The sequence below is a fragment of the Leifsonia araucanica genome (assembly GCF_051161895.1).
Lineage (GTDB): Bacteria > Actinomycetota > Actinomycetes > Actinomycetales > Microbacteriaceae > Leifsonia.
Map to the genome: position 1 here is coordinate 678,560 of NZ_JBMBTW010000002.1, position 55,297 is coordinate 733,856.

Genomic DNA, 55,297 nt, shown 5'->3' on the forward strand with positions numbered 1-55,297 from the left:
CAGGGGAGTGTCGTCCTGCTCCTGCTGCAGACCTTCTCCGTCCCCGCCGCCCTCATCGGCGTCGTGACGGCGGGCGTCGGCGTCGGAGCCCTGGCAGGCGCGCTCATCGCGAGCAGACTCGTCGAGCGCTTCGGCCGCGGTCCGGTGATGTTCTGCTCGATGCTCGTGTGCGGGATCGGCATGTTCTGCGTCGGGGTCACCGCCAACGTCGTCGTCGCGATCGTGGCATACGCCGTCGGCGCGTTCGGCGTCGCGGTCTGGAACGTGCCGTGGGGCGCGCTCCGTCAGGCGATCGTGCCCAACGACATGCTGGGGCGCGCGATGGGGATCGTGCGCACCATCGGCTGGGGGCTCACCCCGATCGCCACGGTGCTGGGCGGTTTCGTCGCCCGCATCGACCTGCGCCTGCCGTTCGTCATCGGCGGCGCCGTCGTCCTCGCACTGACGCTCATCGCGGTGCGGCTCCTGCTCTCCGCCGGTTCACACGAACCGGCGCACGAAACCACCACGGAAGGAACCGGATCATGACCGTCGTCGACGTCACTGTTCCCAGCATCCACCAGGCCACCTGGACCCAGCGCACCGCGATCCGCTTCGGCAGCGCCCTCACCGAGTGGGGCGTGCGCCGCGCGACGCTCCGCACGGCGCCGGACTTCGCCGACCAGCTCGCGGCCGTCGAGCGGACCCGCGACGAGGCGGCGCGTCAGCTGCCTCAGCTGCCGCGCTGATGGATGCGCGACTCAGCGGAACCGTCAGTCCTGGTCGAACTCGTCCGGCTCGCCGTGGACGGGCTGCGTGATCGTCGCGGAGTCCTCCTGCGGGTTGAACCGGATGACCGTGCCGTCGTCGAGTTCGACGACCGGCTTGCCCTCCAGCCAGGTGAGCGTCCACTTCCATCCGTCCGTGGCGACGTCGGTCGCCACGAGTTCTTCCTCGACCGTGGTGACCGCGTACGCGACCACCTCGGGGAGGCTGCTCGGCGCTTCGCCGCCGACGGACCAGCGCGTTCCCAGCTGCATCAGGCGCTCGGCCGCGCAGCGGGAAGGTCGATCTCGTACGTGACCCACGAGGTGCGGGTGGCGACGGAGTCGTAGACCTGCTGGGCCTCGGAGTTGTCGCGCGCGGTGATCCACTGCACGACGCCGAGGCCGCGCTCCTCCGCCAGGGAGCGGACGGCGTCGATGAGCGTGCGGCCGATGCCCTTGTGGCGGTCCTCCTCCGCGACGAACAGGTCGTCGAGGAACAGGCCCCTGTCGCCTTCGAGCGGGCGGGCGAACTCGCGGACGTGGGCGAGGCCGACGATGCGACCGTCCTCGACGGCCACCAGTCCGTCCTCTTCGTGGTCGGGAGCGGTCAGCCAGGACCAGAGCAGCAGGGCCTTCTGGTCGGTGAGCTGGGTCTCGTAGAACGCCGCGTACTTCTCGTACAGGTCGAGCCAGGCGAAGAAATCGCCGTCTGCGACCGGTCGGACTTCAATCGACATGGGTGCCTCCGTTCGCCTTCCCCGCACGGCTGAATCTTGGTGCGTGTGTTTCGACCTTATCGCGCGCATCCCGGCCGGTCGATGCCGTCGGGGGTGGTGGATGCGCGCGAGGGGTTCACGGGACGAGGTCGTACGTGACCCACTTGGTCTTCTCGGCCACGCGGTCGTAGACGCGCCTGGCCGTCTCGTTGTCCTTCGCGGTGATCCAGCGAACGACGGACAGGCCGTGCTCGCGGGCGCGGTCGCGCAGCGCTTCGAGGAGGGCCGTGCCCGCCCCGTCTCCGCGGGCGTCCTTCGCGACGAACAGGTCGTCGAGGTAGAGACCGCGGCTGCCGTCGAGCGGCCGGACGAACTCGCGCACGTGCGCGAGACCGATCGGTGTGCCATCGTCGTTGACCGCGAAGTACGCCTCGAGCTCGTTGTCCGGATCGGTGATCCAGCTCCACACGAGCAGCGCCTTCTCGTCCGTCAGCGGCTGTTCGTAGAACTCGCCGTAGCCTGCGTAGAGGTCGAGCCAGGTGAAGAACTCGTTGTCTTCCACACTCCGGACCGTCACGGTCATCGTTCCTCCTCGCTCGGGGCCTGGGCCAGCAGGATATCGGTCACTGAAAGGTCAGTGGCTGCAGCGAAACGCAGTTCGGCGATCTTGCCCACCGAACGGAGGTCGCCCGCCGCACTCTCGATGGCCGCGATCTCGGCCTCCGGGCCGGCGATGACAGCCGAGCCGACGGGTGTGCGCTGGGACGCCTTCGCGGTGGTCTTCGCGCCGCGGATGGCGGTCAGCGCGCGGCCGACGATGCCGAGCACTGCTGCGTCGTCAGCCCACGCGCCGGCGACCTCCGACGCCTCCGGCCACGCCGCGGTGTGCACGGAGCCGTCGTTGAACCAGCTCCACGCCTCCTCGGTGGCGAAGGGCACGACGGGGGCGAACAGGCGCAGGAACGCCGACAGCGCGATGCGGAGGGCGACGACGGCCGAGGTCTGCTCGGCGCTCTGCTCTCCGTATGCGCGCTCCTTGACGAGCTCGAGGTAGTCGTCGCAGAACGTCCAGAAGTACGTCTCCGCGATCTCCAGGGCGCGCGCGTGGTCGTAGCCGTCGAGCGCTGTGGTGGCGTCGGAGACGACCGCGGCGAGGTTCTGCAGCATGCTCCTGTCGAGCGGGCTGGTGACCAGTGCGAGGTCGTCGGCGCCCGTCGCCTCGAAGCCCAGGATGAACTTCGCCGCGTTCAGGATCTTGATGGCGAGGCGCCGGCCGATCTTGATCTGCGTCGGGTTCTGCGGGTCGAAGGCCGCGTCGGTGCCGAGGCGCGACGATGCCGCCCAGTAGCGCACGGCGTCCGAGCCGTGCTTCTCCAGGATGTCGGCGGGCGTGACGACGTTGCCCTTGGACTTGGACATCTTCTTGCGGTCGGGGTCCACGATGAAGCCGGAGAGGGCGGTGTGCGCCCACGGGGCAACGTGGTTCTCCAGCTCGGAGCGGAGCATGGTAGAGAACAGCCAGGTGCGGATGATGTCCTGGCCCTGCGGGCGCAGGTCGAACGGGTAGACGGCGTCGAACAGCGCGTCGTCCCTCTTCCATCCGCCGGCGAGCTGCGGGGTGAGCGAGGAGGTCATCCAGGTGTCCATCACGTCGTGCTCGCCGATGAAGCCGTTGGGCTGGTTGCGCTGCGACTCCTCGAAGCCGGGAGCAGCATCCGACGACGGGTCGACGGGCAGCTGGTCGTGCGACGGCAGGATCGGCTCGTCGAACACCGGGTTGCCGTCGCCGTCGAGCGCGTACCAGACAGGGATCGGCACGCCGAAGAAGCGCTGGCGAGAGATGAGCCAGTCTCCGGTGAGACCGCCGACCCAGTTCTCGTAGCGCACGCGCATGAACTCGGGGTGCCAGTCGATGCTCTGGCCGAGCTCGATCAGCCGCGCGCGGAGTGCTTCGTCGCGGGCGCCGTTCTTCACGTACCACTGGCGGGTCGAGACGATCTCGAGCGGCTTGTCGCCCTTCTCGAAGAACTTGACCGGGTGCTGGATGGGCTTGGGGTCGCCCTCCAGGTCGCCGGAGGCGCGGAGCAGCTCGACGACGGCCTGCTTGGCCGAGAACACGGTCTTGCCCGCCAGCTCGGCGAACGCGGCCTTGCCGGCCTCGGACGCGATGGCGTCCGGCGCCTCGCTGACGATGCGGCCGTCGAAGCCGATGATCGCGCGGTTCGGCAGGTCGAGCTCGCGCCACCAGGTGACGTCGGTGATGTCGCCGAAGGTACAGATCATGGCGATGCCTGAGCCCTTGTCCGGCTGCGCGAGGTGGTGCGCGAGCACGGGGACCTCGACACCGAACACCGGCGTGGTGACGGTGGTGCCGAACAGCGGCTTGTACCGCTCGTCGTCGGGATGCGCGACCAGGGCCACACAGGCCGGCAGCAGTTCGGGACGCGTGGTCTCGATCCAGATCGGCCCGTCTGCGCCGTGGAACGACACCCGGTGGTATGCGCTCGGCTGCTCGCGGTCTTCGAGCTCCGCCTGGGCGACGGCCGTGCGGAAGGTGATGTCCCAGAGCGTCGGGGCCATCGCCTGGTACGCCTCGCCGCGCTCGATGTTGCGCAGGAACGCCAGCTGGGAGGTGAACAGCGCCTCCTGGCCGATGGTGCGGTACGTCTGGGTCCAGTCGACGGAGAGGCCGAGCGAACGCCACAGCGCCTCGAACTGCTTCTCGTCCTCGACGGTCAGGCGCTCGCACAGCTCGATGAAGTTGCGCCGCGAGATCGGCTTCTGGTCAGCGGCCTTGCTCGACTTGTTGTCCCCGCCCTCGAACGGCGGCACGAAGTCGGCGTCGTACGGCAGGGTGGGGTCGCAGCGGACGCCGTAGTAGTTCTGCACGCGCCGCTCGGTGGGCAGGCCGTTGTCGTCCCAGCCCATCGGGTAGAAGACGTGCTGGCCGCGCATCCGGTGGTAGCGGGCGATCACGTCGGTGTGCGTGTAGCTGAAGACGTGGCCGATGTGCAGCGAACCGCTCGCCGTCGGCGGGGGCGTGTCGATGGAGTAGATGCACTCGCGGTCGGCGGCGAGGGCCGCATCCCGGGGGAACAGGTAGGTTCCTGCAGTCTGCCAGTGGGAGCCCCACTTGGCCTCCAGGCCTTCGAGGGCGGGCTTGTCAGGCACCGGGTTGGCGGCGTTCATCGTTCTCCGATTCGCTATATGCGGCACCGTGTCGATGGTGAGGTGCCTGAGTGTGCAGTCCCTCCAGGGTACCTGAGCGTCACTCGGGAGAGACGACCTCGTCGATGATCGGCCTGCGGCGGGCGGCGAAGAGGGCGGCGACGAGGGTGATCACGCTCATGATGCCGAGCACGATCCCCGGGTGCCACCAGGCGTTTCCTGTCGCGTTGCCGAGCAGCAGGGTCAGTGCGGGGACGAACGCCGTGAGGAGTGCGGCGATGCTGTACGCGACGGAGAGCCCGCTGTAGCGCACGTCGCTCGGGAACAGGTCGGACATCAGCCCGCCGAGCCCCGCCCACGACAGCGTCGGGAGGATGCCGCCGACGATCATGCTGCCGACCAGGATGGGGAAGGTCGCGTACTGCAGCAGGAAGTACATCGGGAACGCGATCACGAGCGTGCCGATCGCGCCGATGGCGACGACGCGCGCCGAGCCGATCCTGGTCGCCCAGACGCCGAACAGCGGGATGGTCACCAGCTGCAGCAGCCCGCCGATGGTGGTGGCGATGAGCAGGTCGGAGAAGCTGAACTTCAGCACGGCCGTGCCGTAGTCGACCATGTACGTGTTCATCAGCGAGTACGAGCCGATGCCGAGGATCGCGGCGCCGATGGCGATCACGAACCCGGTCGGCGCCTTGCGGAACACCTGCAGCACGGGGAACCTGTCGCGCTTGCCGGTCTCCAGCAGCTGCTTGAACACCGGGGTCTCGTCGATCGACCAGCGCAGGTAGAGCGAGACGAGCAGCAGCGGGATGGCCGTGAGGAACGGGATGCGCCAGCCCCACGCCGCGATGTCCTCCGGGCTGAGCAGCGTCGACATCAGGATGAACACCACGGCGCTCAGGATCGACCCGACGGGGGAGCCGAGCTGGGGGAGGGCGGCGTAGAAGCCGCGCCGCTTCGGGTTGGCGTACTCGGTCGCGAGCAGGATCGAGCCTCCCCACTCCCCGCCGAGCGACAGGCCCTGCACGAGGCGGAGCAGCACCAGGGCGATGGCGCCGAACCAGCCGGCGACCGCGTAGGTCGGCAGCACGCCGACGAGGCCGGTGCCGATGCCCATCATCAGGATGGTGATGAGCAGCGTGGGGCGGCGGCCGATCCTGTCGCCGAGGTGGCCGAAGACGATGGCGCCGATGGGCCGGATGACGAACCCGGCCGCGATGGTGAGGAACCCGGCGAGCACTCCGCCGAAGACGCCGAGCGGCTGGAAGAACAGCGGGCCGACGAAGAACGCGCTGAAGTAGGCGAACAGATAGAAGTCGTACGACTCCAGCGATGTGCCGACGAACGAGGCGATGGTCACCCTGCGGGCGGTGCCGGGGGTGATGCCTGGGCGGTCGGTGTCGCTGCGGACGATGGTGTCTGGTGCTGTCGCGTTGGGGGAGGTCACGGGGTTCCTTGTCTGGCGGGCTGCAGTGGTCCGTTAATATGTGGACCGGGTCCAATAATAGGCGTGAGGAGGTAACGCGTGGCACAGGCAGACCATTCCCGCTCCGGGCGCCCCCGCGCATCCAGTCGCCGGATGCTCGCGGAGGCCGCCGGTGAGCTGTTCCTGGAGAAGACGTACGACGGCACCACCGTCGACGACATCGCGCGCCGAGCAGGGGTGAGCAGGGCCACCTTCTTCAACTACTTCGGCTCCAAGAGCGACCTGCTCTGGCTGGAGGTGGACGAGAGCCTGCGCGGGTTCGACCGGGTGCTGGCCGCCGCCGACCCGAGCGCTCCTCCGATGACCGCCGTGCTGGATGCGGTGACCGCCCTCGCGAACGAGTTCGGCCCCGCCCGCCTCCCGCTCGCCGTGACGCAGTACGAGCTGATGGGAACGGACGGCGAGCTGGAGGCGTCTGCCCTCCCGCGCTTCCTCGCGCTGGTGCGCCAGCTGAGCGCCTTCGTCGCCGCGCGGCTGGGCGACAGGCAGGACGCGCTCCTCCCGCGCGCCATCGCCACCTCCGTGATCGGGGCGGCGGGTGCTGCTGCGGCGGTCTGGGCGCGCAGCGGCGTGCGTCGCGGTCCGCTCGCGCCGGTGATCGTGGCCGCGGTCGGGCCGGTCTGCGCCGGGTACGCGTCCGCGCTGGGCGAAGTGCCCGAAATCCGCTCGTAAACGAGCTAGAATCGTGCGTACAGACATCGACCCGGCGATCACCGGCGAGTCTTCGGAAGAACAGCGCACCGCGAGGCGCGCCCAGTAGAACCGAACGGGTCTGGCCCGTCACAGCCAACGAAGAGCGGTCGCATCCACACCGTGAGTGGATGCGGCAAGCGGGGTGGTACCGCGGCGGACGTTTCGAGCGTCCGGCGTCCTCGTGCAGACGAACGACCTGCCAGGAGTGAGATGCCGTACCCCAAGTCACCGGACGAATCGTCGGCGCGCGACGCCGAGCAGGCGGGCGTCAGCCCGAGCCCGAGCTTCCCGGAGATCGAGACAGAGGTTCTCGCGTTCTGGAAAGAGGACGGCACCTTCCGCGCATCCATCGACAACCGGCAGGATGCGCCGGAGTGGGTCTTCTACGACGGCCCTCCCTTCGCCAACGGCCTGCCGCACTACGGTCACCTGCTCACCGGATACGCCAAGGACGTCTTCCCGCGTTTCCAGACGATGCGCGGCAAGAAGGTCGAGCGCCGGTTCGGCTGGGACACCCACGGCTTGCCCGCCGAGCTGGAGGCCGAGCGGCAGCTGGGGCTCACCGACAAGAGCCAGATCGAGGAGATGGGCATCGCGGCCTTCAACCAGGCCGCCAAGGACTCGGTGCTGCACTACACCCGCGAATGGCAGGAGTACGTCACCCGCCAGGCGCGCTGGGTGGACTTCGACAACGACTACAAGACCCTCGACGTCACCTTCATGGAGTCGGTGATCTGGGCATTCAAGCAGCTGCACGAGAAGGGCCTCGCCTACGAGGGCTACCGCGTGCTGCCGTACTGCTGGCGCGACCAGACCCCGCTGTCCAACCACGAGCTGCGGATGGACGACGACGTCTACAAGATGCGTCAGGACCAGACCGTCACGGTCACCTTCCCGCTCACCGGGGCGAAGGCGGAGGCGCTCGGCCTCACCGGCGTGCGCGCCCTGGCCTGGACGACCACCCCGTGGACCCTGCCGACCAACCTCGCGCTGGTCGTCGGTCCCGACATCGAGTACGCGGTCGTGCCCGCCGGCCCGAACGGCGCTGCCGACGCGCACGGCACCCCGGACGACGAGGTGCTGAGCGGCGAATACCTGCTCGCCACCGAGCTCGTCGGCAACTACGCGAAAGACCTCGGCTACGAGACGGCGGCGGATGCGCTGGCCGCGATCACCCGTCGCGTCCGCGGCGCAGAGCTCGAGGGCGTCACATACGACCGGCTGTGGGACTACTACGCCGACGTCGAGGAGTACGGCACCCAGAACGCGTGGCGCATCCTGGTCGACGACTACGTCACCACCGAGGACGGCACCGGCATCGTGCACCAGGCGCCGGCATACGGCGAGGACGACCAGCGCGTCTGCGAGGCGGCCGGCATCCCCGTGATCATCTCGGTGGACGACGGAGCGCGTTTCCTGCCCGTGATCGAAGACGTGGCAGGCCTGCAGGTGTTCGAGGCGAACAAGCCGCTCACCACGCTGCTGCGCGAGAACGGCAGGCTGCTCCGCCAGGCGAGCTACGAGCACTCGTACCCGCACTGCTGGCGCTGCCGCAACCCGCTGATCTACAAGGCGGTGTCGAGCTGGTTCGTCCGCGTCACCGACTTCCGCGACCGGATGGGCGAGCTCAACCAGCAGATCAACTGGGTGCCGGAGAACGTGAAGGACGGCCAGTTCGGCAAGTGGGTGGGCAACGCCCGCGACTGGTCGATCTCGCGCAACCGCTACTTCGGTTCGCCGATCCCGGTCTGGAAGAGCGACGACCCCGCATACCCGCGCATCGACGTGTACGGTTCGCTGGCCGAGCTGGAGGCCGACTTCGGCACCATCCCGACGAACGCGGCGGGGGAGCCCGACCTGCACCGGCCGTTCATCGACGACCTCACCCGCCCGAACCCGGACGACCCGACCGGCCGCTCGACCATGCGCCGCATCCCGGATGTTCTCGACGTCTGGTTCGACTCCGGTTCGATGCCGTTCGCTCAGGTGCACTACCCGTTCGAGAACCGCGAGTGGTTCGACGGGCACAACCCGGCCGACTTCATCGTGGAGTACATCGGGCAGACCCGCGGCTGGTTCTACATGCTGCACACGCTGTCGACCGCCCTGTTCGACCGCCCGGCGTTCAAGAACGTGATCAGCCACGGCATCGTGCTCGGCAGCGACGGGCAGAAGATGTCGAAGTCGCTGCGCAACTACCCGGACGTGAACGAGGTCTTCGACCGCGACGGCTCCGACGCGATGCGCTGGTTCCTGATGGCGAGCCCCGTGCTGCGCGGCGGCAACCTGATCGTGACGGAGGAGGGCATCCGGGAGGGTGTCCGCCAGGTGCTGCTCCCGCTGTGGAGCACCTGGTACTTCTTCTCCCTGTACGCGAACGCCACCGGATACGAGGCGAAGCGCCGCACCGACTCGACGGACGTGCTCGACCGCTACCTGCTGGCCAAGACGCGCGACCTCGTCGAGGACGTCACGGCCGACCTCGAAGCGCTCGACAGCACCCTCGCGGCCGCCAAGCTGCGCGACTTCGCCGACATCCTCACCAACTGGTACGTGCGGCGTTCGCGCGACCGGTTCTGGCAGGGCGTGGATGCGGAGGGCAACGGTACCGAGGCGTTCGACACCCTCTACACGGTGCTCGAGACGGTCGCCCGCGTGGCCGCCCCGCTGCTGCCGCTCGTCACCGAGCGGATCTGGCGCGGCCTCACCGGCGAGCGGAGCGTGCACCTGACCGACTGGCCGGACGCCGCCGAGTTCCCCGCGGACGACGCGCTGGTGGATGCGATGGACCGCATCAGGAGCATCAGCTCCACCACGCTGTCGCTGCGCAAGCAGGCCGGGCTCCGCGTCCGGCTGCCGCTCGCTTCGCTGACCGTCGTCGCCGAGAACGCGGATGCGCTGCGCCCGTTCGAGGGCATCCTGCGCGACGAGCTCAACGTCAAGGCGGTCGAGCTGGTCGAGCTGCACGACGACAGCGCAGCCAGCTACGGGATCACGAGCAAGCTGACCGTGAACGCGCGCGCTGCCGGTCCGCGGCTCGGCAAGCAGGTGCAGCAGGTCATCCAGGCCGCCCGTGCAGGCGACTGGTCGGAGGCCGACGGTGTCGTGACGGCGGGTGGCGTCGAACTGGCCGACGGCGAGTACGAGCTCGTGCTCGAGACGGCGCAGGCGGACGGCGAGTCCACGTCGGCGCTGGCGCTTCTGCCGGGCGGCGGCTTCGTGCTGCTCGACACGGTGACCACGCCGGAGCTGCAGGCCGAGGGGCTGGCGCGCGACATCATCCGCGCGGTGCAGGACACCCGCAAGGCGGCAGGACTCGACGTGAGCGACCGCATCCGGTTGGGTGTGAAGTTCGCCGACGAGCGCGATGTCGAGGTGCTCGGTCTGGCCGAAGGGGTGGATATCGCAAGGGAGACGCTGGCCGCCGAATTCGGGGAGATTGAAAGCGCTGGCTATTTGAAGACCTTCTCCGCCGGCCAGTTCGCCAACGCGGGGGAGTTCACGGTCGGCGTGACCAGGATCGAGGAGGCAGAGTGAGCGACGAGTCCGAGGAGTTCCGCGACCAGGCGGACGCCGTCTACCAGGCGCTGCTCGCGCGCATCGGCGAGGGTGCGCCCGAGCGCAGGCTGGATGCCACCCGGCGCGCCGTCGAGCTGCTGGGCGACCCCCAGCGCGCGTATCCGATCGTGCACATCACGGGGACGAACGGCAAGACGTCGACGAGCCGCATCACCGAGAGCATCCTGCGTGCGTACGGCCTGCGGACGGGTCTGCTGACCAGTCCGCACCTGGTGCGCTTCAACGAGCGCATCGTGATCGACGGCCAGCCGATCTCCGACGAAGCGCTGGTGCGCAACTGGGAGGACGTGCAGCCGTACATCGAGATCGTCGACGGCGAGCTCGCGGAGAAAGGCCAGGCGCCGCTCACGTTCTTCGAGGCGCTGACCGTGCTCGCGTACGCCGCATTCGCCGACGCGCCGGTCGACGTGGCCGTGATCGAGGTCGGCATGGGCGGCGAGTGGGACTCCACCAACGTCGGCGACGGCCAGGTGGCGGTGTTCACCCCGATCTCGCTCGACCACACCAAGGCGCTCGGCGACACCGTCGCGGAGATCGCGCGCACCAAGTCCGGCATCATCAAGCCCGCCGCCGACGTGGTGAGCTCCGCACAGACACCGGATGCGCTGGCCGAGCTGACCGCCGCGGCCGGGCTCACCGAGTCCACCATCGCCGTGCAGCCCGGAGCGTTCGACGTCGCATCCACCTCGGTGGCCGTCGGCGGGCAGCTGGTGAGCATCCGGGGCCTCGCCGCGACATACGACGAGCTGTTCCTGCCGCTGTACGGCGACCACCAGGCGCAGAACGCCGCCGTCGCGGTCGCCGCCGTCGAGACGTTCCTCGGCCGGGGGACGCAGCCGCTCAAGGCCGATCTCCTGGAGGAGGGCTTCGCCACGGCGACCTCGCCGGGACGCCTGCAGCTGATCGGCGTCGACCCGACCGTGCTGGTGGACGCCGCCCACAACCCGGCGGGCGCTCAGACCCTCGCGGATGCGATGCGCCGCTACTTCGACTTCGACGAGCTGACCTTCGTGTTCGGGTCGCTGGCCGACAAGGATGCGCGCGGCATCGTGCGCGCGCTCGCCCCGGTCGCCACCCAGTTCTACGTGACGGAGCCGCGCTCCGATCGTGCGCTTCCGGCCGACGAGCTGGGCGAGATCGTACTCGACGAGGTCGGCGACGAGGCGACCATCGTCTACGGCGACCTCGAGGAGGCGCTGGATGCCGCCCGCGAGTGGGCGGCGGAGGAGCCGAAGCGCGCCGTGGTCGTCACAGGCTCGATCGTGCTCGTCGGCGACGCGATGGCCATCGCGGAGGCCGGCGAGTGGAAGCCGACCAGCTCGTGAGCGACGCGGAGAAGCCCGCGAAGGCCGCACGGCCGCGCCGGGAGCGCACGGTCAGGGAACTGCTCGGCTCGATCGTGCTCGGCTTCGAGCTGATCGTCGTCTTCCTCGGCGCCCTGGTGCTGTTCGGCCTCGGCTCGCTGCCCGCCGGCGTCGCGCTCGGCGGGGGAGCAGCGCTCGTCGTCCTGATGATCGTCGCCATCGGCACGCTGCGCTCCCCGGTGGGCATCGTGCTCGGCTGGTTCGTCCAGCTCGTCGTCGTGGCGGCGGGCTTCCTCGTCCCCGCCTTCTTCATCGTCGGCGCCATCTTCACGGCCATGTGGGCGTACTGCATGATCGCGGGCGCCCGCATCGACCGCAACAAGAAGGCCGCGAACGCGGCCGCAAACGGAACGGAGAATCCATGACCACCCCCGTCGAAGAGACCCTGGTGCTCGTCAAGCCGGACGGCGTCGCTCGCAACCTCACGGGCGAGATCCTGCGCCGCATCGAGGCGAAGGGCTACTCGCTCGTCGACATCCGGATGCTGCAGGCCGACCGCGACCTGCTCGCCGCACACTACGCGGAGCACGAGGGCAAGCCGTTCTACGAGCCGCTGGTCGAGTTCATGGAGTCCGGCCCCATCGTCGCGATCCGCCTCGCGGGCAACCGCGTGATCGAGGGCTTCCGCTCGCTCGCCGGCACCACGGACCCGACCACGGCCGCGCCGGGCACCATCCGCGGCGACTTCGCCCGCGACTGGGGCCTCAAGGTGCAGCAGAACCTCGTGCACGGCTCCGACTCGCCCGAGTCCGCCGCGCGCGAGCTCGCGCTCTGGTTCGCCTAAAACCCATCGAGTCCGAACTTATTCACGCGACACGCCGAGTGTCACCGTGAATAAGTTCGGACTCGATTTTTTGGGGGCTAGACGAAGACGTTGTTGATCCAGTCGAGCTGGATCTGGGCGAGGATCGCGACGATCGCGTAGGAGACGACCGTGATCAGGGGCACCCAGGAGTAGAGCTTGCCGAAGAAGACACGCCCGGACTCCGGGATGGGGATGTTGCCCGATTTGAGGTTGTAGAGCGTCACTCCCCAGAAGGTCGGGATGGTGACCAGCCAGGTGACCATGCACCATGGGCAGAGCACGTTGAGCACGGTGATCGACTGCGTGATGAGGAAGATGACGAGGGCCATCGCGCCGATCACGCCGAGGTTGAAGAGCATCCAGAACCACTTGGCGAAGCGCGCCCCGGCGAGCACCCCGACGCCCACCGCGATGGTCGCGGTCCAGCCGATCAGGCCGAGCAGCGGGTTGGGGAAGCCGAACAGCGACCCCTGCCACGAGTTGAGGTTCTTCGTGCACCCGACGAGCAGGCTGAAGTTGCACGACAGCTGCGCATCCGGGTTCTCGAGAAGGTGGAACTTGTCCATCGTGAGCATGAAAGCAGCCCAGAGGCCGATGGCCCCGGCGACGATCAGGAAGATGGCGAGTACGGTCGGGCGGCGCTCGGCTGTAGTGGTGGACACAGTCGGATTATGGCATGACCGATCGCGTGTCGACCTGAGAGGCAGCCGCGTTCCTGGTGCGGTCATGCGATAATCGTTGCAACTGGTTTCTGCGGCGTGTGCCGGAGAGACGCCAGCGAAGGCTTATGGGCGTTGCGACGCCCGAACGGCCGGCCGAGGTGGCCGACCGACAACGAACGTAAAGAAACGAGATCGCCTGCGGACCGCGCCACGAGCCGACCGCACGCGTGAAGGATTGGCGGTCGCAGGCGCAACGCGTCTGCTGCCCTTATGAAAGTACCCGGCGCGCGGGAGACCGCGGCTGGTCGAGGAGTGCACCAGCGATGGTGGAAAACGAAAATACTGACAACACGCAGAACAACGGATCGGAAGCGGGGCCCAGGAAGCGATCGCGCCTCTTCGGTTCCAGGAAGAGCGCCAAGAAGAGCGCCTCCGCCGTGCCTGCGAACGATTCGCGTGAGGCCATTGCGTCCTCCGCGCCGACGGTGGCCGGGCATGCCTCGACCGCGCCCGCCGTCCAGGAGAGAACACCCATGGACGAGAAGATCCACGACAACCACGACGACATCATCGGCTCCGGCCCGTTCCCGGCCGGACAACCGGCGGTGACGACAGAGCAGGCTCCGGATGCCGGCGCGGCTCAGGCCTCCGACGCGGCGACGGAGAGCCCGGACGCCGCAGGCTCAGCTCCTGCCGCTCCTGCCGCACCGGATGCTCGCGCCGCCGAGGCGGACACGGCGCTCCCCGGCCTCCCGCCGACGACGCTGTTGTTCCAGGCCCCGGACATCCTTCCGCTGCCTCCGCTCCCGCACGACGAGTACGACGACGATGAGCCGAGCACGGTCCGCCGCCGCTCGCGCCGCCGCGCCGGCGAGGAGAACCGCTCCGGGTCGAACGACCCGGCCAACACGGTCGTCAAGGTCCGCGCCCCGCGCGAGCCCGAGCTCATCACCGAGCCGCAGCGCATCAAGGGCTCGACCCGTCTCGAGGCCAAGAAGCAGCGCCGCCGCGACGGCCGCGACGCCGGCCGCCGCCGTCCCGTCATCACCGAGGCCGAGTTCCTCGCCCGCCGCGAGTCCGTCGACCGCCAGATGATCGTGCGCGAGAAGGGCGGCCGCATCCAGATCGGCGTGCTCGAAGACAAGGTGCTCGTCGAGCACTACGTCGCCAAGTCGCAGGAGGCATCGCTGATCGGCAACGTCTACCTGGGCCGTGTGCAGAACGTGCTGCCCAGCATGGAGGCGGCGTTCGTCGACATCGGCCGCGGCCGCAACGCCGTGCTGTACTCCGGCGAGGTCGACTGGGATGCCGCGGAGACGGGCAACCAGCCGCGCCGCATCGAGCTGGCGCTCAAGCCGGGCGACCGCGTGCTCGTGCAGGTCACGAAGGACCCCGTCGGGCACAAGGGCGCCCGCCTGACCAGCCAGGTCTCGCTGCCCGGCCGCTACCTCGTCTACGTGCCGAACGGCTCGATGAACGGGATCAGCCGCAAGCTTCCGGACACCGAGCGTGCCCGTCTGAAGAAGATCCTCAAAGAGGTCCTGCCGGAGAACACCGGGGTCATCGTGCGCACCGCCGCCGAGGGCGCGACCGAGGAGCAGCTGACGCTCGACGTCACGCGCCTCACCGCGCAGTGGGCGGACATCAGCAGGCAGGTCGAGACCGTCGGGGCGCCCGCGCTGCTGCACAGCGAGCCCGACCTGCTGATCAAGATCGTCAGGGACGTCTTCAACGAGGACTTCCAGAAGCTGATCATCGCCGGTCAGGATGCGCAGAGCACCATCGAGAACTACCTCCGTCAGGTCGCCCCCGACCTCCTCGACCGCGTCGAGGCGTACACGGGCGAGCGGGATGCGTTCGACGAGTTCCGCATCACGGAGCAGATCGAGAAGGCGCTGGACCGCAAGGTCTGGCTGCCGTCCGGTGGCTCGCTCGTGATCGACCGCACAGAGGCGATGACGGTCGTCGACGTCAACACCGGCAAGTTCGTCGGCTCCGGCGGCAACCTGGAAGAGACCGTCACCAAGAACAACCTGGAAGCCGCCGAGGAGATCGTCCGCCAGCTGCGCCTGCGCGACATCGGCGGCATCATCGTCGTCGACTTCATCGACATGGTGCTCGAGTCCAACCGCGACCTCGTGCTCCGCCGCCTGATCGAGTGCCTGAGTCGTGACCGCACCAAGCACCAGGTGGCGGAGGTCACCTCGCTCGGACTCGTGCAGATGACGAGGAAGAAGCTCGGCCTCGGCCTGCTCGAGACGTTCAGCGAGGCGTGCGAGGCCTGTGCGGGCCGCGGTGTCATCGTGCACCACGACCCGGTCGTCAAGCACCGTCAGACCCCGCAGCAGCAGCCGCAGAGCGAGCGCCGCCGCGGCCGTGGCGGTCAGCAGTCCGGCGGCAACGGCTCGTCGAACGGCAACGGCAACGGCAACGGATCGTCGAACGGAAACGGCAACGGCGGCTCGAACGGGAACGGCGGTGGCACCCCCACCGGCGTGACCCACGCGATCACCGACGACGCCAAGAACGCGCTGGCCCAGATCGCGGCGAGCACGCTGGCCCACCCGCACGACGAGCACCAGCAGCCGGTGGATGCGCCTGCCGCCTCCGCGGAGTCCGCTCACGGCAAGCACGTCGCCGGGGAGCAGGAGCAGCAGCAGGATGCGCCGAAGAAGTCCCGCAGGAAGAGCGGCAAGCGCGACAGGGCCAAGGCGGCGGAGGCCGAGCAGGCAGCCACTGAGCAGCCGGCGACGCAGGAGAGCGCCCCGCAGGCCGAGACGGCGCCGGTGCGCGAGCAGCAGCAGCGCGAGCAGCGTGAGCCGCGCGAGCCCCAGGCGCCCGCTGAACGCCCGGCAGCGGCCCGCGAGGGCGCGGACGCGTCCGTGCCCCTGATCGAGCTCCCCGAGCCCGCAGCGGCTCCTGTGACGCGTCGCACGCCCACCAAGGAGGCCGAGCTGCTGCTCGATTCCGTGCTGGACGCCCTTCCGCAGCCGAAGCAGCCCGGTCAGGGCCGCGGACGCAGCCGCAGGGTGAGCACGGCGGCGATCGTCGGTGGAGACACCGCGCCGGAGATCACCCGGGCGGAGCAGGGCGAGTAGCCCACCGCATCCCGAACCGCGTGAAGGCGCGGGGTCAGTGCTTGCGCACTCGATCCCGCGCCTTCACGCGTAGTCCGCTGGCGCGCAGCCGGATGACCAGCTCCTTGCCGTCGACGGCGGTGGCTCCCGCGGCCACCAGCTCGTCGTAGCGCTTGTCCGGCACGTCGTAGTGGTCGAGGTCGAACGCGCGCCGCGCGATGTCGTTGGCGGCCGCGAACGCGTGCAGCTCGTCGAGGCTGGAATCGCTCACCAGGTGCGACCACAACATGCCGTGGGCGGGCCATGCCGGGGGATCGATCAGGACCGTCATACAATGATCATAGGAACCGGCGCCGTCGATGGCGTCGATCGGCCCCGGAGCCCTCTCGTTGAATTGACGATAGAAGGGTCGTCGGGTAAAGTTGACCGTTGGTGTGTGTCGGGCGTATCCCGCTCGACCATCATGGTTTTCTGAGAGCCGCTCCGTCGCACTGCGACGAAGACGGACTCGCCAGTAACTTCCTGAAGAGTAAACAGACAGGACCAGGTCCGCGGCTCATCGAGCCGAGGGGAGCTGTTCCCCGAAGAAAAGGTACGTAAAAGTGGTTTACGCAGTTGTGCGCGCCGGAGGCCGGCAGGAAAAGGTCGAGGTCGGCACCATCGTGACGATGGACCGGATCAAGGCTGATAAGAACGGCAACGTCGAGCTGGCTGCTGTGCTGCTTGTCGACGGCGACAAGATCACCTCCGACGCCGGTTCGCTGGCGAAGGTCAAGGTCACCGCTGAGGTCCTCAACGACCTCCGTGGCCCGAAGATCGTGATCCAGAAGTTCAAGAACAAGACCGGCTACAAGAAGCGCCAGGGGCACCGTCAGGACCTCACGCGCGTCAAGATCACCGGCATCAAGTAGCCGATCGACCTCAGGCTTAGGAGAAGAAGCAGATGGCACACAAAAAGGGAGCGAGCTCCACTCGCAACGGTCGTGACTCGAACGCACAGCGCCTCGGCGTGAAGCGCTTCGGTGGCCAGGTCGTCGGAGCGGGCGAGATCATCGTCCGCCAGCGCGGCACCCACTTCCACCCCGGCGTGAACGTCGGACGTGGCGGCGACGACACCCTGTTCGCCCTCGCAGCCGGCTCGGTCGAGTTCGGCAACAAGGGCGGCCGCAAGGTCGTCAACATCGTGGCCGCCGAGGCGTAAAGCCCCGCACCACGCACCAGCATTCGAGGATGGGCGGGCTTCGGCCCGCCCTTTCTCCATTTACAGACTGAACAGTCAGGAAACGAGGGACCCCCATGGCAACGTTCGTGGATCACGTGACGTTGCACCTGCGCGCCGGCAACGGCGGCAACGGGTGCGTCTCCGTCCGACGGGAGAAGTTCAAGCCGCTGGCAGGACCGGACGGCGGCAACGGCGGCAACGGCGGCGACATCGTCCTCGTGGCCGACCCGCAGGTCACCACGCTGCTCGCCTACCACCGCGCGCCGCACCGCTCGTCGCAGAACGGCGGCTTCGGCATGGGAGACCACCGCAGCGGCCACCTCGGCGAAGAGCTCGAGCTCCCCGTCCCCGTCGGCACCGTGGTCAAAGACCCGTCCGGCGTCGAACTGATCGACATGAACGAGCCGGGGATGCGCTACGTCGTCGCCCCCGGCGGCATCGGCGGGCTCGGCAACGCCGCCCTGTCGAACCCCAAGCGCAAGGCCCCCGGCTTCGCGCTGCTCGGCACGCCGGGCTGGGAGGGCGATGTCCTCCTCGAACTCAAGACCGTCGCCGACATCGCTCTCGTCGGCTACCCGTCGGCGGGCAAGTCGAGCCTGATCGCCGCCCTGTCGTCCGCGAAGCCGAAGATCGCCGACTACCCGTTCACCACGCTGCACCCGAACCTCGGTGTCGTGCAGGCGGGAGACACCCGTTTCACCGTCGCCGACGTGCCAGGCCTGATCGAGGGCGCGAGCGAGGGCAAGGGCCTCGGGCTCGAGTTCCTCCGCCACGTCGAGCGCTGCAGCGCCCTGCTGCACGTCCTCGACTGCGCGACGCTGGAGCCCGGCCGCGATCCGCTGAGCGACCTCGACGTGATCCTCGGTGAGCTCGGGGCGTATCCCGTGCCGGAGGGGCAGACCCCGCTGCTGGAGCGCCCGCAGCTCATCGCCCTGAACAAGATCGACGTGCCGGAGGGCCGCGAGCTGGCCGAGTTCGTCCGGCCCGACCTGGAAGCGCGCGGCTACCGCGTCTTCGAGATCTCCACCGTCAGCCACGAGGGCCTGCGTCAGCTGTCCTTCGCCCTGGCAGAGGTGGTCGAGCAGGCACGCGCGGATCAGGCGGCGGCCGAGGCGGAGCGCCCGCGCATCGTCATCCGCCCGCAGGCCGTGGACGACGGAGGGTTCGTCGTCAAGGTCGAGGGCGGCTCGGACGGCCCCGTCTACCGCATCCTGGGCGCCAAGCCGGAGCGCTGGGTCGCGCAGACCGACTTCTCGAACGACGAGGCCGTCGGCTTCCTGGCCGACCGGCTGGCGAAGCTCGGTGTCGAGGACCGCCTGTTCAAGGCGGGAGCCGTCTCCGGTTCCACCGTGGTCATCGGCAGGGACAACGGCGTGGTCTTCGACTGGGAGCCGACCCTCACCTCCACGGCCGAGCTCATCACGTCGCCCCGCGGAACGGACGTGCGCCTCGACGGCAACGCCCGCCCCACCCGCAACCAGCGTCGCGAGGACTACTTCGACAGAATGGATGCGAAGGCCGAGGCCCGCGCGGAGCTGCTGCGCGAGCGCGAGGCCGGCCTCTGGCAGGACGACGACTACGCGGACGATGTCGCAGACCTCGCCCCCGCAGAGGGCGAGAGCGGGCAGAACAGCCAGGGCGGCCAGAACAGGGAGACCGATTCGGAATGACCATCGACGACCGCAGCCAGGTCCCCACCGCGCGACGCGTCGTCGTCAAGGTGGGTTCGTCCTCCATCAGCGGGGAGAACGCCGGGCAGATCGGTCCGTTGGTCGATGCTCTCGCCGAAGCGCACGGGCGCGGCACCCAGGTGATCCTGGTGTCGTCCGGTGCGATCGCCACGGGCATCCCGTATCTGGCGCTGCAGGAGCGTCCGACCGATCTGGCGACGCAGCAGGCCGCCGCCGCCGTCGGGCAGAACGTGCTCATCTACCGCTATCAGGACAGCCTCGACCGGTACGACATCGTCGCCGGCCAGGTGTTGCTGACCGCCGGTGACATGGAGACCCCGACGCACCGCATCAACGCCAAGCGGGCGATGGAGCGGCTGCTCGACCTGCGCATCCTGCCCATCGTCAACGAGAACGACACCGTGGCGACGCACGAGATCCGGTTCGGCGACAACGACCGGCTGGCCGCGCTCGTCGCGCTGCTGGTCGAGGCCGACCTGCTCGTGCTGCTGTCCGACGTGGATGCGCTCTACACCAAGCCGCCGCAGGAGCCGGGCGCGGAGCGCATCGACGTCGTCGAGTACGACGACGCCCTGGAGGGTGTCGAGATCGGCTCGACCGGACTGTCCGGCGTCGGCACAGGCGGCGCCCTGACGAAGGTGTCCGCTGCGCGCCAGGCCGCGGAGAACGGCACGGCCGTGATCCTGACCGCCACGTCGAACGTCTCGCAGGCCCTCGGCGGCGAGGCGGTCGGCACCTGGTTCGCCCCAGCGCGGGATGCGGTCGCAGCGCCCTAAACTTGAGTCATGGTCGACACCATCACCGAATCGCTCTCGCTCGTCGAAAAGCTCGCAGCTGCCAAGCGGGCGTCGCGCGTGCTCGCCACGGCGAACACCGACGCCAAGAACGCCGCCCTCCGCGCGGTCGCGGCCGGTCTGCGGTCGCAGGCTCCGCGCATCCTGGAGGCGAACGAGCTCGACCTGGCCAACGGCCGTGAGAACGGGTTGTCGACCGGGCTGCTCGACCGGCTCACGCTGACCGAGACGCGCCTCGGCGCGCTGGCGGACGCGGTGCTGGAGGTCGTCGGCCTGACCGACCCCGTCGGCGAGGCCGTGCGGGGGAGCACGCTGCCGAACGGCGTGTCGATCACGCAGGTGCGCGTGCCGTTCGGTGTGGTCGGCGCGATCTACGAGGCGCGCCCGAACGTCACGGTCGACATCGCGGCCCTCGCGTTGAAGAGCGGCAACGCCGCCGTGCTGCGCGGCGGAAGCGCGGCGATCAGCACCAACCGCGTGCTCGTCGCGGTGATCCAGGATGCGTTCGCCTCCGTCGGGCTGCCGTCCGACGCCGTGCAGACCATCGACGAGTTCGGTCGCGACGGCGCCACCCAGCTGATGAAGGCGCGCGGCTACGTGGATGTGCTCATCCCGCGGGGGAGTGCGGACCTGATCCGCACCGTGGTCACCGAGTCGACGGTCCCCGTGATCGAGACCGGCGCCGGCGTCGTGCACATCGTGCTGGACGAGTCCGCCCGCGAGGACTGGGCCGTCGACATCGTGCGGAACGCCAAGGTGCAGCGGCCGAGCGTCTGCAACGCGGTCGAGACGTTGCTCGTGCTGCGCTCCGCCGCCGACCGGCTGCTGCCTCCCGTGCTCGGCGCGCTCACCGCATCCGGGGTCACCATCCACGCGGACGAGCGCTCGATCGGCTACGCGGAGTCCGCCGTGCCCGTCACCGAGGAGGACTGGGCGACGGAGCACATGAGCCTCGACATCTCGGTGAAGGTCGTCGACGACCTGGACGAGGCGATCGACCACATCCGCACGTACTCGACGCAGCACACCGAGGCCATCATCACGAACGACCTCGCCAACGCGGAGCGCTTCCTGGCGGAGGTGGACTCCGCGGTGGTGATGGTGAACGCCTCCACCCGGTTCACCGACGGAGGCGAGTTCGGCTTCGGGGCGGAGGTCGGCATCTCCACCCAGAAACTGCACGCGCGCGGGCCGATGGGCCTGCCGGAGCTGACCAGCACCAAGTGGATCGTCCGCGGGTCAGGGCAGTTCAGGGCGTGACGCGCCACTAGACTGGTTCGCAGGCGTTCGCGCCACCGGAAAGGAAGAAACTCGATGACCCACCTGTCGCTGCTGCTGGCCGAGGCCGAAACGCACGTTGAACTCCCCATGCCGACATGGGCGTACGGCGCGATCGCAATCGTGATCTTCACCGTCCTCGGTTTCGTCATCTGGTCGTACCGCGACGTGGCGAACCGCCACAGCCACAAGGCCGGCCCCGGTGCCGCATCCCACGCAGGAGCGCCAGGCGCCACGCACCACGGCGACGGCCACCCCACCCAGGGTCACTGACCACTGCCTGACGAATGCAGCTGACGGAGAAGCGTCGCACGCGCATCGGTGTGATGGGCGGCACGTTCGATCCCATCCATCACGGGCACCTGGTCGCGGCCAGCGAGGTCGCCCAGTCGTTCGATCTGGATGAGGTCATCTTCGTCCCGACGGGCCACCCGTGGCAGAAGGGCGAAGTGACGCCGGGGGAGCACCGCTACCTGATGACGGTGATCGCGACGGCCTCCAACCCGCGCTTCACGGTCAGCCGCGTCGACATCGACCGCGAGGGTCCGACGTACACGATCGACACCCTGCGCGACCTGCACGAGTCACGGCCGGACGCCGAACTCTTCTTCATCACAGGGGCGGACGCCATCGCGCAGATCCTCAGCTGGCGGGATGTGCAGGAGCTCTGGGACCTCGCGCACTTCGTGGCTGTGAGTCGTCCGGGACATGACTTGAGTATTTCTGGATTGCCGACCCAGGACGTAAGCTTGTTGGAAGTTCCGGCCCTGGCGATCTCGTCAACCGACTGCCGGACCCGGGTGAGCAGGGGATTCCCGGTCTGGTACTTGGTGCCGGACGGGGTTGTTCAGTACATCTCCAAACACCATCTGTATCGGAGTGTGGCATGACTTTGTGGCAAGACCCGCCGCCACAGACACGGCGACAGGCGCGCGAGAACGAGCGTTCGGCGGAACAGCAGGCTGCAGGCCAGGCGTCCCGCCGTGCAGGCACGGCTCAGCCGACGCCGGGTGGCGAGATCCCGACGTTGACGACGCCGTACACGTTCTCGTCCGACCAGGCCGACCGCGACGCCCAGGGCGATGCAGGCACGGACGAGGCCGCCGAGCGGCCCGCGATCCCCGCCTCCGCCTTCGAGGAGCCCGGCGTCACGCCGCCATCGCGCCCGAACCTGCCGACGTTCGGCAACGCCTTCGATCTTCCGGCCGCACCTGCTGCTCCGACTGCTGCGCTCGCTCAGGATGCACCGGAGTCGTCGACCATGTTCAAGCAGGCGAGCGACGTGTCCCAGCCGGAGCCGGTGACGGTTCCCGTCCCCGTCGTCAAGCCCGAGGCTTCAGCTCCCGCACCCGCAACGCCAGCGTCGCAGGGCACCCCCGAGCGTGCTCTGACGCGTCGCGAGCTGCGCGCCATGCTGCAGGCCCAGGAGGCCAACCAGCAGGCCGGGCAGCCGGATGCGGTCATCCCCGTCACGTTCACCCCGCCCGCGGACCCGGCACCCGCGCGTCCCGCCGCCGAGCCGGAGGTCGCGTCGTCGTCGCCGACCGCGTGGCCGTTCGCCCCGCTCGGGGCGTCGTCGGACAGTGCATCCACTGCCGCGCCGTCCGCTCCCTCTTCGTCGCCGGAGGGCACCGCTGCTCCGGCCGCCCCGGTCAGCGCATCCACTGCCGACTCGTCGCTGCTCGCGCCGACGTCCGCGCCTGCCGAGAAGTCGTCCGGCTCCGATGCGGACGCGAGTTCCGACGAGGCCGACAGCACGCTGGAGCGCCAGCCGTTCACCCCGCCGACCGGTCACTGGTCGACGGCGGCCGAGCTGGACGACAAGAACCAGCCGTTCGACCAGATCATCTCGCGCAACGTCGGCCAGTCCGGCTCGGCGACCACCACGAACGCGCTCATCCTGCCCGTGCTGCCCACCGCAGACGCGACCGGCCCCCTCACCGCGACCGGCGAGATCCTCGTCACCGGCTCGATCGACCTGCCCCGCGGGCTCGGCGCAACGGGCGCCCACCCGGACAGGATCGATTCCTCCGACCTCGACCGCCTGCTCGACGGCGACGAGAACGAGTTCAACACGTCCGAGGTCGCGCCGATCCGTGCATCCCGGGCCATCAGCTCGCACACGTCGACCCGCGGCGTCATCGCCCCGCCGAAGAAGCGCGGCGGCAAACTGCCCGTCGTGCTGATCGTCACCGCCGGCGTGCTCGCCGTCGGTGTCATCGGCCTCCTCATCTCCGCTTACGTCTTGAAGGTGTTCTGATCATCCTTTCCACCCTGTTCCACCCGGCCGCCCCCACGACGGAGGCCCGACCGTGACCGCGACAGAGCACGCCAAGCAGATCCTGCAGCTCGCAGCGAAGGCAGCGGACTCCAAGTCCGGCGAAGACCTGGTGGCGCTCGACGTCTCCGGCCCGCTGCCCCTCACCGACGCGTTCCTGCTGGTCAGCGGCCGTGTCGAGCGCAACGTCATCGCCATCGCTGGCGAGATCGAAGACCAGCTGAACGAGGCCGGTGTCAAAACCCTGCGCCGCGAAGGCAAGGCCGAAGGCCGCTGGGTCCTCCTCGACTTCGGCGACCTGGTCGTGCACGTCTTCCACGAGGAAGACCGCATGTACTACGCGCTCGAACGCCTCTGGAAAGACTGCCCGGTCATCCCGCTCGAGCTGCCCGTGCACGAGGGCGCCGAGTAGCCCATCCCGGTTCGGCGTTCTCTGCGCAGTGTGTGAGAGTTCTCTCATATTGCGCTGATTGACTGACGGCATGAGATGCCCGACAGACAACGCCACCCTCGTGATGAGCGAACGCAGTGGAATCGAAATCGACTACTGCCCCGAATGCCGCGGAGTGTGGCTCGACCGCGGAGAGTTGGACAAGATCATCGACCGCGCGCAGCCGATGGCGGGTGGGGGAGCCGGTGGCAGTGCGGGTGCGGGTGCACAGCAGTACGGACAGACGCCCGCGCAGCCGCAGCAACCGCAATACGGGCAGCAGCCCGCCCAGCAGTACGGCCAGCAGCCGCAGTACGGGCAGGCTCCGCAGCAGGGGTACCAGCAGCCCGGCCACGGCAAACAGCAGTACCCGTACAAGAAGAAGCGCGAGAACTGGCTCAGCGAGCTCTTCGACTGACCGCGGCACGCCCGAGCGTCGCGCTGGTTTCTTCCAGACCTGGATCATGTAGTACGCTAAACGAGTTGTTTCGGAGAGATCGGGAACAGCGTCTGGGTCTGTGGCGCAGCTGGTAGCGCACCTGCATGGCATGCAGGGGGTCAGGGGTTCGAGTCCCCTCAGATCCACCACCGAAGGGTCAGCCCCCGCGAGAAATCGCGGGGGCTGACCCTTTTTCGCGTCCGCCTTGACCTTCGGCCGTCGGACTGAGGTGGTTGCCATTTCGGGATGTATGCGCATACACTGTCCCGAATTGATATCCCAGCACGACCACCTCGGGATGCTCCACACCGAAGGAAGCCAGCAATGAAGCGGACGACGATGCCCCATCCCACCCTCTCCAGAGCGATCGGCGCGGGTGTCGCGCTGGTCACCTCCGCCCTCGTCGGCGGGGCGATCGCCGCGCCCGCGAGCGCCGCGGGTGGTGCGCCATCCGGTGCAGGCTCACTCGCCTCGGCGTCGGTCGCTGCACCGGCCGCAGCCTCATTGGCCCCGGCGTCGCTCGCCGCCGCGCCGGCCCCCGCGGCCCCACCCGCCACCAGCACCGTCGACGTCACCGGCCCCGCATCCACCGACGCCACCCCGTACACCGCAGAGCTCACGCGGTGGGCCGCAGACACGTGGCGGTCGATGGCCGCCATGACCGACCGCGCTACAGGCCTTCCCGCCGACAACATCGACGGCGACCTCACCCCGGCCAGCGCATCCGGGTTCACGTCGCCGACGAACATCGGCGGCTACCTGTGGTCGACCCTTGCCGTGCGCGACCTCGGCATCATCGGCGGTGCGGAGGCGCACGACAGGGTGGCGACCACCATCGGCACCCTCGAGACGCTCGAGCGGAACGCCGCGAGCGGCATGTTCTACAACTGGTACTCACCGGCGGACGGCTCGAAGCTGACCACCTGGCCGGAGAACGGCACCGTGGTCAACCCGTTCCTCAGCACGGTCGACAACGGCTGGCTGGCCGCCGGGCTCCGGATGGTCGCCAACGCCGAGGCGGACAACGATCCGGCCCTCAGCGCCCGGGCGCGCGCGCTCTACGACTCGATGGACTTCGGCGTCTTCTACGACCCGCAGGGCAAGCAGCCCGTGCTCCCCGCCGGCGCCAACCGCGGCGGATTCTGGGAGACGCCACCCGTCGGGGAGACCGGATGCGAGGCCCCCGCGTACAACGGCGCGCCCGTCACGCTCGTCTACACCTGCCACCACTACGACACCACCGTCAGCGAGAGCCGCATCGCCACGTACCTGGGCATCGTGAACGGGCAGATCCCCGCATCCGGGATGTACGGCACGTTCCGCACCATGCCGGACGGCTGCGACTGGTCGTGGCAGGAGCAGCGGCCCACCGGGCAGAACCGGGTGTACGACGGGCTGACCGTGTACGAAGGGGCGTACTCGTACGACGGGATGTCGTTCGTGCCGAGCTGGGGCGGGAGCATGTTCGAGGCGTTGATGCCGTCGCTGCTGGTGCCGGAGGAGCAGTGGGGGCCGACCTCGTGGGGGCTCAACCACCCGATCACCGTCGCCGTGCAGGAGAAGCACGGTGAGGACGCCGGATACGGATACTGGGGGTTATCGCCGTCCAGCAACCCGGCGGGCGGCTACCGCGAGTACGGCGTCGACCTCGCGGGGATGAAGGCGGACGGCTACCTCTCCGACCAGGAGAGCACCGACGTCGACCAGCCGTACCGCGACTGCCCGGACGCCGACCGCGGCCACAATCCTGACCCGTCGTTCGGCGACGGCGTCGTGACCCCGCACGCCTCCTTCCTCGCACTCGGCTACGACCCGGCGGCCGCGGTCGCCAACCTGCGCGGCATCGAGAACGACCTGCACGCGTACGGGCCCGGCGGGTTCTACGACGCGGTCGCGGTGAAGAGCGGGACGATCGCGAAGCGCTACCTGTCGCTCGACCAGTCGATGGTCCTCGCGGCCGTCAGCAACGCGGTCGACCACGGCGCGATGCGACGCCACTTCGCCGACGGCCAGGTGCGGGATGCGCTGCAGCCGCTGATGGCGGCGCAGACGTTCTCCGCGGCGTGGGCCACGGACGACGCGGTGACCGTGCCCGGCGACGGGGGAGCGGGCGGCGGAGGCGGAGCGGGCGAGCCCGGGCAGCCGGGGACGGGGACGCAGCCCGTGGGCGACCCCGGACCGTCAACGTCCGACCTCGCCGACGCGACCACCGCCGCACCCACGACGGCTCTCGCGGCGACGGGCTCCCGCGCGGGCGACAGCGCGGCGTGGTGGGCAGCACTCGCCCTGATCACCGTCGGCGCGGGCGCCGCCGGTCTCCTCGCCCGAGCGATCAGACGCCGCCGAGACGCGTGACACCGGATGCGCGGGGCCGGGCGGGCACACCCGGCCCCGCCCCGCGCATCCACCGGCCGTCAGCCGATCGTCTTCTTCCAGCGGGCCGAATACGCCAGCGGGCGGAAGCCGACGGCCTCGTTCACGTCGAGCATGTGGCGGTTGTCTTCCGCGTTCATCGTCTCGACCGACCTGCTGGCCGGGAAGCGGTCGCCGAGCTCGCGCAGGTTGGTGAGCTTCAGCAGCATCCCGAGGCGGCGACCGCGGTGGCCGGCGAGCACGAGGGTGTCCATCTGCTCCACCGGGCGGTCCGGTTCGGCGGGCACGTCGAGTTCGGTGTACCCGGCGGGCTCTCCCGTCTCCGCATCCACCACGATGGTGGTGAGAATGGTGCGCGGGCTCGCCTCCCAGTGGTCGTCGACGGAGCGGACGCGTTCGGCGGTCCAGACATCTTCGGACTGTTCGATCCCGGCGTTCGGGGTGTCGGTGCTCATCCTGGTGCGCATCAGGGCGAGCGCGTCCACCCAGGCGTCGGGCGTTCGGCCCTGCCAGGTAACCGTGCGATACCCGGCCGAAGCGGCCAGCGTCTCCCGCAGGCAAGACGCCATGACGTCTGCATCCATCGGCAGGGCAAGGCTGCTCAGCCGCCCGATCTGTTCCAGCGTGAAGCCGAACCGGAGAAGGAACCGGGTGGAGGCGAGGTCCAGCGGCATGGAGCCGAACCCGGTGGGCGCAGGAAGGCTGTCGCCGCCGATCCCGGCCGCGTAGTCCGTCTGGTTCTGGATGGTGCGGCGGCCGGCAGCCACGGCCAGCTGTTCGAGGCGGGCGTAGATGGCCGCGCCGATGCCGTCGCCGCGGTAGCCGGGGAGCACCGCCACCGCCGCCCAGCACTCGGACGCGCCGGCGGGGAGCACGAGAGTGCCGCGCCCCACCACCCTGCCGTCCACGTGGGCGACGAAGCCCCTGCTGCCGATGGACTCGTCCTTCCAGTTCGGGAGGAGCTCGGCGGCGGCGATCTCGGGGGCGGGCAGCGGCGAGGTGTCGCCGCGCAGCTCGGCGATGACCGCGCTGCGCACGGCGGCCAGGCCGATGAAGTCGGCGGCGTCCGGTGCGTCGATGGTGTCCGGCACTGTGACGGCGGAGATGGTGAAGGCCGGGGCGGGACGGGTGTGATCGTAACGTGACATGAGAAACCTTTGTTTGCAGGATCGGTCGACTCACCCACGGTCGTGGGGAGGAGGGAATCGCTGCTAACGGATCACGATGGATAGTGTTGCACGCCGCTCGGGCGCGGGACAAGGGGTTCTTGTGCTGCTCATCCCGATGCCGATTGAATGAGGGCATGAGCACCGTCGACCCGACCATCGCCCGACGCGAGCGAGCGGAGCGGCGGCCGTCGAACGTGCGTGTGGTCGTCACGCTGATCCTGCTGCTGGTCGGAGGGCTGGCCGCCGGATACGGCTGGGGCGGCTTCGGGACGATGATGGCGACCCAGCCGGAGGAGCCGCCCGTGCTCATCCTGGTCGCCATCCCGCTCGGGATGATGCTCGCCATCGGGGCGTCGATCGCGTGGGCGGCGCTCGTGATGAAGCGGGGCGACCTCGGCATCATGTACGGGAACGCCGCCGTGCTGCTCGGCGCGGGGGCGGGCGTGATCCTGGTGTCTGCGGAGAGCGGCCCGGCGTTCGTCACGACCATCGGCTACGGGCTCATCGCCCTCGCGGTCGTCTGCCTAATGCTCGGGATCGCGGCGGCCGGTGCCCGTGCGCGGCGCGAGAACGCGGACGAGGCCGCGATGCGGACGGGCACGCAGGTGACGGCGGTCGTCACCGACAAGGGATACACGATGTTCCGCGAGAGCGACCGGATCTTCACCACGGTCACGTTCGGCTTCACCGACCTGCAGGGCACGCAGCGCTGGGTGCAGCGGCCGATGCTGATCACGGCGGCGGACCCCATCCAGGACGGGCAGCAGACCCGGCTGTGGTTCGACCCGGCGAATCCGGGGAACGACAAGGCGATCGTGGTCGAGCTGGCGCACCGTTCGCCGCTGCGTGCGCGGACGCGCAGGGCCGGCGCGCAGCGCTGAGCGGCGTGAGGGGGCTTTCAGAACACCCAGTGAGCCTCCAAGGTCATCGCGAGGACTTGTAGCTAGGATTCCGTCATCCCTTCTTTCGCCCGACCCTCCGAAGGACCTTCGATGACCGACCTCCCGCGCCGGCACCAGCGCGCACAGGGGCCGACCGCCGTCCGGCACGGCCGGCTGCCCCGCCGCCGCGCCGTCGGCACGGTCATGCGCATCCTCGCCGCGGCGGTGGCTGTCGTGGTCGTGAGCATCGGCTCGGTGGCCGCGTTCGCCGTGTGGGATGTCGCCCGCTCGGTGAAGACGGGCGTCGCCCTGCCCGCACTGCCGGGGCACACCAAGCAGGCGATCCCGAACGTCGGGGCGATCCAGGGCGGCGTGAACCTGCTCCTCACCGGCACCGACAGTCGCAGCAACCTGGGCGGGGTCTACGACTCGGCGGAGGAGCAGGACGCGAGCACCGGGGAAGGCAACAACGATGTGACGATGCTGCTGCACATCGCCCAGGACCACAAGAGCGCGATGGTAGTGAGCTTCCCCCGCGACCTGATGGTGAAGATTCCGGACTGCCCGGCCCCCAACGGCGGCGGCACCATCGACGGTTCCAGCAGCGCGATGTTCAACACGGCGCTGTCGCGCGGTGGGCTGGGCTGCGTGGTGCTGACCGTCGAGCAGCTGACCGGCATCGACATCCCGTTCGGCGCCGTGATCAACTTCAACGGCGTGAGTGCGATGTCGAACGCCATCGGCGGAGTGAGCGTCTGTCTCGCCACCCCGGTCACCGACGACTACACCACCCCGCCACTCGACCTTCCCGCCGGCGAGAACACCCTGGTCGGCGACATGGCGCTCTCGTTCCTCCGCAGCAGGCACGGAGTGGGGGACGGCAGCGACCTCGGCCGCATCAGCAACCAGCAGGTCTTCCTCTCCGCCCTGGCCAGGAAGGTCGTCTCCGGAGGCGTCCTCAGCAATCCGGTGCAGCTGTACGGGCTGGCGAAGGCGGCTGTCGAGAACATCACGCCGTCCGACACGCTTACCAACCCGACGACGCTCGTCGAGATCGCCCTCGCCCTCAAAGACACCGGGCTCGACAACATGGTGTTCCTGCAGTACCCGGCGATCACCGATCCGGACGATGCGGACAGGGTGATCGTCGACGACAACGCGGCCTCCGCCATCAACACGGCCCTCGTCAACGACCAGCCGGTGAAACTCACCGGCAGCATCGGCCGCGCGGCAGAAGACCCGACGGCGCCGGGCACGCCCGAGCCGACCACCCCGACGACGCCCGACCCGACCGCACCGGATGCGTCGGCGCCCGCCACTCCCGGCGCGCCCGCGACCTCCGGTCCGGTCGAGCTGCCGAGCAGCATCACCGGGCAGACGGCGGCGCAGGCGACGTGCACGAAGGGGAACAACTAGGCGCGGGTCGCCGCGCGGCCCGACTGCTTCCTCTCACGCAAAAATGCTTGTAAGTGGTACTTCTGATTCCTTTCTGCGAGAGTTCTCATTGACCGCACAACGATGGTCGTTGAGGAGAACTATTCATGCGAACGCCTTTCAAATCACTTGCCATCGCTGTCGGGGCCGCGCTCGTGAGCTCGCTCTCCGCGGGGGCCGCCGTAGCGGTCGAACTTCCGCCACCGGACATTGCCATCTTCACCTCGTCCAACGGCACGTTGGTGGAGGTCCCGAAGAGCACATTCCAAGAGAGCACGATTCGGCTTCGCGGTGAGAACTCGTCCGCTCCATCCGATCCGGGCGTGGCATCGAGATTGATCGATTGGGACCAGTGGTTCGGTTGCTTTTCGTTGAACAACGAGAGCGACGTTTTCGCAAGCTACACGTTTTACTACAACGGCGTTGGGAAGGATGTCCGGCTGAAGTGCGGTGCAGGGAATGGCACGTCGGGATGGGGCTACAAGCACATTCGGGACGGCAAGGAAGCCAGATGGCAGGAAAAGCTGGATGCTGCCAAGGCTGCTGGTTGGAAGCCGCAGGAGTGGGGCGTTCAGTCGTGGGACGATCTGATGTCGGGTGCGACTGCGGGAGTCATCTTGTACCCTGACTACCTGAGCCACTCGGCGGTCGGCAACAAGTGGTGCGCAAACAACGAGTTCTACCTTCTGGATCGCAAGACGAACAGGGAGCTCTATTCGTTCCGGGTGGAAGCCGCTTGGGCCTCGGATAGTGACCGGCTGATCACATCCTTCCCCTCGAATCGCACCTACTGCTAGACAGGCGAGATCCAGGCGGAGGCCCCGGGGCTAACGATGCTCGGCGATCACGTCAGCGATCGGCCACGTTTCGCTCATCAACCGTTGGACAAGATGGTCTCCCTCATCCGCCCACGTGGCGAACGTGCCTTCATCCCTGAGGTCTCCGCCATGGCCGACCGCTTCTTCCCATCGTTCACACCATGATCGGACGGCCGACGCCAGTTCGGAACTCACTCCGAGGCTTTCAGGGGTGACGGGGTTCAATTGCGACCCTTCCCAGAGCGGCCATTCGTTGCCGGGACCAGGGTAGAAATGCACCTCTCGGAGGAGCCCCGCTCGTTCTCGGGCAGCACGATCGATCGTTTCGGCCGGGGTCGCAAAGGGGGGCACGACCAGCTCAACCTGGGTTGCGGGATCCACCACATAGGTCGGCTGTTGCATGCCTTCAGGGTAGCCCGCGACCAGTCAGTCCGCGCTGGCAGAACATAGCCAGGCGCGGGTCGCCCGCCTCACGGCGACGGCGGAGACGCCAGGAAGTGCCAGCCGAGCCACCACCAGAACAGCAGGATGGTGAACCGGGCCGCGCGGTCGGCGAGCACCACATCCAGCAGGGCGGAGAACGGCGCCAGCCGCAGCGGGTCGCGGTGCGACCGAACCACGAGCAGCGCCATGACGGCGCCGCACAGCAGGAAGCCCGCGATGGTGACCTCTCTCATCGCTGTCCTCTCCTGAGCAGGGCGTATCCGCCGGCGAGCCAGAGCACGACGAGCGCAGCGCGGGCGGGCGGCCAGGCGACGGCCGGGTCGACCAGGTCGGACAGTGCCGGGAACGCAGTCTCGGCTGCGGGGGAGGAGCGGCCGAGGAAGAACGCGGCGATCTCCCACGCGCAGCCGGCGACGATCACCGCCGACCAGGCGATGGCGGCGCGGCGGATCGCGGCGCGCGCCTCCGGTGCCGCGTCCTGGCTCTGTGGCCTGCCGCCCGCATCCGCTGCTCCGGATGCGCGGGGCCGGTCCGCCCACACTACCGGGAGCAGCAGCACCCCGAGGCCCACCACGAGTGCGGTGTCTGCGCCGCCGTAGAGCGGGGCGAACGCGAAGGTGAGCGCGGCGACGCCGATCAGGCTGAACGCGATGACGCGGCGCGAGAGCGTCTGCCCGTCGGGCAGCGCGCGCACCGGGATGTGCAGCCAGCCCAGCGCGTCGAGTGCGATGAGCACGGCGCCGCCGAGGAAGATCCACGCATCCACCGGCGCGCCCCTGAGGAAGTGGAAGACGGACGTGAGCACCATCACGAGCAGCCAGGAGGCACGGGTGATGACCGCGATCCGGGTCGCTGCGGGCCCGGAGCGCGCGGAGACAGGGCGCGGCTCGTCGGACATTTCAGGGTCAGGCTACGCCCTGCGCGCACCCGCGGCACGCTGGGAGGCGTCTGCGGTTGCCATTACGGCTCGCTCCCCGTTTACTGAGAACATGACCACCGAGCGCATGTCTTCGTCGCAACTCCGGGTGCTCGTCATCGCGATCCTCGCCAGTTTCGTCGCCTTCCTCGACGGTGCGGTGATCAACGTGGCGCTGCCCGCCATCGACAAGGAGCTGGGCGGCGGGCTGCCGCTGCAGCAGTGGGTGGTCGACGGCTACCTCGTGACGCTCGGGTCGCTCATCCTGATCGCCGGGTCGCTGTCGGACGTGTTCGGCCGCAAGCGCGTGCTGTACGCGGGCCTGATCGGCTTCGGCGTGACGTCGCTGCTCTGCGCGTTCGCGCCGACGGGCGTGTTCCTGGTGATCGCGCGAGCCCTGCAGGGTGTCTCCGGCGCCCTCCTCGTTCCGAGCTCGCTCGCGCTCATCATCTCGACGTTCTCCGGCGCGGCGCAGGCGAAGGCGATCGGCCGCTGGACGGCGTGGACGGGCGTGGCCATGATCGCGGGCCCCGTGCTCGGCGGCGTGTTCGTCGACACGCTCTCCTGGCGTTGGGTGTTCGTGATCAACGTCATCCCCATCGGCATCACGCTCGCCATGATGATCGGGCTGAAGCAGGACCACGGGACGGGCGGCCGCGTCGACATCCTGGGCGCCGTGCTCGGCTCCCTCGGCCTGGCGGGAACCGTGTTCGCGCTGATCGAGCAGGGCGTGTACGGCTGGGGAAGCCCGCGCGTCTTCCTCCCGCTCATCGTCGGCATCCTGTCGCTCGCGGCGTTCTTCTTCTGGCAGACCAGGGCCAAGCAGCCGATGCTGCCGCTCGGGCTGTTCCGGGTGCACAACTTCTGGGTCGGCAACATCGCGACGGCGCTGGTCTACGGTGCGCTCGCCTTCGCGCCGCTGACCGTCACGCTCTATCTGCAGCAGGTCGCCGGGTTCGGGGCGACGGAGGCCGGGTTCGTGTTCATCCCGTCGACGCTGTGCATGCTGCTGCTGTCCGGGGTGTTCGGCGGGCTCGCCGGCAAGTACGGTCCGCGGCTGTTCATGGCCATCGGGCCGGTGATCGCCGGATGCGGGTTCCTCTGGCTGCTGATGATGGGGGAGGACGTCAACTTCTGGACCAACCTCCTGCCCGCCGTGCTGCTCTTCGGCGTCGGCCTGTCGATCACGGTCGCCCCGCTCACCAGCGCGATCCTCGGTGCCATCCATCCGGCCCAGGCGGGCATCGGCTCCGCGGTGAACAACGCCGTCTCGCGCATCGCCGGTCTGGTCACAGTGGCCATGATCGGCCTCATCGTGGGAGGCACGCTCGACCGGGCGGGCCTCGACAGGGCGATGATCGTCGCCGCCGGGCTGATGCTGGTCGGCGGCATCGTCTCGGCCGTCGGCATCCGCAACCACGAGCCGGCAGCGGAGAAGGTTCAGACCGCGGTCGACTGACCGGCGAAGGCGAGCATCACCACGTCGACCACGGCGCAGCCCATGATGAGCTGCATGAGCAGCCGCGTCGGCGAGCGGCGCAGCAGCAGGACCACGCCGGTCACCGCGATCACGATCCCGATGGCCAGCCCGATCAGCAGCGGGATGCGCGGCGGCCAGCCCGGCCCGAACGCGATCAGCACGCTGGCCGCGGCGAGGCAGGCGAAGGCGAGCAACCCGCTCGGCACGGCCCCCATCCGGTGCGGCAGGCCCCGGATGCCCGTGCGGTCGTCGTCGGCGAGGTCCGGCAGCACATTCGTGACGTGCGCGGCGACTCCGAGCAGTGCTCCCGCGGCGACCACCCAGGCGGCCGCGAGTCGCGGCGGCTCGAGTCCGAGCGTGACGATGGCGGGCAGGATGCCGAAGCTGACCGCGAACGGCAGGAACGACACCGCCGTGGCCTTGAGACCGAGGTTGTACGCCCAGCCGCCCGCGATGGCGACCACGTGCGCGATGGCGGCGAGCGGGCCGAGCACGAGGGTGACCAGGACGGCAGCGACCAGGGCTACGAAGGCCGCCGTGCGCACCGTGACGACGCCGATCGCGCCGCGGGCGGCCGGCTTGTCCGCGCGCTCGACCTGCGCATCCCGTGCTGCGTCGAGCCAGTCGTTCGACCACCCGATGGACAACTGGCCGAGCAGGATCGCGAGTGCCAGCACCGCCAGGCGGCCGGGCGGATAGCCCAGACTCGCGCCGAGCACGGTCGCGACGACGGTGACCACCACGGTCGGACCCGGGTGGCTGGCGAGCAGCAGCGCCGTGACCTTGTTCGCCGCCGTCGCATTCGTCATGGCCGCCATGCTAGGCCGTCCGGAGGGCTTGCAAAAGACTTGCGCTGTCTTGCAAGGAATTGCGTATGCTGAGCGCATGTCGAAACGTCTCGCCGAGGTCGCTCGCAAGGTCGGGGTCAGTGAAGCGACGGTCAGCCGCGTCCTGAACGAGAAACCAGGGGTGTCCGAGGCGACGAGACAGGCGGTTCTCACGGCACTGGATGTGCTGGGGTACGAACGCCCGACCAAGCTGCGCGGAGAGCGTGCCCGGCTGGTGGGGCTCGTGCTCCCCGAGCTGCAGAACCCGATCTTCCCCGCCTTCGCGGAGGTGATCGGCGGCGCTCTCGCGCAGAACGGATACACGCCGGTGCTCTGCACCCAGACGGCCGGAGGCATCTCCGAGGCGGACTACGTGGAGCTGCTGCTGCAACAGCAGGTGTCCGGCGTAGTCTTCGTTGGCGGGGCGTACGCGCAGCAGGATGCGTCGCACGAGCACTACGCCAGGCTCACCGACCTCAACCTCCCGACGGTGCTGGTCAACGCGCCGGTCGACGACCTCCCATTCGCCACAGTGTCCTGCGACGACACGGTCGCGACGGCGCAGGCGCTCGGGCATCTCCGCTCCCTCGGGCACGAGCGCATCGGGCTGCTGCTCGGGCCGCGCGATCACGTGCCGTCACAGCGGAAGCTCGCCGCCGCCCGGCGGATCGTGGCGGGCTGGGGAGCCGAGCTCGACGACGATCTGATCGTGCACTCGCTCTACTCGCTGGAGGCCGGTCAAGCCGGAGCGGCGCGGCTGCTCAAGGCCGGGGTGACGGCGATCGTCTGCGCCAGCGACCCGATGGCGCTCGGCGCGATCAGGGCCGTGCGGCGCGCCGGCCTCTCCGTGCCGGCGGACGTGTCGATCGTCGGCTACGACGACTCGGCGCTGATGAACTGCACGGAGCCGCCGCTGACCACGGTCCGGCAGCCGATCGAGCCGATGGGGCGCACCGTGATCGAGCTGCTGCTGCGGCAGATCTCCAGCGACTCCGCCATCTCGGACGAGCTGTTCTTCGAACCGGAACTGGTGGTCCGAGGGTCGACGGGACCGGCTCAGCACGCGTAATTGTTATGCAATTCAGTGCAAATGTGCGCAAAAGAATTACTCAGTGTCGCGTTCTTGCAGTGAACTGTCATTAACGCTACATTCGGCTCCACGACGACGGAGCCGGCAGTTCGGACACGTCATCGCGACGACCGAACCGCCGACCTGAGCGGCGCGGACGCGCCACGGATGATCGGCGCGCACCGCACCGCGGGAGGTCGCCCGACCGAAGGGCACATCCGTGGACCTCCCCGTGCTGAGCGCGCAGCCCACCGCCCCCACCGCTGATGCTGCAGACGCCGCCGCTGCTGACGCCGTAGAGACCGCCGACGCCGCCGAGCAGGCCGCACGGCCCGCCGCGTCCGCGCTCTCGCCGTCCACGGCCGACCCGCTCTGGTGGCGCAGCGCGGTGATCTACCAGATCTACCTCCGCAGCTTCGCGGACGGCAACGGAGACGGCATCGGCGACCTCGCCGGTGTCAGGAAGCACCTCGGCTACCTGCGCGACCTCGGGGTCGACGCGATCTGGTTCACGCCCTGGTACGAGTCGCCGCTCGCCGACGGCGGCTACGACGTGGCCGACTACCGCACCATCAACCCGGCGTTCGGCGACCTGGCGGAGGCGGAGACGCTGATCCAGGAGGCGCTCACCCTCGGCATCCGCACGATCGTGGACGTCGTCCCCAACCACATCTCCGACCAGCACCCGTGGTTCCAGGCCGCGCTGGCCGCCGGTCCAGGCTCTCCGGAGCGCGAACGCTTCTGGTTCCGCCCCGGCCGCGGCGAGAACGGCGACGAGCTCCCCACCGGCTGGGTGTCCAACTTCTCCGGCGAGACCTGGACCCGCACCACGAACCCTGACGGCACGCCGGGCGAGTGGTACCTGCACCTGTTCACGCCGCAGCAGCCCGACCTCAACTGGAACCATCCGGAGGTGCGTGCCGAGCACGAGGCGATCCTGCGGTTCTGGTTCGACAGGGGCGTCGCCGGTGTCCGCATCGACTCGGCCGCGCTGCTCGTGAAGGACGAGAGCCTGCCGGAGGTGCCCGAGCATCCGGGGCCGGGGGAGCACCCCAACCAGGACAGGGACGAACTGCACGACATCTATCGGGGCTGGCGGGCCATCGCGGATTCCTACCCGGGCACCCGCGTGCTGGTCGGCGAGATCTGGCTGCCCGAGATCGACCGGTTCGCGATGTACCTGCGGCCGGACGAGCTGCACACCGCGTTCAACTTCGACTTCCTGGCGAGGCCCTGGGATGCGCACGAACTCCGCGCATCCATCGACCAGACGCTCGCCGCCCACGCCCCGGTGGATGCGCCGAGCACCTGGGTGCTGTCGAACCACGACGTGACGCGGCCGGTCACCCGTTACGGCCGCGCGGACTCGTCGTTCGCGTTCGCGAAGAAGCGCGTCGGCACGCCGACGGATCTGGCCCTCGGGCGCCGCCGTGCCCGTGCCGCCGCCCTGCTGACCGCCGCACTGCCCGGCTCGCTGTACCTCTACCAGGGCGACGAGCTCGGCCTCCCGGAGGTCGAGGACCTGCCGGCGGACCGGCTCGAGGACCCGATGCACTTCCGCTCCGGCGGGGTGGATCCCGGCCGCGACGGCTGCCGCGTTCCTCTGCCGTGGCGGGGGGTGCATCCACCGTTCGGGTTCAGTCCGCGTGAGGCGTCCGCCGAACCGTGGCTGCCGCAGCCGGAAGCGTGGGCGGCGCTGACCGTCGAGGCCCAGCAGTCCGACGCCAGCTCGATGCTGTGGCTGTACCGCAACGCCCTGCGGCTGCGGCGGTCGGAGCCCGGGCTCGGCGACGGACCTCTGCGCTGGATCGACGGCCCTCCCGGCACCCTGGCGTTCTCCCGCGGCGACCGGTTCGTCAGCGTCACCAACCTCTCCACCGAGGCGGTGGCTCTGCCGGAGCACACCGCCATCCTGCTCAGCAGCGACCCGCTCGTCGGCGGCCTGCTGCCCCCGGACTCCACCGCCTGGCTGCGCACGCAGCTTCCATCCCCGCACCACACCGCATCACACCACACCACCGAAAGGAACCGACAATGAGGTCACCACGAACGATCGCAGCAGTCGCAGCGATCACGATCGCCGGGGTCGGCCTGCTCGCAGGATGCTCAGGCTCCGGCAGCGGCGACTCGAGCGACGGCAAGGTGCACATCACCGTTGCCAGTCTCATCCCCGGCAGCGACAAGGCCGCGTTCAAGGCGTTCGACGACCGCGTGAAGGAGTTCGAGAAGGCGAACCCGAACATCGTCGTGAAGTCGGAGGAGTACCAGTGGACCGGGCCGACGTTCTCGACCCAGCTCGCCGGCGGCACCCTCCCCGACGTCTTCAACGTGCCGTTCACCGACTCGCAGTCCCTGCTGCAGGCCGGCCAGCTCGCCGACATCACCAAAGAAGTCTCGGCTCTCTCGTACGCGGGCAAGTTCAACGAGAACGTGCTCGCCGTGGCGAAGAGCGGCGACAAGATCTACGGCATCCCGTACGGGCCGTACGCGATGGGCCTCTCGTACAACAGGGAGATCTTCCAGAAGGCCGGGCTCGACCCTGACAAGCCCCCGACGACGTGGGACGAGGTCCGCGAGGACGCGAAGACCATCTCCGAGAAGGTGCCTGGCGTCGCCGGATACATGCAGATGACGCAGGGCAACACCGGCGGCTGGGAGCTGACCACCACGACGTACGCGCGCGGCGGCCGGATGGAGACCACCGACGGCGGGAAGACGAAGGTCACCACCAACAACCCGGTCACCAAGGAGGCTCTGCAGTTCCTGCACGACCTGCGCTGGGAGGACAACTCGGTCGGCAGCAACTTCCTGCTCGACTGGAGCGGCATCAACCAGGCGTTCGGTGCTGGACAGATCGCCATGTACCCGTCCGGCTCCGACGTGCTCACCGCGCTGGTTCAGCAGAACAACGTCGACCCGAAGAACTATGGGCTCACCATGCTCCCGATCGATGCGAGCAACAAGGATGCCGGTGTGCTGGTCGGCGGCAATGTCGCGGCGGTCAGCCCCAAGTCGAACGAGGCGCAGAAGACGGCCGCGGTGAAGTGGATCGACTTCTACTACATGCAGAAGCTGCTCAACGAGGACCAGGCCGTCGCGGACGCGAAGGTGCTCGCGAAGTCGAACCAGCCGGTCGGCGTCCCGACGCTGCCGGTGTTCGACAAGGCCACGTACGACCAGACGATGTCGTGGATCAAGCCGGAGGTGAACATCCCGCTGGAGAACGTCGCGCCGTTCACCGACAAGATTTTCGACGCGAACCTCGTGCCGGAGCCGAACAAGCACACCCAGGAGCTCTATGGAGCACTGGATGCGGTCGTCCAGGCCGTGCTGACCGACAAGAACGCGAACATCGATCAGCTGCTGACCAAGGTCGACTCCGACATTCAGAAGCTGGTCGACGCCGACAAGTAGTGCACCAGGCCGGTCGGCGGGACGCAGCACGCGTCCCGCCGACCGTGCAGCCCGCCTCCCGACACCGACAGAAAGCACCGACCCCATGACAGCGATCGACCGCCAGCGACCGACAGCGCGCCGCGTGGCGCGGCGCACCCCGATGACCTGGCTGCGCGGAGGAGGCCTCAGCAACCTCCTCTTCCTGCTGCCGATGATCGTCATCTTCGGCGTCTTCTCCTGGTGGCCGATCGTGCGCAGCGTGGTGATGAGCTTCCAGCACACCAATCTGGTCTCCGCCCCCACCTTCGTCGGCTGGGACAACTTCGTGCAGGTCGTCAACGACCCGCTGTTCTGGACCGCGATCGGCAACACGGCCTGGTTCGCGTTCCTCGCGCTCCTTCTGGGCTACCCCATCCCGCTGATCGCCGCCGTGCTGATGAGCGAGGTCAAGCGAGCGAAAGGGCTCTACAGCGCCCTGGCCTACCTGCCGGTGGTCGTGCCGCCCGTGGTGGCCGTGCTGCTGTGGAAGTTCTTCTACGACGCGAGCCCGACCGGCGTGTTCAACACGATCCTCGGCTGGGTGGGCATCCCGCCGCAGCCCTGGATCCAGGATGCGACCCAGGCGATGCCGTCGCTGGTGGTCGAGGCGACCTGGGCGGCCGCCGGCGGCACCATCATCATCTACCTGGCGGCGATCACCGGCGTCGCGCCGGAGCTCTACGACGCCGCCGAAGTGGACGGTGCGAACATCTGGCAGAAGATCTGGCACGTGACGATGCCGCAGCTGAGGAGCATCCTGCTGATCACCCTCATCCTGCAGATCATCGGCACGGCGCAGGTGTTCCTGGAGCCGTACCTGTTCACCGGCGGCGGGCCGGTCAACTCGACCGTGACCGTGCTGCTGCTCATCTACCGCTACGCGTTCCAGAACTCGCTGGGCGGCGACTACGGAGCGGCGACGGCGCTCAGCCTGATGCTTGCCGCCTTCCTCGCCGTGCTCTCGCTCGTGTACTTCCGTCTCACCAAGTCTTGGAGCCAGAATTGACCACCTCGACCGATTTCACGCCGGAGGTCATGAACGTCATGACCGACGAACTCGACGACGCCGGGCTGCAGCAGGGGGGCCGGGGAAGCGGAGGGCGTCGCGGGCGCGGCGGAGGCGGCAGGCGCGGCCAGGGGCGACGGGGCCAGGCGCGACGCGGCGACGCTGCGGGGGACCGCGGCATCCTGTCGCCGTCCGACTGGCGCAAGCCGGGCATCCGGTGGGGGACGCGCATCACCCATCTGGTGCTGTTGCTGCTGCTGATCGTCGTTGGTCTCGGACCGCTGCTCTGGCTCGCGAAGTCGGCGATCACGCCGACGCAGGACACGCTCAGGACCCCGATGGCGCTGTTCCCGAACGGTGTCGACTGGGCCAACATCTCCACCGCGTGGTCGACGGTGCACATCGACGTGCAGTTCATGAACACGATCTGGGTGGCGCTCGGCTCCTGGGTGATGCAGATCGTGGTGGCGACGACGGCCGGATACGCGCTGAGCGTGCTCCGGCCGAAGTACGGCAAGGTGCTCTACGGACTGATCCTCGGCACCCTGTTCGTGCCGTCGGTGGTGCTGCTCGTCCCGCTGTACCTCACCATCTTGAACCCGCCGCTGCTCGGCCAGTCGCTGATCAACACGTTCTGGGCGGTGTGGCTGCCGGCGGGCGCGAGCGCGTTCAACGTGGTGCTGATCAAGCGGTTCTTCGACAACCTGCCTCGCGAGGTGTTCGAGGCGGCGCGGACCGACGGTGCCGGACCGTTCCGGTTGTTCTGGTCGATCGTGCTGCCGATGTCGAAGCCGATCCTCGGCGTGGTGTCCGTGTTCGCGATCATCGCGGCGTGGAAGGACTACCTCTGGCCGCTGCTCGTGCTGCGCGACCCGGCCATCCAGCCGCTGTCCGTGCGCCTGCCGACGTTGCAGGCGGCGATCCAGCTGGACGTGTACCTCGCAGCGCTGGCGATCTCAACGCTCATCCCGATCGTGCTGTTCCTGGTGTTCCAGGGGCTGTTCCTGCGCTCGGCGGGACTGGGCGGTGCCGTGAAGGGCTGACCGGCGGCTGACCGGCGGCCGCCCGGCGGCGCGACTACCATCGAGAGGTGAGGAGTCGACGAGGAACCCGGGTGGCAGCGCTTGCGCTGACGGTCGCGGCGGCCGTCGCGGTCACGGGATGCGCGACCGGCGCGCCATCCGGAGCAGCGGGTCGCACAGCGTCCGCCGCACACAGCGCCACGGCCACGCCGTCGCCGACAGCCACCGCCGATCCGGTGGCCGCGTACGCGCGGGCGCGGCTGGCGAACATGACGCTCCGGCAGAAGGTCGCGAGCCTCCTGATGCTGCACCAGCCGGGCACGGACGGGTCCGCCCTGCGCGGCTTCGTCGACCGGTACGGCGTCGGCGGCATGATCCTGATGGGCGACAACATCCCGGCGAGCCCGGCCGCCCTGGCCGCCCAGAACGCGACGATGACGGCCTCCGATCCCGAGCTGCCCCCGCTGGTGGCGATCGACGAGGAGGGCGGAGACGTCACCCGGCTGCCCTGGGATTCGCTGCCCGGCGCCGACGTGCTGAAGTCCGAGCCGCCGGCGGCGACCCAGACGGCGTTCGCCCAGCGCGGCGCCCTGCTGAAGCAGGCGGGCGTCACGGTCAACTTCGGCACGGTCGCCGACACGACGGCCGACCCCGGCTCGTTCATCTTCGACCGCGTGCTCGGCACGACGCCCGCCGCGGCCGCCGAGCGCGTCGCCGCGTCGGTGACCGGGGAGCGCGGCCAGGTCTACAGCACGCTCAAGCACTTCCCCGGGCACGGCGAGACCGACGCGGACTCGCACACGAGCATCCCGGCCACCGGCCTCAGCGTCGCCGACTGGCAGACCAGGGATGCTCCGCCCTTCGCCGCAGGGGTCACGGCGGGGGCCGAGCTGGTCATGTTCGGCCACCTCGTCTACAGCGCGGTGGATGCGGCTCCCGCGTCGCTCTCCGCGCCCTGGCACCGCATCCTGAGCGACCGGCTGGGCTATCGAGGGGTGACGATCACCGACGACATGCGGATGCTCCAGGACTCCGGCCTCGCGCAGTACGCCGACCAGCGGGAGAACGCGATCCAGGCGCTTGCCGCCGGCAACACGATGCTGCTCTACGTGCTCCCCGCCGATCCAGCGGCGGCCGGCCTCGACCCGGATGCGCTGGTGGATGCGGTCGTGGCGGCCGTCGATTCCGGCCGCATCCCAGCCGCCCAGATCGATGCGGATGCTAGGAAACTCCTGGAACTGCGGCGCTCGCTCGCGGTAAAAGAGTGACGCGTCAACTTTTTTTCGGATTTCCGGAATAGCGGAACGGTCCATACGCTTGCATGTACCTGTACGGCGTGCGGAGCGCCGCAGACAAACTTCAAGGAGATCAACGAATGACCATCGACATCCCCGGATACAAGGCAGGCACCTGGACCATCGACCCCGCTCACTCGGAGGTCGGCTTCAGCATCCGTCACCTCATGATCAGCAAGGTCAAGGGCGTCTTCGAGAACTTCGACGCCACCTTCGTCACGGCGGAGAACCCGCTCGAGTCCACCGTGACCGCCAAGGCCGACGTCGCCTCTGTCAACACCAAGGACAAGAACCGCGACGCGCACCTGCGCACCGGTGACTTCTTCCTCGCTGACGAGTTCCCGACCATCGACTTCGTGTCCACCGGCGTCCGCCACGAGGGTGGCGACTTCCTCGTCGACGGCAACCTCACCATCAAGGGCGTCACCAAGCCGGTCACCTTCGACTTCGACTTCGGCGGCTTCGGTCAGGACCCGTACGGCAACTACAAGGCCGGCGCGACCGCCAAGGCCACGATCAACCGCGAGGACTTCGGCCTCACCTACAACGCGGCCCTCGAGACCGGCGGCGTGCTCCTTGGCGAGCAGGTCACCATCACGCTCGAGCTCCAGGCGGTCCTCGCCGACGCGTAAGCGCCCCGACACCGCATCGACAGGGACTCCGCTTCGGCGGGGTCCCTGTCGTCGTTTCTGGTCAATGGTGCCGGGTCAATGACGCCACATCAGTGATGCCGCTTCCGCACACCGGGCGGCCTCGCAGCGCGGAAGCGGTCGAACACCGGGTTGAGGAACTGCACCAGGAAGGCGAGCGAGCCGAACCACGGCGCGAGCGCGACCGTCAGCGCTGCCAGGACCAGGGCGACGATGGTGCCGGCTCTCGTCGAGTGCACAGCGGCGGGGGAGAGGCCGGCGACCAGCGAGCGCTTCGGCGACGTGAGATAGAACCAGTGCAGCGCCGTGAGACCGATCACGAACAGGAAGTTGATGGGCAGCAGGATGCGCCCGGCGACGAACCCGTTGTACTCGCTGGCCAGGCTCGTGGTGAACGGGATCAGGACGACGCCGAGAAGCCGCACCGTGTTGAGGAGCGTGGCGCGCGGGTCCACCATGACCACGTACTCGAACTGCCAGACGTGGATGCGCCACAGCGTCGCCAGCAGCAGGAAGCTGATGATGAGGCTGACGAACCCGAACGACTGATCGCCGAGGGCGGCCCAGAGCTGCGCATCCGTGTGGATGTCGCCGAGCTTGGTGACGTCGAGGTCGAGGACCAGCAGCGTCGCCGCGATGGCGAAGACGCCGTCGGTGAACGCTTCGAGTCTTCTGGTGGAGACCGGGGCGTCGTCGGTGTCGGCAACCTCGGCCGCCGAGCCTGCGGGAGGGCTGCTGTCAGCGGACATGCGGCCATGCTACGGCCACACCCGCCGATCAGGCGGTCTCTTCCCCGGTGATCTCGTCGTGCACGCGGCGCAGGTCTTCCATCAGCGAGCCGAGCAGCACCCAGTGGCGCGGGTCGGGCGTCGCGATGACGAGGGGAGCGGTGAGCACGGGCAGCCCTGCGGTCTCCGTGCCGGGTTCGACGACCGGCGCATCCGGATCGCGGGCGAGCAGCCGCAGGTCGTGCGCCGACCTCCGCAGCTCCTCCGCGATGGCCTGGATGGTGGGCTCGCCCGCGAGCGTGTCGTCGTAGTGGTCGCGGAAGGCGCGCGTCATGCCGAGCGCGCGCGTGATGATCGGCCGGAACCGGGCGAACAGCTCGAGGTCGTGGTCGAGGGCCACCCGGTGCTTGCCCTGCCGCGGATTGAGGGTGAGGCTGTCCTCCGCCTGCGCGACGGCGGCGTCCGCCTTCTTCTCCATCGGCCGCAGCAGTCGCGCCTCGATGAGCAGCGCGTTCAGCTGCGACGGGGTCTGCGGGGTGGTGAGCGCGGTCGCCAGCCGGTCGAGGGTCGCCGCCAGCTCGGAGCCGAGCCCCAGGATGGCGCGGTGAGCGGGCTCCCACTGCACAGGGGGCACGATCGCGATGTTGATGATCACGCCGATGACGGCGCCGATGATCGTCTCCACGATGCGCGCGAGGGCGTACTCCGGGTTGGACGCGCCGACCGCGAGCACGAGCATCGCGGTGATCGGCACCTGGTTGGCGGTGCCCGGCGTGAGCTTCAGCGCCCAGGCCAGGATGATCGACACGACGACCGCCACCAGCACGATCCAGCTGTTGGTGCCGAACGCGAGGCCGATGCCGTACGCGATGAGCACCCCGACGATCACGCCGATGCTGCGCTCGATGGCCTTGCCGACCGACTGGTTCACGCTCGGCTGCACGACCAGCAGCGCCGCGATGGTCGCGAACACGGGAAGCTCGCCGGGGAGCAGCAGGCTCGCGATCACCCACGACAGGATCATGGCGACCGCGGTCTTCGCCACCTGCAGGAAGGGAACCCTGCTCGCTGTCCTGATGTTGGCAGGGATGCGGATGCTGGCGGGAAGTCGTGGAGCCACGATCCCAGGCTACCGGCGTCAGGCCTCCGCGGTGACCGTCGCTGGCAGGCCGAGGAAGCGCCCGTACGCCGTCGCCGCGCGCTTCACCCCGGCGCGTTCGGCCGCGGTCAGCCGCCCGAACGGAAGCGGCTCGACGGCCACCGACGTGGATGCTGTCGTGCGCCTCCACGTGCCGGTCACGCGTCCCTTGGAGACCAGGATGGGCGCGAACACCCCGTTCTTGCCCGGCACGACCACCGTGAAGTGCGCGTCGTCGATCACGGGCGACCTGTCCTGGTAGCCGAGCAGGTATTCGTCGAACGCGGGCAGCAGGTCGACGGCGGCACGGGATGTGCTGCGTCCGTCGTGCGCGTGTTCCGCGTGCTCCGCGCCATCCGCGTGCTCCCCGCCGTCCGCGTGCTCCGCCGCGACCAGGTACTCGACGCCGTCCACCTCCAGCCGACCGATGCGGTCACCGAGCACCGCGATGGCTGTCTTGGCGCCCGCCATCGTTCCCTTGGTCCACCAGACGAAGTCTTTGACGGTCGCCGGGCCGTGCCCGAGCAGATACCGCAGCAGGAACTCGCCGAGGGCCTCGTCCGGCTCCAGCTGCCTGGCCGTGGCGGGCGGCGCCCACTCGTCCAGCAGCACGAGCGCCTGCTGCGTCTTGTGCGTCGGCCCCCAGCAGAGCACGCCGGTCTGGGCCAGGAAGTAGATGAGGTGATAGCCGCGCTGCCCGGCCGTCGCGATGCCGTTCGCCTCCCACAGCGCCATCAGCTCCGCTCTGCCGATGCGTCCGCCGCCCGCGAGGGCGTCGGTCACAATGTCGCGCGCACGGACGAAGTCGGCGGACTCGAGCTCCAGCTGCCGGTGCCTGGCCGTGAGACCGGCGACCATGCGCGTGGTCGTGACCCCGAGCATCCAGCGCAGGTCGGCGGGAGGGACGAAGTGGAGCGTGCCGCGCATCGGCCAGGACCGGATGATGCTACCGGCGTCGAGCGCGGCGAGCACGTCGTCGCGCGTGCTGCCCGGGCTGCGGGCGCCGAGCGCCCAGCACGCGGCGCCGAAGTCTTGCGCCTGGACCGCGAGCATCCGGTGCACGACGGCGGTCGGATCGTTCGGTACCGTGTCGCCCGCTGCCGGACCGCCCGCTGCGAGAGGGTCGAGCAGCTGCGCGCGTCTGCGCATCCTGAGCAGGTCGGCGCGGCGTGCTGTCATGGCCCCAGTATCCCGGACACCGCCGACACCCCAGGCGCAGCCACGGAAGGTCTGCCTAGTGCAGCAGCCCGAGGTCGTTGAGCTGCTCGCTGAGACCGGCGCCGTCCGGTGCGTACACCCACGGCGCGCCACTCAGCTCGGTGTGCTTCTCTGCCTTCGACCGGCCACCCGCGAGGACCGCCTCGCTGTTGGACAGCTGCCGGATCGCGACGGCGGTGACGCTGTCGGGGTGCGCGGTCGTGAACTCGCCGTACAGGATCTCGTCGTGCTGGCCGTCGTCGCCGATCAGCAGCCACTTGAGGCCGGGGAACTCGTGGGCCAGCCGTTCCAGGCTGACGCGCTTGTGCTCGCGCCCGCTGCGGAACCAGCGGTCGTGCGTCGGCCCCCAGTCGGTCAGCAGAAGGGGACCGGCCGGGAACAGGTTGCGGGAGAGGAAACGGGTGAGCGTCGGAGCGACGTTCCACGCCCCCGTCGACAGGTAGATCACCGGCGTGCCGGGATGCGTGGCCGCCAGCCGTTCGAGCAGCACGGACATGCCGGGCGTGGCGACGCGGGCGTGCTCGTCGAGCACGAACGTGTTCCAGGCGGCGAGCAGCGGGCGGGGGAGCGCCGTGACCATGACGGTGTCGTCCACATCGGAGATGATGCCGAAGGTCGCCTTCGGGTCGACGATGAAGACCGGGGCCTCGAACACGCGTGTCGACTGCTCGGTGAACATCCTGACCGTGTGCCAGCCGGGCGTGAGCTGCACGGGGATGACCGTGTCGATCACGCCGCCGCGGTCGGGCATCACCGTGTGCCGGTCGCCCTCGATCTCGATGGTGACCGGGGTGTCGGAGACGGGGACGCTGGTGAACGACCGCCAGCCCCGGATGCTCTCCTCGCGCTTGCGGTGCTTGCGCTCCGCCCTGCTGCCCGGCTTCGGCTCCTTGGCGAGAACCACCCTGCCCAGGATGCGCGCCCAGGTCGGGGCTCCGTAGCCCGCGTACGGCACGACGGTCGCCAGATATCCGCGCTTGCGGGCGCGGCGGGCGCGGAAATCGTGGAACGCATCCTCGATGCGCGCCGCGCGATGCATGATGGGCTCGACGCTCGCGCCGCGTTTGTCAGGGGTGGCGGGCATATCTGACTAGTTTCTCATGGACGCTGGACACCCGTGTGCGCATCCCCCAGATCTGGGGATGCACTATGCGGCGAGTCGGAGCGAATTCCCCGGCATAAATGAGGTTTCCCCGAATATGATCCGATTATCACGGTACTGAACGCCGTGGGGCTGGGGACCCGACAGACGTATTGTTGATCTGCAGGAAAAAAAGGAGTAGCCCTCGTGCCCATCAACGACCTCGTGGCCGGTCAGAACACATCCGGAGCACCACTGGTGCGAACCGAACCCATCCAGGAGCGGAGCGCAGCACGCATCGACGCGCTGCTCGACGCCGCTGCGGAGGTGGTGGACGAGATCGGTTTCGACCGCCTCACCACCGCGATGGTGGCCGAGCGGGCCGGCGCATCCATCGGAACCGTCTACCGCTACTTCCCGGACCGCATCGTGCTGCTCCAGGCGCTGCGCGACCGCGCTGTGGTGCGCTACCGCCAGGCGGTCGTGCAGGGCATCAGGGCGCAGGCTCCTGAGCACTGGTGGATGGCCGTCGAGTGCGCGATCGACGCGTTCGTCGGCATGTTCCGCGCAGAGCCCGGCTTCCGCATCATCCGCTTCACCGACGCGGAGCGCTCGGGAGCGCCCGAGGACGAGCAGGCGCAGGACGACGACTTCTTCGCCCACCGCTTCGCCGAGATCCTCTCCGACGAATTCGGCCTCCCGGCCGGCGACGAGCTCACCTTCCACCTCGAAGTCGTGGTGGAGATGATGGACTCCCTCATCAACAGGGCCTTCGTGCTCGACCCCGCCGGCGACGAGCGTTTCATCGCCGAGGCGAGGGTCGTCGCCCGCGAGTACCTCGAGAGGCGCTACGGCGACAAGGCCTGAGTAGTTCGCAACACCTCCTCTAGTTGGGAATGTCAGTGGGTGGTGGCATGTTGCCATCCGATACGTCCTCCACACCGAACAGAGTGTGCAGTGCCACTGACATGGAAAGGGGGTTCGGTTGTTCCGGACCGCCCGCGCCACATTTCGACGCAATCCTTTGCCAAAGCGCCTCAATCGTGTTTGGCTGAAAGGACAGGCCTGTGTCGATCCGATGCCAACTTCGAGGAATGAGCCGCACACATGATCGAGTTCCGCTCGGTAACGAAGCAGTTTCCCGACGGTACGGTCGCTGTCGAAGACTTCTCCCTCGTCATCCCGTCGCGTGAGATCACGGTGCTGGTCGGCTCGTCCGGCAGCGGCAAGACGACCATCCTGCGCATGATCAACCGGATGGTCGACCCCACCAGCGGCACCGTCGAGATCGACGGCCAGGACGTGATGTCGCTGAAGCCCGTGCAGCTGCGCCGCAGCATCGGCTACGTGATGCAGAACTCCGGGCTGCTGCCGCACAGGAAGGTGGTCGACAACATCGCCACCGTTCCCCTGCTGCGCGGCGACAAGAAACGGGATGCTCGGCAGCGCGCTCTCGAACTCATGGACACGGTCGGTCTGGAACGTTCCCTGGCCGACAAGTACCCCAGCCAGCTCTCCGGCGGCCAGCAGCAGCGCGTCGGCGTCGCCCGCGGGCTCGCGGTCGATCCGAACATCCTGTTGATGGACGAGCCGTTCGGCGCCGTCGACCCGATCGTGCGCGACGAGCTGCAGAACGAGCTGATCCATCTGCAGCGGGAGCTGGACAAGACCGTCGTGTTCGTGACCCACGACATCGACGAGGCGTTCCGGCTCGGCACGCAGGTGGTCATCTTCCGGAAGGGCGGCATCGTCGCGCAGAAGGGCACGCCCGCCGAGATCCTGGCCAACCCGGCCGACGAGTTCGTCGCGTCGTTCGTCGGCGCAGACAGGGGCAAGCGCGCCCTGCACATCGAGGAGACCCCGACGGGCAGCGTGCTCGTGGACAGCGACGGCCGCACGGCCGGTGTGCTGCGTTCGGAGGGCTCGGCCCTCCCCGAGGCAAAGGCCACGACCGCACAGGTCGTGGGTGCTCCGGCGCAGGGTGAGGAAGCGTCGTGAGTTGGCTGTGGTCGAACATCGGCCTGGTCTGGGACCTCACGGTCGCTCACGTCACGCTGAGCGTCTTTCCGATCATCATCGGGTTCATCGTCGCACTGCCGATCGGCTGGGTGGCGAATCGCTACCGGGTGAGCCGCGGCGTGCTGTTGACCCTGGGCGGCATCCTGTACGCCATCCCGTCGCTCCCGCTGTTCGTGGCGATGCCCGCGCTGTTCGGCACGAAGATCCTCGACCCGGTGAACGTCGTGATCGCGCTCAGCCTGTACGCCCTCGCGCTGATGGTCCGCACCAGCTCGGATGCGCTCGCGAGCGTGCCGGGTGACGTGATGCAGTCGGCCACGGCGATCGGTTTCAGCACCTGGCGCCGGTTCTGGTCGGTGGAACTCCCGCTCGCCGGTCCCGTGCTGCTCGCCGGACTGCGGGTGGTGTCGGTGAGCACCGTGAGCCTGGTCAGCGTCGGCTCCCTGATCGGCGTGTCCAGCCTGGGCACCATGTTCGTGCAGGGCCTCAACCAGTACAACAACGCCGAGGTGGTGACCGGCATCGTCGCGATCGTGATCATCGCCCTCGTCTTCGACCTCGCCCTCGTGCTGCTCGGCAGGCTGCTGATGCCGTGGACGAGGCTCGGAACGACCAAGCGCGCCACCCGCCGGGCGGCGCTGAAGGCGGTGACCGGCGCATGACCGACATCCTCGCGGCATTCGCCTGGGTCTTCGATCCAGCCAACTGGGCTGGGCCGAGCGGGATCGCCGCCCGGCTGGGGGAGCACGTCTGGTACTCGCTGCTCACCCTCATCCTGGCCGCGGTGATCGCTCTGCCGATCGGGTTCGCCATCGGGCACACCGGCCGGTTCCGCGGGCTCGCGATCGGCGTCTCTGGTGCGCTCCGCGCCATCCCGACCCTCGGTCTGGTGGTCTACCTGGCGCTGATCACGCTCAACCTGAGCATCGTCCCCCCGCTGATCGCGCTGACCATCCTGGCGATCCCTCCGGTGCTCGCCGGGGCGTACTCCGGCCTCGAATCCGTCGACAGGCGCACCATCGACGCGGCCCGCGGCATGGGGATGACCGAGCTGCAGATCCTGTTCAAGGTCGAGCTGCCGCTGTCGTTGCCGCTCATCATCGGCGGGCTGCGCTCCGCCGCGCTGCAGGTGGTCGCCACCTGGACGGTCGCTGCGATCCTGCCGGTCGGCGGCCTCGGCCGCTACCTGTTCGACGGGCTGGCCGTGCAGAAGTACGACGAGATGCTCGGCGGCTCGATCCTGGTGATTGCGCTCGCCCTCGTCACCGACGGGCTGTTCGCCATCGTGCAGCGGCTCGTCGTGCCTCGCGGCGTCGCGGCCGGCAAGGTCCAGGATGTGCGCACGAAGGACCCGTGGCGTCCGCTCGGGCCGTCCGTCCCGAACCGCCCGCTCGGCACCAACCTCTGACTTTTCCATCCCACAGTCCCAACGCACCCACCGAAAGAGAGAAACGAACATGTTCGCATCGAAGAGAGGCCGCATCGCGGCCGGCGTCCTCGCGGCGGGAGCCCTGCTGGCTCTCAGCGCGTGCTCGTCCGGCGGCGGAGCACTGGACAATTCGTCCACGTCGTCGTCGTCCGGCGACACCGTCACCATCGGCTCCGCCGCATTCGGCGAGTCCGAGATCCTCATGCAGATCTACGGCCAGGCTCTCGAGGCCAACGGCGTGAAGGTCAACCTGAAGCCCAGCATCGGCCAGCGCGACGTCTACCTGAAGGCGCTGCAGGACGGCTCGATCGACCTCATCCCCGAGTACTCCGGCAACCTGCTGCAGTTCTACGACAAGTCCAGCACGGACACCTCCAGCGACGACGTGTACGCGGCGCTCTCCAAGGCGCTGCCGTCCGGCTTCGAGGTGCTCGACCAGGCCAAGGCGCAGGACGCGGACTCGTACAACGTCACCAAGGAGTTCTCGGAGAAGTGGGGCGTGAAGAGCCTCTCCGACCTGTCCAAGGTCACCGAGCCGCTCACAGTCGGCGCCAACCCGGAGTTCGGCCAGCGGCCGTACGGCATCCCCGGGCTCAAGAGCGCGTACGGCGTGACCGCCACGCTCAAGCCGATCAGCGACTCCGGCGGCCCGCTGACCGTCGCCGCCCTCAAGAACGGCGACGTGCAGCTGGCGGACATCTACACCACGACGCCCGCGATCAAGGACAACGGCTTCGTCACCCTGGAAGACCCGAAGAGCCTGATCGCCGCGCAGAACATCGTGCCGCTGATCAACTCCAAGAAGGCAAGCTCCACGGTGAAGGACGTGCTGAACAAGGTGTCGGCCGAGCTCACCACCAGCGACCTGATCGACCTCAACGGCAAGAACCAGGGCGCAAGCAAGACCCAGCCGGATGCGCTGGCGAAGGAGTGGCTGTCCAGCCACCCCATCAAGAAGTAGCAGGAGCGCCGGAAGGCGACAGACGGGGCTAGGCCTCGTCGAGGTGCGGCGGTTCGGGTTCCCGGACCGCCGCATCCGTGTGTCCGGCGTCCATGTGCCTGGCCTCGCGCTTCTGCAGCACCTTCTTGACGATGTACGCCAGCACGATGAAGGCGGCGATGATGGCGACGAACACGTAGCCGGCGCCGTGCAGCTCCTGCGACAGCTCGCGGTAGCTGCCGGCGGCCGCCGACCCCACGGACACGTAGGCGAACGCCCAGATCACGCAGGCGGGAGCCGTCCAGGCCATGAAGGTGCGGTAGCGCATCGGGCTCATGCCGACGGTGAGCGGGATGAGGGAGTGCAGCACCGGCAGGAAGCGGGACAGGAACACCGCGATCCCTCCGCGCTTGGCGAGGTAGGCCTCCGCCTTGTCCCAGTTGCTCTGGCCGAGCTTCAGGCCGAGCCTGCTCGCCCGGATCTTCGGGCCGAAGTATCGGCCGAGGGCGAAGCCGATGCTCTCCCCGGCCAGCGCTCCGATGATCACGACGACCACGAGCGCGAAGTACTCGATCGGGCTCGCTACGGCGGTGCTGGCGACCAGCACGATGGTGTCGCCCGGCACGATCAGGCCGATCAGGATCGAGGTCTCCAGCAGGATTCCGACACCGGCGAGGAGGGTGCGGAGCACGGGGTCGACGCTCTGGACGATGTCCAGGATCCAGGTCAGCGCCTCGTTCACGTGGTCGCCGTCCGCGCATCCCGGGGCTCTCGCCGGATGAGGGTGAAAAAGTACTCGAGGGTGGCCGCCATGTCCGCGCTGTCGTCGAGCATCCACTGCACCTGCATCCCGTCGGCGACGGCGATGGCCAGGCGCGCCACCTGCAGCGGGTCGAGCGACGGGTCGATGCGGTCTGCGCTCTGCTCGGCGCGCACGTGCTCGTCGATGGCGCGGAGCAGCATGGCGTAGCGCTCGACGAAGTATGCGTGGCCGGGGTGGTCCTCGTCCGCCGCCTCCGCGGAGATGGTCGCGTACAGCTGGACGAGGCCGGGCACGTCGGCGTTGTGGCGCACGATGTCGACGAGCGTGTCGAAGCCGCGGACGCTGCCGCCCTCCGGATGCGCGTGCTCGTCCACCTCGTCGCGCTTGCGGAGCACCTCGGCGAACAGCTCCTCCTTCGACGAGAAGTGGTGCAGGAGCCCGGCCTGACTGAGGCCGACGGAGCTCGCGATCTCACGGAGGGACGCGCCGCGGTAGCCCTTCTGGGCGAAGACGTCGAGCGCCGTCGTGAGGATCTCCTCGCGCTTGGCGATTCCCTTGGCGTACGAGCCCTTCTGCGGCCCCTTCTTCGGCATGGGGAAATGCTACTGGGCGCGGGCTGAACGAACGCGCAGTGTCAGCTGGTGAGCACCAGGACGGGCGGCACGATCACCAGGGCGGCGGTGAGCACGACCACGGTCAGCCGGAGCGCAGGGCTCACCGGCCGGTTCGCCGAATCGAGGCGCTCGACCCGCGCAGCGATGGCGTGCCTCCGCTCCTCCGGGGTGCGGCTGTCCTTGGGTGCGCCGAGCACCGCTCCGGCCGTGCCGGTGTCGTCGACGACCCGGATGGCGTCGGCGAGCACGCGGTCGCCGGCCGCTGGCCGGGCGGCGTCGTCGGCCAGCATCTCGATCAGCAGGGCGACGGCATCCTGAGCCCTGTTGGCGATCGGGAACCAGGGGAGCGCACGCTTCCAGGAGCGGAACGCGTCGAGCAGCAGGTGGTGCTTCTGGCGCAGGTGGGCGTGCTCGTGGGCGACCACCGCATCCAGTTGCTCCGGGGTGAGCAGCGCGATCATGCCCTCGGAGAGCACGGTCACGCTCTTCGCGCCGGGCAGGCAGTACGCCGCGGGGGCCGGGTGGTCGATGATGCGCGTGCTCGGGGTGTCCGGCAGCGGTTCGCTGAGCAGGCTGAGGAGTTCGCGGTGGCGGTGGCGCTGGCGTCTGCTGCGCGCCGAGGTGAGTGCGAGGTTGAGCAGCAGGTGCACGGTGAGGAGGACGGCTGCGCTCAGGGCGAACGTGTTGAGCAGCGACGCCCCGGCGGGCAGCGGGCCGGAGAACACCGTCGAGGCCGCACCCTGGATGCGCGACCAGAGATCGTGCCCGAACGGCTGCAGCCCGTAGAGCAGCAGGGAGCCGATCATTGAGATGCCACCGGCGAGCGCGATGGACTGCCAGAGTGCGAGGGCGAGCACCGGGGCGGACGCCGGCCACTTCGCGCGCGCGAGGAGCACGGGGACGGGCCACGCGAGGGCGACGGCGAGCACGCCGAGCAGCACGGCGATCTCGTTGACGGGTGGCACGGGAGGCTAGGAGGTGCGGGCGTCGAGGAGGTGGCGCAGTGTCTCCGCCTCCGACTCGTCGACAGAGCCGACGAAGTATGCGAGCGCCGCGTTGCGGTCGCTGGAGGTCTCGAGGACTTCGCGCATCAGGTCGGCGACGTGGCCGGCACGGGAGACCGCTGCGGTGTAGAGGTGCGGGCGCGCATCCCTGTCTCGTTCGGCGAAGCCCTTCTGCTCCAGCCGGGAGAGCACGGTGAGCACGGTGGTGAGGGCGGGAGTCTTGCCGTCGGTTCTGGATGCCGCTAGCTTGTCGCGTAGTTCGTTGGCGGAGAGCGGGGCTCCGCTGCTCCACAGAGCGTCCATGATCGCTCGTTCCAGTTCTCCGAGATTTGCCACGGATCCAGGGTACCGCGGCACGCTGAGAATGTTCTACACTTTGTAGAAGTCGAGTTCTACAGAGCGTAGAAGTCGACGAGGAAGGTGGACACACCCGTGCACGAACTCCTTGACCCGCTTCTGCTCTCACGGTGGCAATTCGGGCTGACGACGATCTATCACTTCCTGTTCGTCCCCTTGACGATCGGGCTGGTCACCTCCGTCGCGATCTTCCAGACGGCCTGGTACCGCACGGGGAAGGTGCACTATCTGCAGCTGACCCACTTCTTCGGGAAGCTGTTCCTGATCAACTTCGCGATGGGCGTCGTCACCGGCATCGTGCAGGAGTTCCAGTTCGGGATGAACTGGTCCAACTACTCCCGCTTCGTCGGAGACGTCTTCGGCGCACCGCTCGCGCTGGAAGGCCTGCTCGCCTTCTTCCTGGAGGCGACCTTCATCGGGCTCTGGATCTTCGGCTGGGACAAGCTCCCGCGGGGCCTGCACCTGGCGACCATCTGGGTCACGGCCGCCGGCAGCATCCTGTCGGCGTACTTCATCATCGCGGCCAATGCGTTCATGCAGAACCCGGTCGGATACAGCATCAACGCCGAGAAGGGGAGGGCCGAGCTCACCGACATCGGCGCCGTGCTGACCAACAAGGTGGCCCTCGCCGCCTTCCCGCACACGATCTTCGCCTGCTTCATGGTGTCCGCCGGCCTCATCATCACGGTGGCGGCCTGGCACCTGTCGAGGAACCAGCACCTCGACACGATGCGCCCGGCCCTCAAGTTCGGCCTG

Annotated in this window: 56 protein-coding genes and 1 tRNA gene (2 of these 57 cut by a window edge); 37 read left to right on the forward strand and 20 right to left on the reverse strand. The window is 68.8% G+C overall.

The window, feature by feature from the left end:
• Nucleotides 1-528, forward strand: partial view of an MFS transporter gene (locus tag ACN6M5_RS03205; protein ID WP_434948477.1) — the final stretch only. Its footprint begins 777 nt before the window's first position; the window shows 528 of its 1,305 coding nt (coding positions 778-1,305); its start codon lies off the left edge, out of view; it ends in the stop codon at nt 526-528.
• A complete protein-coding gene (locus ACN6M5_RS03210; RefSeq protein WP_434948478.1) occupies nt 525-728 on the forward strand; it encodes a hypothetical protein in 204 nt (67 codons plus the stop codon). Before ACN6M5_RS03205 ends, ACN6M5_RS03210 begins: the two co-directional genes overlap by 4 nt.
• Nucleotides 729-752: 24 nt before the next feature.
• On the opposite strand, the gene ACN6M5_RS03215 is transcribed toward ACN6M5_RS03210, so the two are convergent.
• The 5 genes from ACN6M5_RS03215 to ACN6M5_RS03235 all read right to left on the reverse strand — a co-directional run bounded on the left by ACN6M5_RS03215 (nt 753) and on the right by ACN6M5_RS03235 (nt 6,080).
• On the reverse strand, nt 753-1,019 hold the full coding sequence (locus ACN6M5_RS03215) for a hypothetical protein (RefSeq protein ID WP_085368472.1): 267 nt from the start codon (nt 1,017-1,019) through the stop codon (nt 753-755).
• Complete coding sequence (locus ACN6M5_RS03220; protein WP_434948479.1) at nt 1,019-1,483, reverse strand: GNAT family N-acetyltransferase; 465 nt, start codon at nt 1,481-1,483, stop codon at nt 1,019-1,021. Before ACN6M5_RS03220 ends, ACN6M5_RS03215 begins: the two co-directional genes overlap by 1 nt.
• A 115-nt stretch (nt 1,484-1,598) precedes the next feature.
• Nucleotides 1,599-2,045, reverse strand: coding sequence for a GNAT family N-acetyltransferase (locus ACN6M5_RS03225; RefSeq protein ID WP_085368470.1), 447 nt, complete (start codon nt 2,043-2,045; stop codon nt 1,599-1,601).
• Nucleotides 2,042-4,651: a valine--tRNA ligase gene (valS, locus tag ACN6M5_RS03230; protein WP_434948480.1), complete on the reverse strand. Its 2,610-nt coding sequence runs from the start codon at nt 4,649-4,651 to the stop codon at nt 2,042-2,044. Before valS ends, ACN6M5_RS03225 begins: the two co-directional genes overlap by 4 nt.
• Before the next feature lie 79 nt (nt 4,652-4,730).
• Entirely contained in the window at nt 4,731-6,080 is a 1,350-nt protein-coding gene (locus ACN6M5_RS03235; protein WP_247597383.1) for an MFS transporter, read from the reverse strand.
• 78 nt (nt 6,081-6,158) lie between these two features.
• On the opposite strand from ACN6M5_RS03235, the gene ACN6M5_RS03240 reads away from it, so the two are divergent.
• The 5 genes from ACN6M5_RS03240 to ndk all read left to right on the forward strand — a co-directional run bounded on the left by ACN6M5_RS03240 (nt 6,159) and on the right by ndk (nt 12,539).
• Nucleotides 6,159-6,791, forward strand: a complete 633-nt coding sequence (locus ACN6M5_RS03240; protein ID WP_434948481.1) for a TetR/AcrR family transcriptional regulator — start codon at nt 6,159-6,161, stop codon at nt 6,789-6,791.
• Between the two features lie 231 nt (nt 6,792-7,022).
• Nucleotides 7,023-10,349: an isoleucine--tRNA ligase gene (gene ileS / locus ACN6M5_RS03245; protein WP_434948482.1), complete on the forward strand. Its 3,327-nt coding sequence runs from the start codon at nt 7,023-7,025 to the stop codon at nt 10,347-10,349.
• Entirely contained in the window at nt 10,346-11,716 is a 1,371-nt protein-coding gene (locus ACN6M5_RS03250) for a bifunctional folylpolyglutamate synthase/dihydrofolate synthase (protein WP_434948483.1), read from the forward strand. Before ileS ends, ACN6M5_RS03250 begins: the two co-directional genes overlap by 4 nt.
• Entirely contained in the window at nt 11,695-12,120 is a 426-nt protein-coding gene (locus ACN6M5_RS03255; protein WP_434948484.1) for a DUF4233 domain-containing protein, read from the forward strand. Before ACN6M5_RS03250 ends, ACN6M5_RS03255 begins: the two co-directional genes overlap by 22 nt.
• Nucleotides 12,117-12,539, forward strand: a complete 423-nt coding sequence (gene ndk / locus ACN6M5_RS03260; protein ID WP_055893466.1) for a nucleoside-diphosphate kinase — start codon at nt 12,117-12,119, stop codon at nt 12,537-12,539. The genes ACN6M5_RS03255 and ndk overlap by 4 nt, the downstream gene beginning before the upstream one ends.
• Nucleotides 12,540-12,616: 77 nt before the next feature.
• On the opposite strand, the gene ACN6M5_RS03265 is transcribed toward ndk, so the two are convergent.
• Nucleotides 12,617-13,222, reverse strand: coding sequence for a vitamin K epoxide reductase family protein (locus ACN6M5_RS03265; protein WP_434948485.1), 606 nt, complete (start codon nt 13,220-13,222; stop codon nt 12,617-12,619).
• Nucleotides 13,223-13,545: 323 nt separating this feature from the next.
• Here ACN6M5_RS03265 and ACN6M5_RS03270 point away from each other — a divergent pair, with 323 nt between their 5' ends.
• Entirely contained in the window at nt 13,546-16,320 is a 2,775-nt protein-coding gene (locus tag ACN6M5_RS03270; protein WP_434948486.1) for an Rne/Rng family ribonuclease, read from the forward strand.
• A 34-nt stretch (nt 16,321-16,354) separates the two neighbouring features.
• Here ACN6M5_RS03270 and ACN6M5_RS03275 read toward each other — a convergent pair whose 3' ends face one another.
• On the reverse strand, nt 16,355-16,630 hold the full coding sequence (locus ACN6M5_RS03275; protein ID WP_085368458.1) for a DUF4031 domain-containing protein: 276 nt from the start codon (nt 16,628-16,630) through the stop codon (nt 16,355-16,357).
• A gap of 271 nt (nt 16,631-16,901) precedes the next feature.
• Here ACN6M5_RS03275 and rplU point away from each other — a divergent pair, with 271 nt between their 5' ends.
• The 12 genes from rplU (at nt 16,902) to ACN6M5_RS03335 (ending at nt 26,786) form a co-directional block, all read left to right on the forward strand.
• Nucleotides 16,902-17,210, forward strand: coding sequence for a 50S ribosomal protein L21 (rplU, locus tag ACN6M5_RS03280; RefSeq protein WP_055893478.1), 309 nt, complete (start codon nt 16,902-16,904; stop codon nt 17,208-17,210).
• Between the two features lie 32 nt (nt 17,211-17,242).
• The gene (gene rpmA / locus ACN6M5_RS03285) at nt 17,243-17,500 is read left to right on the forward strand and encodes a 50S ribosomal protein L27 (protein ID WP_055893481.1); all 258 of its coding nucleotides are present in this window, start codon (nt 17,243-17,245) and stop codon (nt 17,498-17,500) included.
• Nucleotides 17,501-17,595: 95 nt separating this feature from the next.
• On the forward strand, nt 17,596-19,191 hold the full coding sequence (obgE, locus tag ACN6M5_RS03290) for a GTPase ObgE (RefSeq protein WP_434948487.1): 1,596 nt from the start codon (nt 17,596-17,598) through the stop codon (nt 19,189-19,191).
• Entirely contained in the window at nt 19,188-19,988 is an 801-nt protein-coding gene (gene proB, locus ACN6M5_RS03295; protein WP_085368456.1) for a glutamate 5-kinase, read from the forward strand. Before obgE ends, proB begins: the two co-directional genes overlap by 4 nt.
• A gap of 9 nt (nt 19,989-19,997) precedes the next feature.
• Nucleotides 19,998-21,266 (forward strand): glutamate-5-semialdehyde dehydrogenase, encoded by a 1,269-nt coding sequence (locus tag ACN6M5_RS03300; RefSeq protein WP_434948488.1) that lies wholly within the window; start codon nt 19,998-20,000, stop codon nt 21,264-21,266.
• Between the two features lie 54 nt (nt 21,267-21,320).
• Nucleotides 21,321-21,557: a hypothetical protein gene (locus ACN6M5_RS03305; protein ID WP_085368454.1), complete on the forward strand. Its 237-nt coding sequence runs from the start codon at nt 21,321-21,323 to the stop codon at nt 21,555-21,557.
• A 14-nt stretch (nt 21,558-21,571) separates the two neighbouring features.
• The gene (gene nadD / locus ACN6M5_RS03310; RefSeq protein WP_434948489.1) at nt 21,572-22,174 is read left to right on the forward strand and encodes a nicotinate-nucleotide adenylyltransferase; all 603 of its coding nucleotides are present in this window, start codon (nt 21,572-21,574) and stop codon (nt 22,172-22,174) included.
• Complete coding sequence (locus ACN6M5_RS03315; RefSeq protein WP_434948490.1) at nt 22,171-23,544, forward strand: hypothetical protein; 1,374 nt, start codon at nt 22,171-22,173, stop codon at nt 23,542-23,544. Before nadD ends, ACN6M5_RS03315 begins: the two co-directional genes overlap by 4 nt.
• Before the next feature lie 52 nt (nt 23,545-23,596).
• Nucleotides 23,597-23,974 (forward strand): ribosome silencing factor, encoded by a 378-nt coding sequence (rsfS, locus tag ACN6M5_RS03320; RefSeq protein WP_085368451.1) that lies wholly within the window; start codon nt 23,597-23,599, stop codon nt 23,972-23,974.
• Between the two features lie 70 nt (nt 23,975-24,044).
• Nucleotides 24,045-24,410, forward strand: a complete 366-nt coding sequence (locus ACN6M5_RS03325; protein ID WP_434948491.1) for a TFIIB-type zinc ribbon-containing protein — start codon at nt 24,045-24,047, stop codon at nt 24,408-24,410.
• Nucleotides 24,411-24,504: 94 nt separating this feature from the next.
• Nucleotides 24,505-24,580 (forward strand) — tRNA-Ala (locus ACN6M5_RS03330).
• A 175-nt stretch (nt 24,581-24,755) separates the two neighbouring features.
• The gene (locus ACN6M5_RS03335; protein ID WP_434948492.1) at nt 24,756-26,786 is read left to right on the forward strand and encodes a glucoamylase family protein; all 2,031 of its coding nucleotides are present in this window, start codon (nt 24,756-24,758) and stop codon (nt 26,784-26,786) included.
• Between the two features lie 59 nt (nt 26,787-26,845).
• Here ACN6M5_RS03335 and ACN6M5_RS03340 read toward each other — a convergent pair whose 3' ends face one another.
• A complete protein-coding gene (locus ACN6M5_RS03340; protein WP_434948493.1) occupies nt 26,846-27,952 on the reverse strand; it encodes a GNAT family N-acetyltransferase in 1,107 nt (368 codons plus the stop codon).
• Nucleotides 27,953-28,107: 155 nt separating this feature from the next.
• On the opposite strand from ACN6M5_RS03340, the gene ACN6M5_RS03345 reads away from it, so the two are divergent.
• From ACN6M5_RS03345 to ACN6M5_RS03355, 3 genes are all read left to right on the forward strand, one after another.
• The gene (locus ACN6M5_RS03345; protein WP_434948494.1) at nt 28,108-28,854 is read left to right on the forward strand and encodes a hypothetical protein; all 747 of its coding nucleotides are present in this window, start codon (nt 28,108-28,110) and stop codon (nt 28,852-28,854) included.
• 111 nt (nt 28,855-28,965) lie between these two features.
• The gene (locus tag ACN6M5_RS03350; RefSeq protein WP_434948495.1) at nt 28,966-30,270 is read left to right on the forward strand and encodes an LCP family protein; all 1,305 of its coding nucleotides are present in this window, start codon (nt 28,966-28,968) and stop codon (nt 30,268-30,270) included.
• Nucleotides 30,271-30,395: 125 nt separating this feature from the next.
• Nucleotides 30,396-31,085: a hypothetical protein gene (locus tag ACN6M5_RS03355; RefSeq protein ID WP_434948496.1), complete on the forward strand. Its 690-nt coding sequence runs from the start codon at nt 30,396-30,398 to the stop codon at nt 31,083-31,085.
• 30 nt (nt 31,086-31,115) lie between these two features.
• Here the strand turns inward: ACN6M5_RS03355 and ACN6M5_RS03360 are convergent, their stop codons facing one another.
• The 3 genes from ACN6M5_RS03360 to ACN6M5_RS03370 form a co-directional block, all read right to left on the reverse strand.
• Nucleotides 31,116-31,508, reverse strand: coding sequence for an immunity protein CdiI family protein (locus ACN6M5_RS03360; protein ID WP_434948497.1), 393 nt, complete (start codon nt 31,506-31,508; stop codon nt 31,116-31,118).
• A gap of 68 nt (nt 31,509-31,576) precedes the next feature.
• On the reverse strand, nt 31,577-31,783 hold the full coding sequence (locus ACN6M5_RS03365) for a DUF6186 family protein (RefSeq protein WP_434948498.1): 207 nt from the start codon (nt 31,781-31,783) through the stop codon (nt 31,577-31,579).
• Nucleotides 31,780-32,448, reverse strand: a complete 669-nt coding sequence (locus tag ACN6M5_RS03370; RefSeq protein ID WP_434948499.1) for a hypothetical protein — start codon at nt 32,446-32,448, stop codon at nt 31,780-31,782. The genes ACN6M5_RS03365 and ACN6M5_RS03370 overlap by 4 nt, the downstream gene beginning before the upstream one ends.
• A 91-nt stretch (nt 32,449-32,539) precedes the next feature.
• On the opposite strand from ACN6M5_RS03370, the gene ACN6M5_RS03375 reads away from it, so the two are divergent.
• Nucleotides 32,540-33,925 carry an MFS transporter gene (locus ACN6M5_RS03375; protein WP_434948500.1) on the forward strand — a complete coding sequence of 462 codons (1,386 nt, stop codon included), beginning with the start codon at nt 32,540-32,542 and terminating at the stop codon, nt 33,923-33,925.
• On the opposite strand, the gene ACN6M5_RS03380 is transcribed toward ACN6M5_RS03375, so the two are convergent.
• Complete coding sequence (locus ACN6M5_RS03380) at nt 33,907-34,755, reverse strand: UbiA family prenyltransferase (protein WP_434948501.1); 849 nt, start codon at nt 34,753-34,755, stop codon at nt 33,907-33,909. The genes ACN6M5_RS03375 and ACN6M5_RS03380 overlap by 19 nt on opposite strands.
• A gap of 76 nt (nt 34,756-34,831) precedes the next feature.
• Here ACN6M5_RS03380 and ACN6M5_RS03385 point away from each other — a divergent pair, with 76 nt between their 5' ends.
• The 7 genes from ACN6M5_RS03385 (at nt 34,832) to ACN6M5_RS03415 (ending at nt 43,232) form a co-directional block, all read left to right on the forward strand.
• Complete coding sequence (locus ACN6M5_RS03385) at nt 34,832-35,842, forward strand: LacI family DNA-binding transcriptional regulator (protein WP_168689366.1); 1,011 nt, start codon at nt 34,832-34,834, stop codon at nt 35,840-35,842.
• 220 nt (nt 35,843-36,062) lie between these two features.
• Nucleotides 36,063-37,880, forward strand: coding sequence for a glycoside hydrolase family 13 protein (locus ACN6M5_RS03390; protein WP_434948502.1), 1,818 nt, complete (start codon nt 36,063-36,065; stop codon nt 37,878-37,880).
• Nucleotides 37,877-39,256 (forward strand): extracellular solute-binding protein, encoded by a 1,380-nt coding sequence (locus tag ACN6M5_RS03395; protein WP_434948503.1) that lies wholly within the window; start codon nt 37,877-37,879, stop codon nt 39,254-39,256. The genes ACN6M5_RS03390 and ACN6M5_RS03395 overlap by 4 nt, the downstream gene beginning before the upstream one ends.
• A gap of 85 nt (nt 39,257-39,341) precedes the next feature.
• Nucleotides 39,342-40,283: a carbohydrate ABC transporter permease gene (locus ACN6M5_RS03400; protein ID WP_434948504.1), complete on the forward strand. Its 942-nt coding sequence runs from the start codon at nt 39,342-39,344 to the stop codon at nt 40,281-40,283.
• Nucleotides 40,280-41,326: a carbohydrate ABC transporter permease gene (locus ACN6M5_RS03405; RefSeq protein WP_434948505.1), complete on the forward strand. Its 1,047-nt coding sequence runs from the start codon at nt 40,280-40,282 to the stop codon at nt 41,324-41,326. The genes ACN6M5_RS03400 and ACN6M5_RS03405 overlap by 4 nt, the downstream gene beginning before the upstream one ends.
• Before the next feature lie 71 nt (nt 41,327-41,397).
• Complete coding sequence (locus ACN6M5_RS03410) at nt 41,398-42,573, forward strand: glycoside hydrolase family 3 N-terminal domain-containing protein (RefSeq protein ID WP_434948506.1); 1,176 nt, start codon at nt 41,398-41,400, stop codon at nt 42,571-42,573.
• Between the two features lie 107 nt (nt 42,574-42,680).
• Nucleotides 42,681-43,232, forward strand: a complete 552-nt coding sequence (locus ACN6M5_RS03415; RefSeq protein WP_085368439.1) for a YceI family protein — start codon at nt 42,681-42,683, stop codon at nt 43,230-43,232.
• Nucleotides 43,233-43,321: 89 nt separating this feature from the next.
• Here the strand turns inward: ACN6M5_RS03415 and ACN6M5_RS03420 are convergent, their stop codons facing one another.
• The 4 genes from ACN6M5_RS03420 to ACN6M5_RS03435 are packed head-to-tail and all read right to left on the reverse strand — an operon-like array spanning nt 43,322 to nt 47,418.
• Nucleotides 43,322-43,999 carry a TMEM175 family protein gene (locus ACN6M5_RS03420; protein WP_434948507.1) on the reverse strand — a complete coding sequence of 226 codons (678 nt, stop codon included), beginning with the start codon at nt 43,997-43,999 and terminating at the stop codon, nt 43,322-43,324.
• Nucleotides 44,000-44,027: 28 nt separating this feature from the next.
• Nucleotides 44,028-45,098 (reverse strand): FUSC family protein, encoded by a 1,071-nt coding sequence (locus ACN6M5_RS03425; protein ID WP_434948508.1) that lies wholly within the window; start codon nt 45,096-45,098, stop codon nt 44,028-44,030.
• Between the two features lie 18 nt (nt 45,099-45,116).
• Nucleotides 45,117-46,295 (reverse strand): winged helix DNA-binding domain-containing protein, encoded by a 1,179-nt coding sequence (locus ACN6M5_RS03430; protein WP_434948509.1) that lies wholly within the window; start codon nt 46,293-46,295, stop codon nt 45,117-45,119.
• A gap of 55 nt (nt 46,296-46,350) precedes the next feature.
• Entirely contained in the window at nt 46,351-47,418 is a 1,068-nt protein-coding gene (locus tag ACN6M5_RS03435; RefSeq protein WP_085368436.1) for an App1 family protein phosphatidate phosphatase, read from the reverse strand.
• A gap of 204 nt (nt 47,419-47,622) precedes the next feature.
• Between ACN6M5_RS03435 and ACN6M5_RS03440 the strand changes: the two genes are divergently transcribed.
• The 5 genes from ACN6M5_RS03440 (at nt 47,623) to ACN6M5_RS03460 (ending at nt 51,824) form a co-directional block, all read left to right on the forward strand.
• Nucleotides 47,623-48,282: a TetR/AcrR family transcriptional regulator gene (locus ACN6M5_RS03440; protein ID WP_434948510.1), complete on the forward strand. Its 660-nt coding sequence runs from the start codon at nt 47,623-47,625 to the stop codon at nt 48,280-48,282.
• A 240-nt stretch (nt 48,283-48,522) separates the two neighbouring features.
• Nucleotides 48,523-49,413 carry an ABC transporter ATP-binding protein gene (locus ACN6M5_RS03445; protein WP_434948511.1) on the forward strand — a complete coding sequence of 297 codons (891 nt, stop codon included), beginning with the start codon at nt 48,523-48,525 and terminating at the stop codon, nt 49,411-49,413.
• Nucleotides 49,410-50,096, forward strand: a complete 687-nt coding sequence (locus tag ACN6M5_RS03450) for an ABC transporter permease (protein WP_085368431.1) — start codon at nt 49,410-49,412, stop codon at nt 50,094-50,096. Before ACN6M5_RS03445 ends, ACN6M5_RS03450 begins: the two co-directional genes overlap by 4 nt.
• Nucleotides 50,093-50,842, forward strand: a complete 750-nt coding sequence (locus tag ACN6M5_RS03455; RefSeq protein ID WP_168689374.1) for an ABC transporter permease — start codon at nt 50,093-50,095, stop codon at nt 50,840-50,842. Before ACN6M5_RS03450 ends, ACN6M5_RS03455 begins: the two co-directional genes overlap by 4 nt.
• Nucleotides 50,843-50,891: 49 nt before the next feature.
• Entirely contained in the window at nt 50,892-51,824 is a 933-nt protein-coding gene (locus ACN6M5_RS03460; protein WP_434948512.1) for an ABC transporter substrate-binding protein, read from the forward strand.
• Nucleotides 51,825-51,852: 28 nt separating this feature from the next.
• On the opposite strand, the gene ACN6M5_RS03465 is transcribed toward ACN6M5_RS03460, so the two are convergent.
• The 4 genes from ACN6M5_RS03465 to ACN6M5_RS03480 are packed head-to-tail and all read right to left on the reverse strand — an operon-like array spanning nt 51,853 to nt 54,520.
• Entirely contained in the window at nt 51,853-52,545 is a 693-nt protein-coding gene (locus tag ACN6M5_RS03465; protein WP_085368428.1) for a DedA family protein, read from the reverse strand.
• Nucleotides 52,542-53,159 carry a TetR/AcrR family transcriptional regulator gene (locus tag ACN6M5_RS03470; RefSeq protein ID WP_434948513.1) on the reverse strand — a complete coding sequence of 206 codons (618 nt, stop codon included), beginning with the start codon at nt 53,157-53,159 and terminating at the stop codon, nt 52,542-52,544. The genes ACN6M5_RS03465 and ACN6M5_RS03470 overlap by 4 nt, the downstream gene beginning before the upstream one ends.
• A 41-nt stretch (nt 53,160-53,200) precedes the next feature.
• Nucleotides 53,201-54,145, reverse strand: a complete 945-nt coding sequence (locus tag ACN6M5_RS03475; protein ID WP_434948514.1) for a M56 family metallopeptidase — start codon at nt 54,143-54,145, stop codon at nt 53,201-53,203.
• A gap of 6 nt (nt 54,146-54,151) precedes the next feature.
• Entirely contained in the window at nt 54,152-54,520 is a 369-nt protein-coding gene (locus tag ACN6M5_RS03480) for a BlaI/MecI/CopY family transcriptional regulator (RefSeq protein ID WP_434948515.1), read from the reverse strand.
• Between the two features lie 96 nt (nt 54,521-54,616).
• On the opposite strand from ACN6M5_RS03480, the gene ACN6M5_RS03485 reads away from it, so the two are divergent.
• On the forward strand, nt 54,617-55,297 hold the 5' end (the start) of the coding sequence (locus ACN6M5_RS03485) for a cytochrome ubiquinol oxidase subunit I (RefSeq protein WP_168689378.1). The gene runs 732 nt beyond the window's last position; only the first 681 of its 1,413 coding nucleotides appear in the window; the start codon lies at nt 54,617-54,619; its stop codon lies beyond the right edge, outside the window.

What these genes read in the sequence shown, in the direction of transcription:
- ACN6M5_RS03355 (WP_434948496.1), top strand. Translation starts at nt 30,396, where the DNA reads ATGCGAACGCCTTTCAAATCACTTGCCATCGCTGTCGGGGCCGCGCTC.
- ACN6M5_RS03215 (WP_085368472.1), bottom strand. Translation starts at nt 1,019, where the DNA reads ATGCAGCTGGGAACGCGCTGGTCCGTCGGCGGCGAAGCGCCGAGCAGC.
- ACN6M5_RS03335 (WP_434948492.1), top strand. Translation starts at nt 24,756, where the DNA reads ATGAAGCGGACGACGATGCCCCATCCCACCCTCTCCAGAGCGATCGGC.
- ACN6M5_RS03300 (WP_434948488.1), top strand. Translation starts at nt 19,998, where the DNA reads ATGGTCGACACCATCACCGAATCGCTCTCGCTCGTCGAAAAGCTCGCA.
- ndk (WP_055893466.1), top strand. Translation starts at nt 12,117, where the DNA reads ATGACCACCCCCGTCGAAGAGACCCTGGTGCTCGTCAAGCCGGACGGC.
- ACN6M5_RS03340 (WP_434948493.1), bottom strand. Translation starts at nt 27,952, where the DNA reads ATGTCACGTTACGATCACACCCGTCCCGCCCCGGCCTTCACCATCTCC.
- ACN6M5_RS03325 (WP_434948491.1), top strand. Translation starts at nt 24,045, where the DNA reads ATGAGATGCCCGACAGACAACGCCACCCTCGTGATGAGCGAACGCAGT.
- ACN6M5_RS03360 (WP_434948497.1), bottom strand. Translation starts at nt 31,508, where the DNA reads ATGCAACAGCCGACCTATGTGGTGGATCCCGCAACCCAGGTTGAGCTG.
- ACN6M5_RS03220 (WP_434948479.1), bottom strand. Translation starts at nt 1,483, where the DNA reads ATGTCGATTGAAGTCCGACCGGTCGCAGACGGCGATTTCTTCGCCTGG.
- ACN6M5_RS03460 (WP_434948512.1), top strand. Translation starts at nt 50,892, where the DNA reads ATGTTCGCATCGAAGAGAGGCCGCATCGCGGCCGGCGTCCTCGCGGCG.
- ACN6M5_RS03270 (WP_434948486.1), top strand. Translation starts at nt 13,546, where the DNA reads ATGGTGGAAAACGAAAATACTGACAACACGCAGAACAACGGATCGGAA.
- ACN6M5_RS03315 (WP_434948490.1), top strand. Translation starts at nt 22,171, where the DNA reads ATGACTTTGTGGCAAGACCCGCCGCCACAGACACGGCGACAGGCGCGC.
- ACN6M5_RS03455 (WP_168689374.1), top strand. Translation starts at nt 50,093, where the DNA reads ATGACCGACATCCTCGCGGCATTCGCCTGGGTCTTCGATCCAGCCAAC.
- obgE (WP_434948487.1), top strand. Translation starts at nt 17,596, where the DNA reads ATGGCAACGTTCGTGGATCACGTGACGTTGCACCTGCGCGCCGGCAAC.
- ACN6M5_RS03345 (WP_434948494.1), top strand. Translation starts at nt 28,108, where the DNA reads ATGAGCACCGTCGACCCGACCATCGCCCGACGCGAGCGAGCGGAGCGG.
- ACN6M5_RS03395 (WP_434948503.1), top strand. Translation starts at nt 37,877, where the DNA reads ATGAGGTCACCACGAACGATCGCAGCAGTCGCAGCGATCACGATCGCC.
- nadD (WP_434948489.1), top strand. Translation starts at nt 21,572, where the DNA reads ATGCAGCTGACGGAGAAGCGTCGCACGCGCATCGGTGTGATGGGCGGC.
- ACN6M5_RS03305 (WP_085368454.1), top strand. Translation starts at nt 21,321, where the DNA reads ATGACCCACCTGTCGCTGCTGCTGGCCGAGGCCGAAACGCACGTTGAA.
- ileS (WP_434948482.1), top strand. Translation starts at nt 7,023, where the DNA reads ATGCCGTACCCCAAGTCACCGGACGAATCGTCGGCGCGCGACGCCGAG.
- ACN6M5_RS03430 (WP_434948509.1), bottom strand. Translation starts at nt 46,295, where the DNA reads ATGACAGCACGCCGCGCCGACCTGCTCAGGATGCGCAGACGCGCGCAG.
- ACN6M5_RS03210 (WP_434948478.1), top strand. Translation starts at nt 525, where the DNA reads ATGACCGTCGTCGACGTCACTGTTCCCAGCATCCACCAGGCCACCTGG.
- ACN6M5_RS03380 (WP_434948501.1), bottom strand. Translation starts at nt 34,755, where the DNA reads ATGACGAATGCGACGGCGGCGAACAAGGTCACGGCGCTGCTGCTCGCC.
- ACN6M5_RS03400 (WP_434948504.1), top strand. Translation starts at nt 39,342, where the DNA reads ATGACAGCGATCGACCGCCAGCGACCGACAGCGCGCCGCGTGGCGCGG.
- ACN6M5_RS03275 (WP_085368458.1), bottom strand. Translation starts at nt 16,630, where the DNA reads ATGACGGTCCTGATCGATCCCCCGGCATGGCCCGCCCACGGCATGTTG.
- ACN6M5_RS03365 (WP_434948498.1), bottom strand. Translation starts at nt 31,783, where the DNA reads ATGAGAGAGGTCACCATCGCGGGCTTCCTGCTGTGCGGCGCCGTCATG.
- ACN6M5_RS03370 (WP_434948499.1), bottom strand. Translation starts at nt 32,448, where the DNA reads ATGTCCGACGAGCCGCGCCCTGTCTCCGCGCGCTCCGGGCCCGCAGCG.
- ACN6M5_RS03350 (WP_434948495.1), top strand. Translation starts at nt 28,966, where the DNA reads ATGACCGACCTCCCGCGCCGGCACCAGCGCGCACAGGGGCCGACCGCC.
- rpmA (WP_055893481.1), top strand. Translation starts at nt 17,243, where the DNA reads ATGGCACACAAAAAGGGAGCGAGCTCCACTCGCAACGGTCGTGACTCG.
- valS (WP_434948480.1), bottom strand. Translation starts at nt 4,651, where the DNA reads ATGAACGCCGCCAACCCGGTGCCTGACAAGCCCGCCCTCGAAGGCCTG.
- ACN6M5_RS03225 (WP_085368470.1), bottom strand. Translation starts at nt 2,045, where the DNA reads ATGACCGTGACGGTCCGGAGTGTGGAAGACAACGAGTTCTTCACCTGG.
- ACN6M5_RS03420 (WP_434948507.1), bottom strand. Translation starts at nt 43,999, where the DNA reads ATGTCCGCTGACAGCAGCCCTCCCGCAGGCTCGGCGGCCGAGGTTGCC.
- ACN6M5_RS03385 (WP_168689366.1), top strand. Translation starts at nt 34,832, where the DNA reads ATGTCGAAACGTCTCGCCGAGGTCGCTCGCAAGGTCGGGGTCAGTGAA.
- ACN6M5_RS03415 (WP_085368439.1), top strand. Translation starts at nt 42,681, where the DNA reads ATGACCATCGACATCCCCGGATACAAGGCAGGCACCTGGACCATCGAC.
- proB (WP_085368456.1), top strand. Translation starts at nt 19,188, where the DNA reads ATGACCATCGACGACCGCAGCCAGGTCCCCACCGCGCGACGCGTCGTC.
- ACN6M5_RS03375 (WP_434948500.1), top strand. Translation starts at nt 32,540, where the DNA reads ATGACCACCGAGCGCATGTCTTCGTCGCAACTCCGGGTGCTCGTCATC.
- ACN6M5_RS03470 (WP_434948513.1), bottom strand. Translation starts at nt 53,159, where the DNA reads ATGCCGAAGAAGGGGCCGCAGAAGGGCTCGTACGCCAAGGGAATCGCC.
- ACN6M5_RS03435 (WP_085368436.1), bottom strand. Translation starts at nt 47,418, where the DNA reads ATGCCCGCCACCCCTGACAAACGCGGCGCGAGCGTCGAGCCCATCATG.
- ACN6M5_RS03445 (WP_434948511.1), top strand. Translation starts at nt 48,523, where the DNA reads ATGATCGAGTTCCGCTCGGTAACGAAGCAGTTTCCCGACGGTACGGTC.